At 64.1% G+C, this 57,671-nt stretch carries 46 protein-coding genes and 2 pseudogenes (1 of these 48 running past the window's edge); 29 read left to right on the top strand and 19 right to left on the bottom strand.

All coding sequences use genetic code 11. The features are described 5' to 3' along the window. Positions 1-199 carry the 5' portion of an MFS transporter gene (locus C2U70_RS22695; RefSeq protein ID WP_140980642.1) on the bottom strand. The gene continues 1,103 nt to the left of window position 1, outside the view, so the window shows 199 of its 1,302 coding nt (coding positions 1-199); its start codon is at positions 197-199; its stop codon lies off the left edge, out of view. Positions 200-437: 238 nt separating this feature from the next. On the opposite strand from C2U70_RS22695, the gene C2U70_RS22690 reads away from it, so the two are divergent. Then, positions 438-902, top strand: a complete 465-nt coding sequence (locus C2U70_RS22690) for a hypothetical protein (protein ID WP_140980641.1) — start codon at positions 438-440, stop codon at positions 900-902. Positions 903-905: 3 nt separating this feature from the next. Further along, positions 906-1,589 carry a class I SAM-dependent methyltransferase gene (locus C2U70_RS22685; RefSeq protein ID WP_140980640.1) on the top strand — a complete coding sequence of 228 codons (684 nt, stop codon included), beginning with the start codon at positions 906-908 and terminating at the stop codon, positions 1,587-1,589. On the opposite strand, the gene C2U70_RS22680 is transcribed toward C2U70_RS22685, so the two are convergent. Both C2U70_RS22680 and C2U70_RS22675 read right to left on the bottom strand, forming a co-directional pair. Next, on the bottom strand, positions 1,507-4,635 hold the full coding sequence (locus tag C2U70_RS22680) for an adenylate/guanylate cyclase domain-containing protein (RefSeq protein ID WP_283810400.1): 3,129 nt from the start codon (positions 4,633-4,635) through the stop codon (positions 1,507-1,509). The two genes, C2U70_RS22685 and C2U70_RS22680, sit on opposite strands and share 83 nt — an antisense overlap. Before the next feature lie 112 nt (positions 4,636-4,747). Further along, a complete protein-coding gene (locus C2U70_RS22675) occupies positions 4,748-7,141 on the bottom strand; it encodes a bifunctional diguanylate cyclase/phosphodiesterase (protein ID WP_246666828.1) in 2,394 nt (797 codons plus the stop codon). 323 nt (positions 7,142-7,464) lie between these two features. On the opposite strand from C2U70_RS22675, the gene C2U70_RS22670 reads away from it, so the two are divergent. Then, positions 7,465-8,643, top strand: coding sequence for an ABC transporter substrate-binding protein (locus tag C2U70_RS22670; RefSeq protein WP_140980637.1), 1,179 nt, complete (start codon positions 7,465-7,467; stop codon positions 8,641-8,643). On the opposite strand, the gene C2U70_RS22665 is transcribed toward C2U70_RS22670, so the two are convergent. The 4 genes from C2U70_RS22665 to C2U70_RS22650 all read right to left on the bottom strand — a co-directional run bounded on the left by C2U70_RS22665 (position 8,640) and on the right by C2U70_RS22650 (position 13,303). Continuing rightward, positions 8,640-9,617 carry a hydroxyacid dehydrogenase gene (locus C2U70_RS22665; protein WP_140980636.1) on the bottom strand — a complete coding sequence of 326 codons (978 nt, stop codon included), beginning with the start codon at positions 9,615-9,617 and terminating at the stop codon, positions 8,640-8,642. The two genes, C2U70_RS22670 and C2U70_RS22665, sit on opposite strands and share 4 nt — an antisense overlap. 10 nt (positions 9,618-9,627) lie before the next feature. Then, positions 9,628-11,481, bottom strand: coding sequence for a TRAP transporter large permease (locus tag C2U70_RS22660; protein WP_140980635.1), 1,854 nt, complete (start codon positions 11,479-11,481; stop codon positions 9,628-9,630). 8 nt (positions 11,482-11,489) lie between these two features. After that, on the bottom strand, positions 11,490-12,521 hold the full coding sequence (locus C2U70_RS22655; RefSeq protein ID WP_140980634.1) for a TRAP transporter substrate-binding protein: 1,032 nt from the start codon (positions 12,519-12,521) through the stop codon (positions 11,490-11,492). Positions 12,522-12,859: 338 nt separating this feature from the next. Further along, complete coding sequence (locus C2U70_RS22650) at positions 12,860-13,303, bottom strand: DoxX family protein (protein ID WP_140980633.1); 444 nt, start codon at positions 13,301-13,303, stop codon at positions 12,860-12,862. Positions 13,304-13,402: 99 nt separating this feature from the next. Between C2U70_RS22650 and C2U70_RS22645 the strand changes: the two genes are divergently transcribed. The 3 genes from C2U70_RS22645 (at position 13,403) to C2U70_RS22635 (ending at position 17,701) form a co-directional block, all read left to right on the top strand. Then, positions 13,403-14,323 carry a LysR family transcriptional regulator gene (locus tag C2U70_RS22645; RefSeq protein ID WP_140980632.1) on the top strand — a complete coding sequence of 307 codons (921 nt, stop codon included), beginning with the start codon at positions 13,403-13,405 and terminating at the stop codon, positions 14,321-14,323. A gap of 112 nt (positions 14,324-14,435) precedes the next feature. Beyond that, a complete protein-coding gene (locus C2U70_RS22640; RefSeq protein ID WP_140980631.1) occupies positions 14,436-15,908 on the top strand; it encodes a caspase family protein in 1,473 nt (490 codons plus the stop codon). A 116-nt stretch (positions 15,909-16,024) separates the two neighbouring features. Next, positions 16,025-17,701 carry a SulP family inorganic anion transporter gene (locus C2U70_RS22635; protein ID WP_140980630.1) on the top strand — a complete coding sequence of 559 codons (1,677 nt, stop codon included), beginning with the start codon at positions 16,025-16,027 and terminating at the stop codon, positions 17,699-17,701. 7 nt (positions 17,702-17,708) lie between these two features. On the opposite strand, the gene C2U70_RS22630 is transcribed toward C2U70_RS22635, so the two are convergent. The 3 genes and pseudogenes from C2U70_RS22630 to C2U70_RS22620 all read right to left on the bottom strand — a co-directional run. After that, positions 17,709-18,200 carry a hypothetical protein gene (locus C2U70_RS22630; RefSeq protein WP_349629578.1) on the bottom strand — a complete coding sequence of 164 codons (492 nt, stop codon included), beginning with the start codon at positions 18,198-18,200 and terminating at the stop codon, positions 17,709-17,711. After that, positions 18,197-19,150 (bottom strand): Spy/CpxP family protein refolding chaperone, encoded by a 954-nt coding sequence (locus C2U70_RS22625; protein ID WP_246666830.1) that lies wholly within the window; start codon positions 19,148-19,150, stop codon positions 18,197-18,199. Before C2U70_RS22625 ends, C2U70_RS22630 begins: the two co-directional genes overlap by 4 nt. Before the next feature lie 494 nt (positions 19,151-19,644). Then, positions 19,645-19,801 (bottom strand): annotated as a pseudogene (locus tag C2U70_RS22620) (FAD-linked oxidase C-terminal domain-containing protein); the annotation flags it as partial. Between the two features lie 169 nt (positions 19,802-19,970). Here C2U70_RS22620 and C2U70_RS22615 point away from each other — a divergent pair. The 3 genes from C2U70_RS22615 to C2U70_RS22605 are packed head-to-tail and all read left to right on the top strand — an operon-like array spanning position 19,971 to position 24,926. After that, entirely contained in the window at positions 19,971-21,365 is a 1,395-nt protein-coding gene (locus C2U70_RS22615) for a metallophosphoesterase (protein WP_186294412.1), read from the top strand. Further along, on the top strand, positions 21,362-22,522 hold the full coding sequence (locus C2U70_RS22610; protein WP_140980627.1) for a hypothetical protein: 1,161 nt from the start codon (positions 21,362-21,364) through the stop codon (positions 22,520-22,522). The genes C2U70_RS22615 and C2U70_RS22610 overlap by 4 nt, the downstream gene beginning before the upstream one ends. Continuing rightward, positions 22,512-24,926 (top strand): patatin-like phospholipase family protein, encoded by a 2,415-nt coding sequence (locus C2U70_RS22605; RefSeq protein WP_140980626.1) that lies wholly within the window; start codon positions 22,512-22,514, stop codon positions 24,924-24,926. The genes C2U70_RS22610 and C2U70_RS22605 overlap by 11 nt, the downstream gene beginning before the upstream one ends. 128 nt (positions 24,927-25,054) lie before the next feature. On the opposite strand, the gene C2U70_RS22600 is transcribed toward C2U70_RS22605, so the two are convergent. Beyond that, the gene (locus tag C2U70_RS22600) at positions 25,055-26,479 is read right to left on the bottom strand and encodes an FAD-binding oxidoreductase (protein ID WP_140980625.1); all 1,425 of its coding nucleotides are present in this window, start codon (positions 26,477-26,479) and stop codon (positions 25,055-25,057) included. A gap of 84 nt (positions 26,480-26,563) precedes the next feature. Between C2U70_RS22600 and C2U70_RS22595 the strand changes: the two are divergent. After that, positions 26,564-27,070: pseudogene (locus C2U70_RS22595) on the top strand (thioesterase family protein); the annotation flags it as partial. A gap of 9 nt (positions 27,071-27,079) precedes the next feature. On the opposite strand, the gene C2U70_RS22590 reads toward C2U70_RS22595, so the two are convergent. Next, positions 27,080-27,253 carry a DUF1328 domain-containing protein gene (locus tag C2U70_RS22590; protein WP_140980624.1) on the bottom strand — a complete coding sequence of 58 codons (174 nt, stop codon included), beginning with the start codon at positions 27,251-27,253 and terminating at the stop codon, positions 27,080-27,082. Between the two features lie 265 nt (positions 27,254-27,518). Here C2U70_RS22590 and C2U70_RS22585 point away from each other — a divergent pair, with 265 nt between their 5' ends. After that, complete coding sequence (locus C2U70_RS22585; protein ID WP_140980623.1) at positions 27,519-30,128, top strand: ATP-dependent helicase; 2,610 nt, start codon at positions 27,519-27,521, stop codon at positions 30,126-30,128. 42 nt (positions 30,129-30,170) lie between these two features. Here the strand turns inward: C2U70_RS22585 and C2U70_RS22580 are convergent, their stop codons facing one another. Further along, positions 30,171-30,452, bottom strand: a complete 282-nt coding sequence (locus C2U70_RS22580; RefSeq protein ID WP_140980622.1) for a hypothetical protein — start codon at positions 30,450-30,452, stop codon at positions 30,171-30,173. A gap of 684 nt (positions 30,453-31,136) precedes the next feature. Here C2U70_RS22580 and C2U70_RS22575 point away from each other — a divergent pair. From C2U70_RS22575 to C2U70_RS22520, 12 genes are all read left to right on the top strand, one after another. Beyond that, positions 31,137-31,454 carry a hypothetical protein gene (locus C2U70_RS22575; RefSeq protein ID WP_140980621.1) on the top strand — a complete coding sequence of 106 codons (318 nt, stop codon included), beginning with the start codon at positions 31,137-31,139 and terminating at the stop codon, positions 31,452-31,454. Between the two features lie 192 nt (positions 31,455-31,646). After that, on the top strand, positions 31,647-32,063 hold the full coding sequence (locus tag C2U70_RS22570) for a hypothetical protein (RefSeq protein ID WP_140980620.1): 417 nt from the start codon (positions 31,647-31,649) through the stop codon (positions 32,061-32,063). Next, entirely contained in the window at positions 32,063-32,755 is a 693-nt protein-coding gene (locus C2U70_RS22565) for an OmpA family protein (RefSeq protein WP_140980619.1), read from the top strand. Before C2U70_RS22570 ends, C2U70_RS22565 begins: the two co-directional genes overlap by 1 nt. Before the next feature lie 174 nt (positions 32,756-32,929). Further along, positions 32,930-33,448 carry a DUF962 domain-containing protein gene (locus tag C2U70_RS22560; protein WP_186294411.1) on the top strand — a complete coding sequence of 173 codons (519 nt, stop codon included), beginning with the start codon at positions 32,930-32,932 and terminating at the stop codon, positions 33,446-33,448. A 27-nt stretch (positions 33,449-33,475) separates the two neighbouring features. Next, the gene (locus tag C2U70_RS22555) at positions 33,476-34,507 is read left to right on the top strand and encodes an NAD-dependent epimerase/dehydratase family protein (protein ID WP_140980617.1); all 1,032 of its coding nucleotides are present in this window, start codon (positions 33,476-33,478) and stop codon (positions 34,505-34,507) included. 31 nt (positions 34,508-34,538) lie between these two features. Further along, entirely contained in the window at positions 34,539-35,165 is a 627-nt protein-coding gene (locus tag C2U70_RS22550; RefSeq protein ID WP_140980616.1) for a methyltransferase family protein, read from the top strand. Positions 35,166-35,456: 291 nt separating this feature from the next. Beyond that, positions 35,457-35,621: a Flp family type IVb pilin gene (locus tag C2U70_RS22545; protein ID WP_140980615.1), complete on the top strand. Its 165-nt coding sequence runs from the start codon at positions 35,457-35,459 to the stop codon at positions 35,619-35,621. Positions 35,622-35,887: 266 nt separating this feature from the next. Continuing rightward, on the top strand, positions 35,888-36,169 hold the full coding sequence (locus tag C2U70_RS22540; protein WP_140980614.1) for a PepSY domain-containing protein: 282 nt from the start codon (positions 35,888-35,890) through the stop codon (positions 36,167-36,169). A 23-nt stretch (positions 36,170-36,192) separates the two neighbouring features. Then, positions 36,193-36,768, top strand: coding sequence for a cytochrome b/b6 domain-containing protein (locus tag C2U70_RS22535; protein WP_140980613.1), 576 nt, complete (start codon positions 36,193-36,195; stop codon positions 36,766-36,768). Between the two features lie 200 nt (positions 36,769-36,968). Next, the gene (locus C2U70_RS22530; RefSeq protein ID WP_140980612.1) at positions 36,969-38,267 is read left to right on the top strand and encodes a hypothetical protein; all 1,299 of its coding nucleotides are present in this window, start codon (positions 36,969-36,971) and stop codon (positions 38,265-38,267) included. A 112-nt stretch (positions 38,268-38,379) separates the two neighbouring features. After that, entirely contained in the window at positions 38,380-40,425 is a 2,046-nt protein-coding gene (locus C2U70_RS22525; RefSeq protein WP_140980611.1) for an acetoacetate--CoA ligase, read from the top strand. A 200-nt stretch (positions 40,426-40,625) separates the two neighbouring features. Beyond that, positions 40,626-41,927 (top strand): PQQ-dependent sugar dehydrogenase, encoded by a 1,302-nt coding sequence (locus C2U70_RS22520; protein WP_140980610.1) that lies wholly within the window; start codon positions 40,626-40,628, stop codon positions 41,925-41,927. 241 nt (positions 41,928-42,168) lie between these two features. On the opposite strand, the gene C2U70_RS22510 is transcribed toward C2U70_RS22520, so the two are convergent. Continuing rightward, positions 42,169-42,990 (bottom strand): aspartate dehydrogenase, encoded by an 822-nt coding sequence (locus tag C2U70_RS22510; RefSeq protein WP_140980608.1) that lies wholly within the window; start codon positions 42,988-42,990, stop codon positions 42,169-42,171. A gap of 328 nt (positions 42,991-43,318) precedes the next feature. Between C2U70_RS22510 and C2U70_RS22505 the strand changes: the two genes are divergently transcribed. From C2U70_RS22505 to C2U70_RS22490, 4 genes are all read left to right on the top strand, one after another. Continuing rightward, positions 43,319-46,165 (top strand): beta strand repeat-containing protein, encoded by a 2,847-nt coding sequence (locus C2U70_RS22505; protein WP_140980607.1) that lies wholly within the window; start codon positions 43,319-43,321, stop codon positions 46,163-46,165. A gap of 30 nt (positions 46,166-46,195) precedes the next feature. After that, positions 46,196-48,346, top strand: a complete 2,151-nt coding sequence (locus C2U70_RS22500) for a type I secretion system permease/ATPase (RefSeq protein ID WP_140980606.1) — start codon at positions 46,196-46,198, stop codon at positions 48,344-48,346. Beyond that, complete coding sequence (locus C2U70_RS22495; RefSeq protein WP_140980605.1) at positions 48,333-49,787, top strand: HlyD family type I secretion periplasmic adaptor subunit; 1,455 nt, start codon at positions 48,333-48,335, stop codon at positions 49,785-49,787. The genes C2U70_RS22500 and C2U70_RS22495 overlap by 14 nt, the downstream gene beginning before the upstream one ends. 80 nt (positions 49,788-49,867) lie before the next feature. Beyond that, positions 49,868-50,473 (top strand): pyridoxamine 5'-phosphate oxidase family protein, encoded by a 606-nt coding sequence (locus tag C2U70_RS22490; RefSeq protein WP_210243915.1) that lies wholly within the window; start codon positions 49,868-49,870, stop codon positions 50,471-50,473. Here the strand turns inward: C2U70_RS22490 and C2U70_RS22485 are convergent. Genes C2U70_RS22485 through C2U70_RS22465 form a run of 5 tightly spaced genes read right to left on the bottom strand, consistent with a single transcriptional unit; the run spans position 50,463 to position 55,200 of the window. Beyond that, positions 50,463-51,551: a branched-chain amino acid ABC transporter permease gene (locus C2U70_RS22485; RefSeq protein ID WP_140980604.1), complete on the bottom strand. Its 1,089-nt coding sequence runs from the start codon at positions 51,549-51,551 to the stop codon at positions 50,463-50,465. The two genes, C2U70_RS22490 and C2U70_RS22485, sit on opposite strands and share 11 nt — an antisense overlap. Positions 51,552-51,556: 5 nt before the next feature. Next, on the bottom strand, positions 51,557-52,426 hold the full coding sequence (locus C2U70_RS22480) for a branched-chain amino acid ABC transporter permease (protein ID WP_140980603.1): 870 nt from the start codon (positions 52,424-52,426) through the stop codon (positions 51,557-51,559). 1 nt (position 52,427) lies between these two features. After that, positions 52,428-53,129 carry an ABC transporter ATP-binding protein gene (locus tag C2U70_RS22475; protein WP_140980602.1) on the bottom strand — a complete coding sequence of 234 codons (702 nt, stop codon included), beginning with the start codon at positions 53,127-53,129 and terminating at the stop codon, positions 52,428-52,430. Between the two features lie 3 nt (positions 53,130-53,132). Continuing rightward, on the bottom strand, positions 53,133-53,849 hold the full coding sequence (locus tag C2U70_RS22470; RefSeq protein WP_140980601.1) for an ABC transporter ATP-binding protein: 717 nt from the start codon (positions 53,847-53,849) through the stop codon (positions 53,133-53,135). Positions 53,850-53,871: 22 nt separating this feature from the next. Beyond that, complete coding sequence (locus C2U70_RS22465) at positions 53,872-55,200, bottom strand: ABC transporter substrate-binding protein (RefSeq protein WP_140980600.1); 1,329 nt, start codon at positions 55,198-55,200, stop codon at positions 53,872-53,874. A 210-nt stretch (positions 55,201-55,410) separates the two neighbouring features. On the opposite strand from C2U70_RS22465, the gene C2U70_RS22460 reads away from it, so the two are divergent. Together C2U70_RS22460 and C2U70_RS22455 are read left to right on the top strand one after the other, a co-directional pair. Next, entirely contained in the window at positions 55,411-56,148 is a 738-nt protein-coding gene (locus C2U70_RS22460) for an IclR family transcriptional regulator domain-containing protein (protein WP_246666827.1), read from the top strand. Between the two features lie 104 nt (positions 56,149-56,252). Continuing rightward, positions 56,253-57,671: 4-hydroxyphenylacetate 3-hydroxylase family protein (locus C2U70_RS22455; protein ID WP_140980598.1), on the top strand; the 1,419-nt coding region annotated here is incomplete at its 3' end.

Genomic DNA, 57,671 nt, shown 5'->3' with positions numbered 1-57,671 from the left:
GGCCGATCAGCGGGCTGACGATGCCCGAGACCACGAAGCCGAACGAGAATGCGCCGGCGGTCAAGCCACGCTCCCAGCCGAACTCGGAGATGATGGGCGGAAAGAACAGCGAGAACGCGGTGCGCGCGTTGACCCCGATGGCCATGGTGACAAAGATCACCGCGACCACGACCCAGCCGTAGAAAAAGGGAAGCCGCATCTTGTGAGTGATTATGTTCGTTTCATCCCTGGACGATCCTTCGGACCATCCTGACATCACCGGGTCAAGCGCTTTTCATGCATGCCAGTGTCTCAAGCGCGAAAGCGGCACGGCCGGCGCGTCGGCATGCCGCACAACCCCAATGATAAAACCCCAGCCCTCGCCACTTGCATCTGGCCGAACCCGGACAAGCAGGCTAACATCCAACTTTCAGTACCGGATTATCGGGAGGTGAGTGATGGGTGCGTTCGTTCCTGATGGGTATGTTCCGCATGTTCAGGATCAGATCAATTCCAGATTTGCGGTGGGCGATGCCCTGAAGGAGATGATTGGGTTTCAGAAGGAATTCAAACTGTTCTCGCTGGCGCATTCGCTGTGCAGCTCGTTCACGCTGCTCAACATCGCGCCCGTGGGTGAGAAGGACCGCGATGGCTTCCTTAGATATCTCGAAATGCTCAGGAAGACCGGCGCCCAGGTGAACGGCAAGCCGACGAAATACAACGGCCACGACCAGATCATCGTGACGCTGAAGGACAATCTCGAGAGCAAGTCCCCGCTGCCGGTGTTCTTCGACTATCATCCGGGCGAGAAGCCGACGGGACAGGTTCTGGTCACGATCCGCGAAGCCTTCGTCTTTTCCAGCACGAACTATTTGACCATCAGCGTTCCGACCGTGAAGCCCGGACGCAAAAAGAAGAAGTAGGCCATGCGCGCACTCCGCGCGCAGGTTCGATCCTATTACTCGGGAAAGATCGCGCGTCACGGACCGACGCCGCTCGGCGTCGACTGGCCGAATACGGTGTCGCAACATCTGCGCTTCGTGCAGCTCCTCAAGCTGTGCGACTTCACGAAGCCGTTCAGCTTGACCGATTTCGGCTGCGGTTATGGCGCGCTGCTCGAATTCCTGGCGATGCGGCACGCGGATTGCCCCATCCGCTATTGCGGCATCGACATCTCGCCGGCCATGGTCGCGGCCGCCCGGCGGCGCTGGAGCGACCGCCCGGACGACGCGACATTCGCGGTCGGCTCGCGATGCCCCGATGTTACCGACTATGTTCTGACCAGCGGCACCCTCAACGTCAGGCTTGGCCGGCCAGTGCGCGAGTGGAAGGACTATGTCGAAACGATTTTGGCCGACCTGCAGCGCAGCAGCCGGATCGGCTTCGCCGCCAACTTCATGCTGCCCCACGACAAGGGGCGGACGGAAAATGTGCTCTATCGCACCAGGCCGCAGCCATGGATCGACTTTTGCCAAAAACGGCTCGGCGGCGAGGTCGAATTGCTGGCCGATTACGGCCTGCGCGAATTCACGCTTCTGGTTCGGAGCCCACGCACGCCTCCCGCGCCGAAAGCAGCGGTTCGTAGGCCTTCGCGCCCGTCTCGTCGATGAGGCGCCGCGCGCGGGCAAACAGCGCCGCCGCGTCGTGCTGCGGATGCCGGAGCTTACCGGCTTCGAGCGCCTGCCCCAGAAAGATGAGGGAGCGGCACTCCGCGAGGCGCGCGCCGCGCTCCACTGCGACGCTCAGGCTTCGTTCGGCCGCGCTCACGGCGGCCGCCGGGCTGTTGCTCCTGAGATAGAGCTCGGCAAGGAAAGCCAGCATCTCGCTCTCGTATTCGAGGCCGGCATAGGCCTCGCGCGCGAGGCGAACCGTGGCCTCGAGCTTCTGGATGGCGCCGACATGATCGCCGGCCAGCGAGAGCGCCAGTGCCGCGCAGGCCGCACTGTAGACCGCGAGATAAGGCAGCCCGCTCGCCGCGCCGACCTTCTCGATGCAGCGGCTGTGGAATTCGGCACGCTCAACGTCACCCAAGAGCCAGGCGAGCTCGACACCCGCGAGGTGCGGAATGAACTGAACCGCGGGGTCCGGAAATTCGCTCTCAGTCGCGATCAGGTCCGCGATACTCTGTCGCGCCACGGCGAAGTCGCCCATGCGCACCAGCACCCTGGCGCGCAGGCTCTCGACCCAGCGCTTGACGTTGAACCCGATCAGCGCTTCGTGCGCGGGCAGGATGTTGGTGATGTCAGCGAGCGCGGTATCGCTCGCCTGCAACGCTTCGCGCAGCTTTCCCGCGTAGCCATAGGCTTGGCAGAGGAAGATCTGCAGCATGGTGTTGAGGCTCGGATCGCGGGCGTTGGTCAGGTCGATTGCCTGCAAAACCTGCTTCACGTAGTCATCCGCCGATCCCGTGCACGCCAGCACCCGGCCATAGACGGCGAGGATCAGCACCTCGGAGACCGCGTCCTTTGCTTCGCGTGCGAGCTCCAGCGCCTCCTTGGCAAAGGGCGAGACCTCCTCGGCGCTGGTCCCTTCGCGCCAGCCCATGCCGACGATCTGGCCAGATGCCCGTACGCGCAGCCGGTCGGTTTCGGCGGAGCGTGGCACCGCCTGCAGCAGCAGCCGGACCCTCTTCCAGGACTTCAGCGCGACCATCGAATGCAGCGTGCCGATCCACGCCGCAGCGCGCGCCGCATAAGTTGCCGCCGGGAGAAAATCGCGCGCCGCCTCGAAATGATAGGAGATCAGATCGGCATATTCGCCGAGCTGCTTGTGATGGAAGGCTTCGAGCGCCTTGGCCACGGCGGCATGAAGTTCGACGCGGCGTGAGCGCAGTTGCGTGGCGTAGGCCACCTCCTGGATCAGCGGATGCCGGAAGGCGAACCTGTCAGGCGCGCCTTGATCACCCGGCTGCACGAGCTCGAGCTGCGACAGCCGGTCAAGGATGGGCGCGAGATCGGCCGCCGGTGCGGCCGTCACCTCAGCCAGCACAGCGAGGGGAAATTCGCGCCCGATCGTTGCGCCGACCTGCAGCACTTCCTTGTCGCGTGGCAGGAGGCGGTCGATGCGCGCCGCGATAACCGACTGGACCGTCGCCGGCAGCACCTCCATCGCCGGCTCCTGCGCCGCCTCGTAGTGACCGGCGTGGCCGCCAAGCTCACCGCTGTCGACCAGGGAGCGGATCAGCTCCTCGGCAAAGAAAGGATTGCCGCCGCTTCGCTCGATGATCCTCTGGCGAACCGCACGGGTCGACGGGTGATCGCCCATCAGATCGACCGCGAGCGAGGCCACGTCACCGTCGCTGAGCTCGTCGAGGCGGATTTCGTGGAAGTTCGGTCCTTCTTGCCACGGCGCCTGATAGGTCGGGCGGTACGTCAGGATCAGCAGGACGCGGCTCTGGGCGACGACGTCGACGAGGGCCGAGACGAATTCGATGCTGGCTTCATCCAGCCAGTGAATGTCCTCGATGACGATGATCGACGGCGTGCGGGTACCGTCCCTGACGAGGCTGCAGACCAGATTGACGAGACGGCCGCGTCGCGCCTTGGGGTCGACCGGCGATTTGTCGGCGCTGATGCCGAGGAAATCGCACAACAGCGGCACGTCATCCTTCAAATGCGGGACCGCGGCCTCGATCCGGGACGCGATCTTTTCGCGTGCCGTCCCGGCATCGTCGGCCGGGACGATCCTGAAGAAGGTGCGGAAGAACTCCACGAGCGGTTGCAGAGGCCCGGAATGATCGTATGGCGATGCTCTCGCGTCCAGCACGGGAACCAACCGGTCCCTGACCGCCCTGGAGAATTCGAAGCACAACCGGCTTTTCCCCAATCCCGGCGCAGCGGAGATTCCGATCGCCCTGCCCACGCCGCGCTCGGCCCCGGCAAACGCCTCGTGCAGGATAGCAAGCTCCTTTTCCCTGCCGCGATATACGCCGGCAAGCGCTTCCGGGAAGGCCGCGCCGGCCTGCTTCAAACCAAGCAAGCGATAGACGACGATCGGACGCGGAAAGCCCTTGACGTCCTGATGCCCCATCGACCGCGCCTCACAGGCTGCGTGCACCAGCCGGAAGGTCGATTCCGTGATGCAGATCTCACCGGGCTGCGCCATGTGCTCCAGACGGCTCGCCAGATGGACGGCGGGCCCGTAGACGCTCTGCTCCTTGGTGAACTTGTCCGGAAGGCCTGCGACGATCTCGCCGGCATGGATGCCGACGCGCAGCGTGATGCCGTTCGCATGCGACGACTGAATCATGGCGAGCGCGGCCTGGCAGGCACGCAAGGCGTGATCCTCCTGCGCCTGCGGCATGCCGAAAATCGCCAGCAGCGCATCGCCCATGCTGCGCGTAATCGTGCCCTGAAATTGCTGGATGGCCTCGCCCATGCGCGCCAGCGCGGGCGGCAAACGATCGAGCGCCAGCTCGGGATCGCCGGCACCGATCATTTCGGTCGAGCCGACGATGTCGGCGAACAGGACGGTGACGACCTTGCGCTCACCGACCGGCGCCTGCTGATGCAGGCGCTCGCCGCACGCGCCACAAAAGCGCGCCGCATCGAGATTTGGTTGCTGGCAATTCGGGCAGACCAGGGCGAAGCTGACGCCGCAAGATCTGCAAACCCTGTCGTCTGGCAAGGTCTCAGTCTGACAGGCCGGGCAAAGCATCAGCACACCTTCTCCGGGCACAGCCGGTTTCCGACCCGGAAGGTAACCTCAGTGCGATGAAAACGAAAGACGGCGCGCGCCGGCCATGCAGGGCCGAAATGCGGCGATTTGCTCAGGCTGCGTCGAGATGCGAGGCAGACGCCGCGGTCTCCGGCCCGATCTGTGCGATCGGCTGCGGGCGCCCGAGCAGATAGCCTTGCGCGAAATTAACGCCGAGCGCCTTGAGGCGGTCGAACTGCTCCTGGGTCTCGATACCCTCGGCGGTGACCGACATGTCGAGGCCCCGCGCCAGCGTGACGATCGAGGAGATGATGGCCGAGGAGCGCGGACGCAGCGTCATGCTGCGGATGAAGGATTTGTCGATCTTGATCTTGTCGAACGGAAACGCGGTGAGATAGCTCAGCGAGGAATAGCCGGTGCCGAAATCGTCGAGCGCGAGCTCGACGCCGATGCCCTTCAGCCGCTCCATGAAGGCGAGGTTCTCGACGCCGCGCTCCAGGAGGACAGATTCGGTGATCTCGATCTCCAGACGTTCCGGCGGCAGGCCGGAATCCCTGAGCGCCGCGCAGATCACCTCGAACAGCTCGGCCTCCTTGAACTGCACCGGCGACAGATTGACGGCGACGCGCTCTCCGGACGGCCAGGCCGCGGCGTCCGTGCAGGCACGGCGCAGCACCCATTCGCCGAGCGACACGATCAGCCCGGTCTCTTCCGCGAGCGGAATGAACTGATCGGGCGGGATCAGGCCGCGCGCCGGATGCCGCCAGCGCACCAGCGCCTCGAAACCGCGCCGCCCTCCGCTGGTGACGTCGAAGAACGGCTGGTAGTGCACCTCGAGCTGGCAGCGCGCGATGGCATCGCGCAGATCGCCTTCGAGCGTGTTGCGCGCCTCGAGCTCGACCGACATCGCTTCGTCGTAAACCGTGAAGCAGTTGCGCCCCGCCGATTTCGAGCGGTACAGCGCGAGGTCGGCCTTCTTCAGCAGCGCTTCCTGGTCACTGCCGTGCTCCGGCGCGATCGCAATGCCGATGCTGGTGCCGATCTCCAGGCGGTGGCCGGGCAGGAAGAACGGCTCGGCGACGAGCTTTGCGATGCGGCTCGCGAGCTCGACCGAGCCGACGCGTTGATCGTCGCAACCCTCCTGGATGATCGCGAATTCGTCGCCACCGAGCCGCGCCAGCACGTCGTGCTCGCGCAAGGCGGCCTTGAGGCGCTGCGCCACCTGGCGCAGCAGCAGATCGCCCGCGCCGTGGCCGAGCGAGTCATTGACGTTCTTGAAGCGGTCGAGATCGAGCATCAGGATTGCAAACGACATTCCGCCTTCGCGCATCTCACGATTGATCTCGTCCAGGCGGGCGAGGAAGAAGGCACGGTTCGGCAAGCCGGTCAGGATGTCGGTCTGCGCGAGCTCCAGCACGCGCCGGTTGGCCAGCGACAGGCGCCGCGAGTTGCGGCTTGCCACGACCAGATAGGTCGCGAGCAAGCCGGTCAGGAGCAGGCCGACGGCCAGCACCGTGTACGCGCGGTCGTAGGCGGTGACCAACGGGCCGCCGGTGGCCGGTACGGCACGGACCTGCCAGTCATTGTCGCCGATCTTCAGGACGCCCGACCAGTGCCGCTCGCGCGCGACGTCGCGCAAGGATTGCGGCGCGCTTTCCGACGACGCGAAATCGGGAAGCGTCTGCTCGAGGCTGACGACCCTGCCGGTGAAGGGCGAATAGACGTTGACGCTGATTGCGGGGCTCGCCGCCGTGGTGGCCCGGATCGCCTGCAGCAGCAGCGGCAGATCGAAGATGCCGACGATGACGCCGGAGAGATTGCGCCGGCGGTCGGCGATGGTCTCGCGCGACGTTCCCTTGGCGTAGACGGGCACGACGACCATCGCATTCGCCGGCCGGCGGCCCTCCCTCGGCTCGAAGAGCCTTGACGGCAAAGCCGCGATCCGGTCGTTGTCGCGTGCACGCCCCACCGCCGCCCAGCGCTCCGGCACGCTCGCATAATCCATACCGTAGACCGGCGAGGTCTTCGGCTGCGTGGAGTAGAAGATCGGAAAATATTCTTCGCGCTCGGGCGAGGTCGCGAAGCTGCCGTCATCGCGCAGCGACTTGATCCGATAGCCCGAGATGCCGTCGGCGGCGGCCGCGGCCTCGTATTCGGCGCGCTCCTTCCGGTTCACCCTCGGCAGCCACGCGATGCGCAGCATGCCCGGATGATGATCGAACAAGCGGCCGGAGAACGTCTCGAATTCGCTGCGGGTGATTTCCTCGTTGACGGACTCGAACAGCGTGCGCAGCGCCATCAGCCGCGAAATATATTCGTTCATGCCATTCTGCATGACGATGGCTTCGGTTTCCGCGGCGCTCTCGAACTCGACCTTGTTGACGCGGTCTTCCCATCTGGCGACCGCAAGCGCGGCAGCGAGCGACAGCAACAGGCCGATGCCGGCAGCGACGAGCGCAGGACGGTACAGCCCGGACAAGGGCGCTGCGCGCCACCGTCCGATCATACGCTTCCGATCCTGATCATTCTGATCGCGATCGCCCATCGTGCTCGTCGTCCCCTCAAGCCGCGGTGCAAAACCTCCGGTCGCACCCTGGCGTCGGCGATCGGACAAGCGTTGCAGTTAAAAACTAGCCAATTCGGGAACCGACTCCTGGTGCATTGGCGGGCTTAGTTAACGATTAGGCTGCATCGCGCGATATCATCTGCACAATCTGCTGCTTTTCCCCGCAGTATTACGGGCCTCGGTTACAGAAGTGATTAGCGACATTTTCAGGCCGTCGAACTATTGTTCACGTCGCATTCCGCTCATTCCGCATCAGCGCGGTCATGGCACGCTACAGACTCGCGACACGCATCGTCCTGATCGTTGTGTTGGCCGTCGTGCTGACGGCAGCGAGTGCGTTCGCTGCAAGGAGCGACGAGGTCGGCGTCAGCGCGGACACGATCCTGTTCGGGCAGGCCGCCGCTCTCGAAGGCCCCTCCTCCGCGCTCGGGCAGCGCATGCGGCAGGGCATCATTTCGGCCTTCACCGAGATCAACGCCAAAGGCGGCGTCCACGGCCGCAAATTGCAATTGATCAGCCGCGACGACGGCTATGATCCCGACCGCTCGGTGGCGCAGACCATGCGGCTGATCGAGCACGACAAGGTGTTCGCGCTGATCGGGGCGGTGGGAACGCCGACCGCGATGGCGACGATCCCGATCACCAGCGCGCACAACATTCCCTTCATCGGCCCGTTCACCGGCGCCGAATTCTTGCGCGATCCCAAGCTCTCCAATGTCGTGAACATCCGCGCGAGCTACAGCGCGGAAGCCGAGTCCTGGATCAGGCACCTCACCGAAGACCGCCGTTTCACCCGCATCGGCATCTTCTACCAGGATGACTCGTTCGGTCGCGATGGCCTCGCCGGCGTCAAGCGCGCGCTCGCCAAGCGCGGCCTCGAGCTTGCCGCGGAAGGCACTTTCGAGCGCAATACGCGCGCTGTCGCATCTGCCTGGCGGATGCTGAAGCGCGCCGAGCCCGAAGCCATCGTCATGGTCGGGACCTATGGCCCCTGCGCCGAGTTCATCAAGCTCGCGCATCGCAGCAGCTTCCATCCGACCTTCGTCAACATCTCCTTCGTCGGCGCCAACGCGCTCGCCAAGGAGCTTGGCCCCGACGGCGAAGGCGTCGTGGTTTCGCAGGTCGTGCCATTTCCATGGGATGCATCGATCAAGCTCGTTGCGGACTACCAGGCGGCACAAAAGGCGTTCGACCCGACACTGACGCCGGACTTCGTGTCACTGGAGGGCTACGTCGCCGCCAGGCTCGCCGCCGCCGCGCTGGAGAAGACGGGGCCAAACCCAACCCGCGCCGGCCTGCTGCGCGTCATCAACGAGATCGGCCGCTTCGACATCAGCGGGAGCCTCGTCACCACGGGCACGCGGATGCTCGACACGCCGCCAAAGGTGTTTTTGACGGTCATCCAGAAGGACGGGACGTTTAGAGCGGTCGATCGGCTTTAAGGCCGCCGCGTCCAGCGATCGGCATTGACCGCACCAACCGGCGCCTCGCCCCGGATGATCGCCTCGACCTGCCGCACCGTTTCCAGCGACTGGTACTCGATCGCCTGCGGTGTCAGCCCGCCCACATGGGGCGTGGCGATGACGTTAGGAAGCTTTGCCAGCTCCGGCGACGGCATCTGGTCGAGCGCGCGGCCGACATCCATAGCGGCGCCGGCGATGCGGTTCTCGCGGAGCGCCGCAGCGAGTGCGGCCTCGTCGACGAGATTGCCGCGCGAGAGATTGATGAAGACAGCGTGTGGCTGCATCCGGGCCAGCGCCGCCTGCCCGATCAAATTCTCCGTCTCAGCGTTGGCGATCGCGAGGCAGACGACGTAGTCGGACGCGGCGAGCAATTCGTCGAGCGCGACCTGCCGGATCGCGGGATCGTCAATGGTCACGAAGGGATCGGAGGCCAGAATCTCCATGCCCAGGACCTTGGCGATCTCGGCGAGACGGCGGGCGATGCTGCCGAAGCCGATGATGCCGATACGGCTGCCGGCGAGCTGTCGGCCCATCCGCGCCTCCGGCTTGCGGCCGGCGTGATAATCCGCGGTGGCGCGCGACACGCCACGCGACAGATCGACCATGAAGCCGAGCGCGAGCTCGGCCACGGCCTGAACGAAGCCGGGACCGGCGCGCGTCACCAGCACGCCGGCTTGCGAAGCGGCTTCGACATCGACATTGCGGATATCGACAGCGCAGCGGACGAAGGCGCGCAGCTTTGGCAGTTGCGCAAAAATCTCGCCGCGCCCTTCCGTCATGCGATCGGCAACGATGATGTCGGCATCGCGCGCGGCCGCAACCAAGCCGGCAGCATCGAGCGCGGCATCGCCTTGGTGCAGAATGACCTCGGCGGCGGCCTGCAAGCCCTTCAGGCTGCGTTCGCCATAATAGTTGCGCCGCATCTCCGGCGTATGGGCCAGCAGCACTTTCACCGAAGACTCCTCAGTAGCCAAATGCCCGCGGCAGTGCGGTCGATATCCCCGGCACGAAGGCGATCACGAGCAGGCAGAGCATCAGCAGGCCAAGATAGCCCATGATCGGCTTCACCGTCTGCTCGATCGGCACGTTGCCGATCAGGCAGGCGCCGTAGAGGCCCAACCCGAGCGGTGGCGCGAAGAGCCCCACGCCCATCGCGATGACCAGCACCACGCCGAAATGCAGGGGATCGATGCCGAGCTGCACCGCAACCGGCATCAGGAGCGGCCCGAAGATGATGAGCGCAGCCGCACCCTCGAGCACTGAGCCCATCACGATCAGCACAAGGATCGCGAGCAGCATGAACAGCCAGACGCCAGAGGTCTTCGACAGCGCCAGCATGAAGTCGCCGACCGCATGCGGCACCTGCTGCAGCGTCAGCGTGAAGGCGAGCGACTGCGCGGCGGCAACGATGAACAGCACGAGCCCGGCTCGGGTCGCGGCCTGCACGAAGCTATGCGTGGCCGATTTCAGGCTCAGCTCCCGGAACACGAGACTGCCGACGCAGATCGCATAGGCGGCCGCGAAGGCCGAGATTTCCGTCGCGGTGGCAAAGCCGGACTTGAAGCCGACGAAGATCATCGCGATAAGGCCGAACGCGGCGATCGCCCCACTCCATAGCCCCGAGACCGGAACCTGCGGCTCGGTTTCCTCCATGTCCGCCGGCTTGCGGCCAAAAATGATCGACACAGCGATCAGCACCGCCGCCATCAGCGCCGAGGGCAACAGGCCCGCGACGAACAGGCCGCCGATCGACAGGTTTGCGACGAAGCCGAGGATGATGAGGTTGATGCAGGGCGGAATGGTTTCCGCCATCACGGCGGACGCCGCGAGCAGGGCCACCGCACCACCGGGGTTCTGCTTCGAGCGGCGCGCCGCCGGGATCAGCACCGAACCCACGGCGGCGACATCAGCCATCTTGGAGCCGGATATCCCTGAGAACAGCACCATGGAGGTGACCATCACCACGTTGAGGCCGCCGCGCATGCGACCGACCGCGCGCTGCAACAGCTCGATGAGGCGCACCGACATGCCGTTGGCTTCCATGAGATAGCCGACGAGGATGAAGAAGGGGATCGCGAGCAGCACGAAATTGTCGATACCGCGCGCCATCTGCTGGGCGAAGATCACGCCGGGAAACGCGCCCTCGACCCAGATGAAGATCAATGCGGCGAGCGCGAGCGCAAAACCGATCGGCAAGCCGCCGAACAGCGTGACGAAGAAGCCGATGAACATCAGCGTGCCCGACGAGGGCAGCGTTGACGGCAGCAGATAGTCCCAGGCGAGATAGACCGCCGTCACCGCGGCAATCGCAACAACGCCGTTGATCATGTTCGCGAGCGGCCTGTTGCGGAAATGATCGAGCGCGAACACCGTCATGAACAGCGCGCCGATACCCATGGGGTAGAAAGTCAGCTCCAGCGGCAGCCCCGATCCGGTGGTCTGGCCCGTCGTCAGCGCGCCCAGCTTGAGCGCGTTGAAGGCGACGTAGAACGAGATCAGCACCACGAGCAGCGCGCTCGCCGCGTCGATCACCGCCTGCAATCGCTTCGACAACATGTCGCGGAAGAAGGACACGCCGACATTCTCGCCGCGCGCAAGCGCACTTGCGGCGCCGAAGAAGGCCGATCCGACCATCAGCCCGCGCGCGACGTCATCCGACCATTCGACCGGCGCATTGAAGAGAAAACGCAGCAGCACGGAGACGCAAACCACGACGAGGTCGGCGACCAGCAGAATGGCCGCAACCGCGTCGCTCAAGCGAAGCAGAAGGTTGATGCTCCCGTGCCGGCTGCCCGGAAGGGACGCCGCGCCTGTCATTTCGAACCTCAGGCCTGGGTCGCGCGGATCATGTCGATGACCGGCTTGGCTTCAGGCCGCGCCTTCATGAAATTCTCGGCCTGCGGCGCCACGCGCTTGATGAAGGCCTCGCGGTCGCATGCAGCTACCGTCACGCCCTTCTCGGCCAGGGCCGCCAGCGCCTCCTTCTCGACGGCAAGCCCGTGGGCGCGTGTGTCGGCGGCAGCTTTCTTCGCCGCGTCGAGAAAACCTTCCCGCAGCTTCGGATCCATGCGGTTGAAGGTCATGTCGCTGAAATAGATCGCGAGCGGCGAGAAATTGTGTTGCGTCAGCGCGTAGAATTTCGACGTTTCGAAGAACTTGCTGGCGAGGATCGTCGGTGGATCGTGCTCCAGGCCATCCAACACACCGGCCTGCAGCGCGGTGTAGATTTCGCCGAACGCGAGCGGCGTCGCGGCAGCGCCCATCAGGCGCAGACATTCCGTGATGACGGGATTGGGCAGCGTCCGGATCTTGAGGCCTGCGAGATCTTCCGGCGTCTTCACCGGCTTCTTCGCCAGCACGCTGCGCGAGCCGAAATTGTAGGCCCAGGCGATGATGCGGATGTTGCTGCCCTTGAGGAGCGCCTCCTCGATCGGCTTGGCGGCGCCGGCGTCGAACGCCTTGGTCTGCTGCGGGAAGCTCGAGAACAGGAAGCCGAGGTCGAAGGTGCCGACCAGCGGCACCAGGTTGGCCGAGATCGAGGATCCCGACACCATGAGATCGATGACGCCGAGCTTCACCGAGTTGATGACGTCGATTTCCTGGCCCAGCTGGTTGTCCGGGAAGAAGGCCACCTCGACCTGCTCACCGAGGCCGTTGGCTTTGATCTGCTTGACGAGATTGTCGTAGTAGACGCGGCCGTTGGCGAATTTGGGATCGTTCGGCAGCGACGAGGAGCATTTCAGCTTCATGATCGCGGCTTCGGCGCGGCCGATGATGGCGGGAGAAGCGATGAGCCCGGCGGCGATGGCCGTCGACGATCGGATGAATGCACGACGGCTTACAGGCACGATTTTCATGTGCTTCTCTCCCCAAGTGCTTTTGTTTGCAGCCGCGATCGTTGTCGCGACGTTGTTGTGCAAACTCTAGGGTGAAAGCAAAGAAGCAGGCAAGGGTCGCGGCCGCACCGCATGGCTGCCGTCTCGGTAACGCAGGCGGCCGCGAGGGCTGCGAGAAATGCCTATGTTTTCCGATGTTTTTCGCGCGCCTTGATCGTAACCATCACAGCGCGTGCGGACCGTGAGCAGATTGATCCTATTCAGGTATGGATCAATGCAGAAGCGATATCGATCGCTCTAAAAGTATGACCAGCTGCGAAGTTCCGCAGCTGGCCGATGTTGGTTCCTTTCCGCCTGGATCAGCGCAACGCCGCGCCGCTCAACTGTCCGCCGAGCGCGTCCGCGCTGCGCGAGGGACGCAGCGCATAGGCGCCGTCGCCGAGGAGCGCCTGCGTCAACAGCGCCAGCGCCCAGAAGGCGGGAAATTCCCAGCCGCCCTTCGGGTTCGTGAAGAAGAAGCCGGCGGCACCGTGCACGGTGAAGATGGCGCCGAGCAGGATCGGGATGCCGGCCAGCGCCGCATAACGGGTCCAGACGCCGAGGATCAGCGCGATGCCGCTGAGTACCTCAACCGCGATGATGAGATAGGCGAGCTCGCCGGGCAGGCCGAGGCTGCCGAAGAACTTTGCGGTGCCGGCCGGGGTGAACACGAACAGTTTCAGGCTGGAATGGGCGAGGAAGAACACGCCCAGGGCCACGCGCAGCACCAGCGCGGCGTACGGGGCGGTACGGGAATCAATCATGGCTGTCTCCAATGGGGTTGGACGCCATATGATCTATTCTCAAATCAATGATAATCCGGTATTTTGGAAAAACACTTCACACCTACGGAGTGAAACCAGATGCTCGACCGGCTCACCAGCCTGGAAGTCTTTGCCAAGGTCGCCGCCATCGGCAGCCTGTCCGGCGCCGCGCGGTCGATGGGCCTGTCGCAGACCATGGTGACCAAGCACGTCGCCGCGCTGGAGGGACGGCTCGGCATCAAGCTGTTCCACCGGACCACGCGGCGGCTGTCGATCACCGAGGCCGGCCGCAGCTATCTGGAGTCCTCCGAGCGCATCCTCGCCGACATGGAGGCGGCCGACGCAGCGGTTGCCGCCGAACGCGTCGAGCCGCGCGGGCTGTTGCGCGTCAACGTGCCGGTCGTGTTCGGCACCAAGCAGATCGCACCGCTGCTCGCGGACTTTGCCGCGCGCTATCCGAAGGTCATCACCGAGCTCGGCCTCAACGATCGCCTCGTCGATCTCGCCGACGAGGGCTGGGACCTCGCGATCCGCATCGGCAAGCTGCGCGACTCCAGCATGGTGGCGCGACGGCTGGCGCCGAACCGGCTGGTGGTCTGCGCCGCGCCGTCCTACCTCGCAGCGCATGGGACGCCGCGCACCGTCGCCGACCTCGCCGCGCATAATTGCCTCGGCTACACGCTTTCGCAGCAGGCGAGCGCGGAAGAGTGGCTGTTCGGCGAGAACGGCGAAATCTGCGTCCAGGTGAAAGGGAATTTGCGTGCCAATAATGGCGACGTGTTGCGCGCAGCAACGCTGGCCGGACAGGGTCTCTCTCGGCAACCGACCTTCATCATCGCCGATGAACTGCGCACGGGAACGCTGGTGGCGCTGCCGCTCGACCAGCCGGAGATCCGGTCCTCCGCAGTACATGCGGTGTACTTGCCCGACCGCCGGCCTCCCGCGAAGGTCCGCGCCTTCATCGACTTTCTCGCGATGCGCTTTGCGCCGGAGCCGCCCTGGGAGCGCGGGCTAATCTAATCCTCTGGCAGTCGTACTGCCCAATCAGAACGTGAGCCAGCGCACAGACGGGACCATGGTGCGCGCCTAGAAAGCTGTCATCCTCACGCGCATTGCTGATGGAGGTGACATCATGCGCCGTCCAGTCCTTTGCAATTTGGTCCTTGCGTCCAGCCTGTTCGCACTCACGCAATTCTTCACGCCCACAGATGCCCATGCCGAAGCGCGCCTCGCGCTCGTGATCGGCCAGTCCGCCTATCGCGCGGTGCCCGAACTGCCCAACGCCGCCAACGACGCCAAAGGCATGACGGAGCTGCTCGGCAGCGCCGGCTTCAACGTCACCACGGCCCCCAATCTGGCGCAGGGCGAGATGCGTCAGGCGATCTCTGATTTTGCCGGCAAGGTCAGCGCCGCCGGCGCCGATACGGTCGCGCTGGTGTTTTACGCCGGCCACGGCCTGCAGATCGACGGCGAGAACTATCTCGTGCCTGTCGATCTCGATCCGAAACGCGAGACCGACATTCCCGTGCAGGGCGTGCGGCTGAACGATCTGCTCAACACGCTCGGCGCGCTGCCGATGAAGTCGCGCATCTTCATGCTCGATGCCTGCCGCAACAATCCGTTCCCGGCACTCAGCGGAGCCGGCCACGGGCTTGCGATCGTCGACACCAAGGCCGGCGCGCCCGGCACCTTCATCTCCTACTCGACCTCGCCCGGCGCGGAAGCCGAAGACGGCTCCGGTATCGACAGCCCCTACACCGCGGCGGTGCTCTCGGTCGCCAAGCAGCCGAACCTGCCGATCGAGGAGGTGTTCAAGCGCATCCGCGTCTCGGTCGCACAATCGACCGACGGGCGGCAGATTCCCTGGGAGAGCTCGTCGCTGACGGCGGACTTCCGGTTCTTCGGCGACAGCAGCGGCCAGCCACCGGCCCCAGGCGCGTCGTCATTCGCGCTCGCCGGCGGCACGCGCAGTGTCGACGACTGGCGTAAGGATCTGCGCGGCCGCGAGCCCAAGGCCGCCTATGATCTCGTGATCGCGAGCGACACGGTCCCGGCCTATCAGGCCTATGTCGAACTGTTCGCGCAGTCCGCCACCGCCCCGCGCGTGCGTTCGATGCTGGAGCGCCGGCGCATGATGGAAGCCTGGAGCGAAGCCAACGCGGTCAACACCCGCGCCTCGTTCGAGGCGTTCCTGGCGAGCTATGGCAACAGCGACCTCGCCATCACGGCGCGCCGGATGCTGCTGCGCGTGCAGAACCGCAGCATCGCGGCCGCGGTCCCCGCTCCGATCAATGTGGCGATGGGAGCGACCTGCCCGTGCTCGAGCCCGTCGACGCCGGCGAGCCCGATCAAGCCGATCATCCAGCCGATCAACAAGCGCGTCGACGACACCCCGACGAAAAAGAAGGTGGTCGACACGCCCAAGCGCAAACCGACCGAGCAGGTCGTGGTCGAGCGCCGCCCGCCACCGCCGCAGGACAGCGGCCCGCCGCCCGGCGCCATCATGCAGGGCATCGGCATCGGCGTCGGCATTGGCCTCGGCATGGGAATGGGCGGCGGTGGCCGCGGCGGAGATATGGGACAGCACGGCGATTACCGCAGGTAAGTCCCAATAAAGAAGCCCGCAGGTGCACAATGCGCCTGCGGGCATTTTCATGCGCGATGGCGCGACATAATGTGGGACCGACACAAGCGCTTCACTTCAAAGGGGGACTCGAACGGATGGCGCATGACGTTGACGCCACGACATCCTGGCCAGTGTTCCGGTCGCTGGCATCCTATCGGATGAACCTGTTGCCCGGCGATCTCATCGCCGGCCTGACGCTCGCCGCGATCGCGATCCCCGAGCAGATGGCGACCGCGCGGCTCGGCGGCTTCGCGCCGCAGATCGGCTTCTTCGCTTTCCTGGCGGGCTCGCTCGGCTTTGCCATGCTCGGCAGCAACCGCTTCCTGTCCTGCGGCGCCGACTCCACGATCACGCCGATCTTTGCCGGCGGACTTGCGGCGGCAGCGGCCGCGGGCTCGCCCGAATATCAATCGCTGGCGATTGCGCTCGCGCTGATGGTCGGCGCGATGTTGCTGTTGAGCGGCGCGTTCCGCCTCGGCGGCATCGCCAATCTCCTGTCGGTGCCCGTGATGGTCGGCTTCCTCGCCGGTATTTCGGTCCACATCATCGTGTCGCAACTGCCCGGCGTGCTCGGCCTGGCATCGCCAAGCGGGCCGATGCTCGACCGCATCGGCGTGCTCGCGACCGAGCTCGGCCGCACCAATCCCTACACGCTCTGCATCGGTTTTGGCGTGCTGGCCGTGGTCATCGTCTCCGAGACGATCAGCGCAAAAATACCGGGCGCGCTGATCGGCCTGGTCGCCGCGACGCTCGCGGTCATCGCCGCAGGCCTCGAGGCCAAGGGCGTCAAAGTCGTCGGCGCCGTGCCTGGCACGCTGCCGCGGCTCACCGTGCCGGATCTCGCGCCGGAGCAATGGGTGCGCCTGGTGCCGCTCGCCTTCGTGATCACCGTCGTGATCATGGTACAGACGGCCGCGACGACGCGGTCCTTCCCCTCCGATCCCGACAAGCCCGCCGATGTCGACCGCGACTTCCTCGGCGCCGGCGCCGGCAGCGTGCTCGCAGGCCTGATCGGCGCATTCCCGGTCAATGCCAGTCCGCCGCGCACCGGCATCGTCGCCGAGACCGGTGGGCAATCGCAATTGTCGGGGCTCGCCGCCGCCGTGATCGTGCTGGCGCTGCTCGCCTTCGGCACCGGATTGTTGCAGCATGTCCCCGACGCCGCGCTCGGCGGCATTTTGCTGTTCGTCGCGCTCAGGATCGTTCGCGTGAAGCAGATCGCCACGATCTATCGCCAATCCCCGAGCGAATTTCTGCTGATCCTGGCAACGGCCGCGCTCATCATCGTGCTGCCGATCCAGCAGGGCGCGTTCCTCGGCATCGTGTTGTCGCTCTTGCACGGCATCTGGAGCACGACGCGCGCAAAGCTCATCGAATTCGACCGCGTGCCGGGCACCACGATCTGGTGGCCGGCGCACCCGCATCTCACCGGCGAACGCATCGCCGGTGTCGCCGTGGTCGGCCTGCAGGCGCCGCTGTCGTTCCTCAACGCACCCGGCTTCCGCAACGACGTCGCGCGCGTGCTGAGCGAAGCGTCGCCAAAGCTCCTGGTGCTGGAAGCGAGCGGCATGGTCGAGATCGATTTCACGGCCGCGCAGGTGCTGCTCGACGTCTTCAAGGAATGTACCGAACAAGGCGTGGTCGTCGCGGTCGCACGGCTGGAATCGGTGCGCGCGCAAAATGCCTTCGACCGTTTTGGACTGCACGACGTGCTGCCAAAGGACCGCGTCTTTCACAGCGTGGACGAGGCCGTGCGCGCGCTGGCGACATAGGCCCGAACTAGCCGAGCCCCGGATAATCGCGCCCGACGCTCTCCCGGATCCATTGTGTCTGGATCGCGCGATAGAGGATCTGCGCGGTCTCGATGTCCTTCGCTTTCATGCAGAGCTCGACGATCCGGCGAACGGCGTCGTCGCGCATCAGATCGTCTGAAATCTTCATCGCGATCTCCATCGCAACGCGCGCCGCGCTCCGGAAGCGCTCGCCTTCGCGCTTGTATCTCCGTTCGTCCGCGGTCTTGCCGCGCGCCCCGGGATGTCCGACGAGTTCGGCACTTGGCGTGGCCGCATCGCAGATGCCGCGAATGCGATCGGCCGCCTCGATGTCGCCGAGCGGCGCTGGGATGGCCTCATCCCAGATATCGCCGGGCTTCTCGCGCGCGAACCACTTCATCGCCCCAGGACCCATCTGCTCGTTCGTCGAACGTGCGCCCAGCATAGAGGAGAGCCCCGAGATCGGCGAGCCCCACACTTTGTGGGGCGCCGCATTCACGACGTCCGCCGAGGCCCGATCGCCTCGAACTGCGCCTTCTGTTCGTCGTTGAGGGTGGCATAAAAATCCTCGAGCGCAGCGCGTACGGACTTGACGCCGTCCAGCATCACGCCAAGTCGCGTGCGGACAGCGGCCATCCGCGCCGGCGGCGTCATTACGTCATTGGGCTGGCACGCCGCCTTGAGGGCATCGTTGACCTTGGCGCTGGTATCCTGGAGCACGGCGAGCGCGGCACGCTGCGTGTCGTTGGGACGGACGCGCGCCTCGATCTCGCTGCCGGGCCAGGCCAGGCTTGCGGATTGCGCGCCGCAGCTCTGGGCCAGCGAGGCGTTGGGATTGTTCGCGGATGTCCTGCGCTGATCCTCGGCGAGCGCGTTGAAGCGCAGCTTCTGCTCGTCGCTGAGCGAACCGTAGAATTTCTCCAGCGCCGGCTGGACGAGGTTCACGGCATTGATCATCGCCTCGACGCGCTGCTGCATGGCGGCGAGCCGGCCCGGCGCTGTTGCAGCAACCTGCGTCGGACAGGAGGCGCGAATGAGTTCGGCCGCCTGCATCGATGCGTTGCCGAGTTCGTCGAGGCCGGCGCCTTGCGCATCCGTCGGCTGCACCGCGGATGCGATCTGGTCGATCGGCAGGCCTGCGATCTCGCGGCGATCGCTGCCGCAAAGCTGATCGAGCGGAACGCTCCGCGCCTGCCGCCGCCCCTGCGGACGCTGCGGCAAATAGCCGGAGAGCCCGTCATAGCCATAGGGACCGAAAATGCCGGCATAGATGTCCGGATAGCCATAGCCCCAGAAGCCCAGGCCATCGCCCCAGATCGTGTAGTCGTAGAGATCGTTGTAGGCGAACGGCCAGAACAGCGGTCCCACCCAGCCATAGGAGCCGCCGGGATGCTGCCACCATCCGTTGCTCGCGCCATGCCAGCCGACCAGCGCGGCGGCCGCCACCATCTGGGCGCGCGCCGCGGGATTGCTGATCAGGCGACCATTGCGGAAAGCGTGGGCATTGAAGGCGTTGCGGAAACCGGCGGGGCGCACCGCGGCGTTGCGGATCTGTCCGAAGTTCGGGCCGCCGCGCCGCGCGCCGGCGGCAAATCGCGCTCCGCCGTGATGACCGCCGCCGACATGGGCTCGTCCGAAACCGTGACCACCGCCATGATGACCACCTGCGCGATGTCCGCCACCATGATGACCGCCGCCGTGGCCGCCACCGTGACCCCCGCCATGGCCGCCCTTGGCCAGCGCCGCACCTGCGAGCACGCAGGCCAGCGCAATCGCAGCAATTCCAATGACCGGTCGCACCATCTGATCCTCCCGCAATGCGCTGCATTGAGCATCGGAAGTTGTCGGGAATTGGAACCCGCGCGCGGAACGAAAGTTCCGCACGGTGGATCGCATAGCACCGGCCATTTCGCGGCCGGCGAAGCCTCACGCCTCCGGCACGATCTTGCCGGGTTGAGGATGTTCTCCGCATCGAGCGCCTTCTTCAGGGCGCGCATCCTCGGGGCCGAGCTCGGCCTTGAGATATTCTTGGTTGCCCTGGCCAATGCCGTGCTCGCCGGTGCAGGTGCCGTCGATCGCCTGCGCACGCTCGACCAGGCGCGAGCGAGGCCCAAGAGACGGATCAGGTTCGCTCCATATCCTGGCGCCAAACGTGCCGGACCATGGGTGGTATCGCCGCGCGGTATAGACCTCTCCAACAATTTATGATTGTATCTGCATTTTAATGATTGGCCGGCGACCTTACAGCGCCGTGCGGGCAGATATTGAGATGCACCGTTCGCTCGCCATTATCAGCGATCTTCACATCAGTGATGGACTGCTTGATGACTTCGATGATGAGCTCGAGGCACAGCTCGTCGAATTCCTTGATTGGTTCGGAAATCTCCAGGGGCCGGCTGAACTTGTTATCAACGGCGACTTCTTGGATTTCGTGCAGGCATCTCCCTGGGAAGGTTCCGCGCTGGAAGCGGAAACAATTGACGGAATTCCGCTTTGCTTCACTCAAGCTCAATCGCTCGAGAAACTCGCCAGTATCGAACGCGCTCATCCAAGAACGTTCGACGCTCTGAAGCAGTTTCTGGCAAGACAGAGCCGCCACCTGACCATCCTTCCAGGGAATCACGACCCTGATTTCTTCTGGCCAGCCGTCCGATCCCGCATCGTTGAAAGGTTGGGCCTGCGCGCCGATTCCAATCAGATCCGGTTTTGCCTTGATCGTGGATATCGACCAGCGGGGCTGGAATGGCTGCTAATCGAGCATGGTCATCACTACGACAAGGTCAACTCATTCCACGTCAACGGTCACGAGCACTGGAGCGCGGACGAGCCTCCGATCCTGGCTTCCGCGGATGGCGAGCACCGGCTCGTCGAGTGCGTCGGAACGCGCTTTCTCATCCGATTTTTGAACGGCTTGGATGCGCGCTATCCTTACGTCGACAACGTGAAACCATTCTCGCGCTTCCTGCGCATCTTCGGAGCCTCAGCCCTGACGCTCGGCTGGGGACCGCTCGATGCCGCAGTTGCCGTTGCCAAAATGCTGGGCTTCGTCACGAACACTGCCTTCACACGTTCGGACGATCTGCTTGGGATTGATCCTCCAGCAAACATCGACCAATCCAATCCGGTCGTGAGGTGGATCAAGTCCGCGACCGATCCGGAACGCGACGAGCTCGCCAAGGCGCTACAAGCCAGTGGCTTCGCGCTCGATACCTCGCTCGACTTCCTCGCTGACGATCCGGCCGCGGTCGCGCTGCTCTTGGAACACCTCGCCCGCAAGCCGGCTCTCGTTGCGAGCCTGGGCGAACGCGACCCAGCGCTGCTCGGCGCCGAACCCGGCACGTTGAGTCTGAAGGAAGCCTACAGCGTCAACGAGACCGAAGATCTTTACGACGGCGCCACCAATGCCGCGATCGGCGGCATCAACACCGTTGTGATGGGACACACGCATGAATCCTTCCAACGTGTGCAGCATGGCTTGACTTATTTCAACACGGGCTCTTGGACGCGCTACTACCGGTTTGCCGAGGAGGAGCCGTCGCGCCCATGGCGCATCCTGCAACAGAGATCGTACGAGACCTTTCCTTACTCGCTCCGCTATGTGCTGGTGAAGCCGGGAGAGGCGACGGCAACAATGGAGCTGTGGCGCGAGAGGGCAAGAGAGTGAAGACCGTCTACGTCGAGATCAGCGAACACGTCGCCGGTCAGCTCCGCGTCGTTTGGAGCGAATGGACCCCGTACACTATCAGCCGGCAGGCGGTGGACGAATCCGCGGAAGAGATCCGCAGCGCCCTGCTGGAGCTCGTCAATCACTGTCTGAAGTCGGGAATCGATACGGCTGCGCCAATCCTCAAGAAACTCGCTCGAAAGGGACGACAGCTTTACGAGGTTTTGTTCATCCAGATCGGAGGAGAGGAAGACGCGCGTCGCGTCAAGGCTCACTATGCGAACCTGGCCGAACCGTTCCGCCTCGAATTCCGCGTGTCGGAGAATGTTCTGGTTCCCTGGGGCTTGATCTACCCAGCCGATCCCGAGTTGCTTCCGGAAGACTGGCAGGGGGTCGCCGCACCGAAGCGCTGGGAACTCTACGGTGACTTCTGGTGCTTCGCGCATGACGCAACGGTCCGCCACATCGGCATACGACCTGACCAGATCGGAAACGCCTCGTCACTGGCGGTCCTACGCGTGGCTCATCAAACAGTGTTCGACAAGGCAAGAGAACAGGTCACGTCAGAGCACGAACGCGGCTTCTTCGATTGGATAGACCAGCGTTATGGCAGGCCAGTCAACACCGCCGCCTCACTCGAGCAGGCATGGCGCGCGAACGCCTCGACGATCGGCTTGCTCTACTTCTACTGCCACGCGAGCCCCAACAAGCTTGCCATCGGGACCGATGAAACAATCACCGCAACCCGGTTGCTGGTGCTGCTCGCCGGCACGAAACGCGAGGCCGACGCTGGCTGTCTCATCTTCATCAATGGTTGCCGGACAGGGGCCGGAGATGCCCGCGGCACGTTCCTGTTGCCGTCCAGCACAACGGGACTTGTCGGCTTTATCGGGACGGAGACTGACGTCCCCGACGTGTTCGCACTGCGCTTCAGTACATCGCTCCTTCATCTCCTGTTTCGTGATGGCGTGACGCTCGGCGAGGCCATGCACCGTCTTTACCGCGACCATTTTCCGCTCAGCCTGATCTATGCGATCTACGCTCATCCGAGTTTCCGGATGCTGCAAGCCGATGTCCCGGACGTGAGCGACGTCGAAGACAACTATTCAACCGGCATCATCGGCTCCGGCCGCCTGGAGGTCGTCGATGGCGTCTGAGGCACTATCCCCCTACAAAGGCCTGTCATCCTATACGGAAGACGACGCTGTGCGTTTCGCAGGACGCGATCGCGACATACGCCGCTGCGGCGCCAAATTGGCCGACCGCAGCACGCGAATTCTGGTTCTACATGGACTCACGGGTTGCGGAAAATCATCCTTCCTGCGTGCCGGCATCATCCCGTTCCTCGAACAGGAAGACACCCGCATCGCGTTCGCTCGGAGAGGCAAGAGCCGGGATGTCTTTATCAGTTGTACCGCCGATCCCCTCGCCAAGCTTGCAAACGCGATATTCGAATTCACGTCGAACGAAATCACGGTCGAAACGCCGGCTGGTTCGCGGACATTGAACCTGCGCTCGGCCCTGCCCAATCCCGAAGAGAAGGAAGCCGCCGCCTTCGTCCGCGCCGCAAGCCGCCAACCGCGCACGCTCATGGAAGTGCTGGAACGGCTCAGCCTTATCATTCCCGAAACGCTTGTCTTGATCATCGACCAGGGTGAGGAGGTCCTCACGCTGACCAATCCGGCGCTCGACTCACCGCAGAGAGACTTGTTCTTCGATTTTCTATCCGAATTCTCGCTGGCACAATTTGCGATGAAAGTGCTCGTGTCGCTGCGCACCGAATATCTAGGCCGTTTCGTCTCACATCTGCCCCTTGGTCTGACAGGATCGGCTATCGGCGACTACTACCTTAGCGAACTGGACAAGGGGCAGATCAAGGAAGCGCTGCTTCGGCCCTCGGAGCAGCATGGTTTTTCAATCGAGGATGGCGTCGTCGAGGCCGCCATCGGCCAACTGAGCCACGCCCCGCTCGGACGACTCGGCGCGCTTCAGATTGCCTTCAACGAACTCTACGGGCTCATGCGTTCGCGCAACGCCAACGTCATCACTCGGGCCGATCTGGCCGAACTTGGAGACGTCGAAGGGTCGATCGAGCGCTTTGTTCAGAAGGCCCTCTACGACCAGGGAACCGCCTCTGGCCTCGCGCCGGTAACCGCAGAGCAAGAAGCGGGCCGATGGAAGGAGGCGCTTTGTGAGTTAATCCGCCGTCAGCCGGACGGCACCGTGACAACGGACATCAAGGCCGTCTCCGAACTCAAGGATCGGCTTGCAAGCTCGCTACTGGACTTCGACCGCACGACGGCGAGCCTGCTCGCCGCAGGCCTGTTGAAGCCTATCAATGTCGTCGACGGCTTCGGCAATCTCGTGCCCTGCTTTGGAATCGGCCACGACACCGTCGGCCTTGTACTGTGGAACTGGAAGTCTCGGCGCGAGCAGACGAGATCGTCTTCCCCTGTGCTTTCTCAGCACGTAGAGTTCGAGGAAACACCATCACTGCCGGGCAAAGACATAGCGGTGTGCCTCTCGGGAGGAGGCTACCGGGCCATGTTGTTTGATCTCGGCGCCGTCTGGCGGCTCAACGAGCTCGGATATCTCGCGCAGGTCGGACGCATCTCGGGCGTCGCCGGCGGCGCGGTCGTAGCGGGTTTTCTCGGCCTGCACTGGAAGGATCTCAGCTTCGACGGGGGCGTGGCGACCAACTTCGCCGACATAATCGTCCGTCCGCTGCTCCAGTTTGCCGATTCCAACATCGACGTGAGCTCGATCCTGCTCGGTCTCGCAACGCCCTGGTCAAACGCGGCCGATCTCATGGCGGACAAGTTGCAGTTCCTGTTCGGAAATCGGACGCTTCAGGACCTGCCGGACGAACCCGTCGTTGTCTTGAGCGCCACAAATCTGCAACGCGTATCGCTCTTCCGCTTTTCCAAGGCCTATATTGGCGATATCAATACCGGCCTGATCCGTATCCCTACAGTGAAGCTTGCCACTGCGGTGGCGGCATCCAACGCACTGCCACCCGTGCTTTCGCCTCTGATCCTGAAGTTGGAGAATGCGAAATGGGAGCCGCCGGAGACGACGGACGCCCGCTTCCGCGAACGCGTGTACCTCGCGACGGGCAGCATTATCGACAATTTGGGACTCGAGGCAGCCTGGCGGCGCCATCAAACCATCTTCATTTGCGATGGCGCAGTCGAGTCGGCCGACGACCCGGAGCCGGATACAGACTGGGCCAGACAGGCTATCCGCACGGTCGAAGTGATTGATCATCAGTTGCGTATCCTGCGCCGACGCCAGGTCATAGACGCATTCCTGTCGCGAACGCGGAACGGCGCCTATTGGTCCATTCGCAACATCGCCGAGTACGGCAGAGGCTTCGACACCAAGCGCGCCGCCGAACTTGCCGCATTGCCCACGCGCTTTGCGAAGATGGATGAGGTGGACAAGCTTGACCTGATCAATCTCGGCTATTTGATTTGCGATAGCGCGCTTGCCGATCAATTCGAGAGAAAGCCCCGCACCCAGCCATTGCGTCTGCCTTATCCCAGGCCGAAGGCGGCCTGATCGCAAAAGACCTCGCATTCCATGCGGCGGATTTCTCGACACGAAGAGACGGGATCGCGGCGCAGCGCACGCTCCGGGACTCCCCAGTCCCGAAACGTCGGCACCTTGAACGCGGCGATGGGCACCGACTACTCCGCCGGTACGATCTTGCCGGGGTTGAGGATGTTCTGGGGATCGAGCGCTTTCTTCAGCGCGCGCATCGCTTCGAGCGCTTCGGGGCCGAGCTCGGCCTTGAGATATTTCTGCTTGCCCTGGCCGATGCCGTGCTCGCCGGTGCAGGTGCCGTCCATCGCCTGCGCGCGCTCGACCAGGCGATGCATGAACTCTTCGCCGCGCGCCATCTCGTCGGCGTCGTTGGTGTCGCACAGCAGCGAGCAGTGGAAATTGCCGTCGCCGACATGGCCGACGATCGGCGACATCAGATTGAGCCGCTTCAGATCGTCCTCGGTCTCGGTGACGCAATCGGCGAGGCGCGAGATCGGCACACAGACGTCGGTTGCGACCACGCCGATGCTGTCACCGGGCCGCAGCGCCTTCACCGACCAATAGGCGTCGTGCCGCGCCTGCCACAACTTGGTGCGATCTTCCGGCTTGGTGGTCCAGGAGAAGTCGCCGCCACCGCAGTCCTTTGCGATCTCGGCGAACGCCTTGGACTGCTCGGCGACCTCGACCTCGCTGCCGTGGAATTCGAGCAGCAGCAGCGGCGTCTCCGGCAGCGTCAGCTTCGAGTAGGAATTGCAGGCCCGCACCTGCTCCGCATTGAGCAGCTCGATGCGCGCCACGGGAATGCCGGTCTGGATCGCCAGGATGACCGCCTGGCAGGCGCCATGCACGGTCTCAAAGGACACCGCGCCGGCCGCGATCGTCTCAGGGATACCGCGCAGGCGGATCGTCAATTCCGAGATGATGCCGAGCGTGCCCTCGGCGCCGACGAAGAGATGCGTCAGGTCGTAGCCTGCCGATGACTTTTTCGCGCGCGTACCCGTCGTGATGATCTCGCCGTCACCGCGCACGACCTTCAACGCGAGCACGCTCTCGCGGATCGTGCCGTAGCGTACCGCATTGGTGCCGGACGCACGCGTCGAGGCCATGCCGCCGAGGGATGCGTCGGCGCCGGGATCGATCGGGAAGAACAAGCCCTGGTCGCGCAGATGCTCGTTGAGCGCCTTGCGGGTGACGCCGGGCTCGATCACGCAGTCGAGGTCCTCGGCATGCACCGCCAGCACCTTGTTCATGTCGCGCAGGTCGATGCAGATACCGCCGGCGGGTGCGTTGACCTGGCCCTCGAGCGAGGTTCCCGTGCCGAAGGGAATGACCGGCACGCCATTCCTGGCGCAGATCCGGACCACGTCCTGGATGTCCCTGGTCTCCTGCGCCATGACGACCCCGTCCGGCGGCTGGTTGGGCAGCCAGGTCGTGGTGTGGCCGTGCTGTTCGCGCACCGCCTGCGAGGTGATGAGACGGTTGCCGAAGCGTGCGGCGAGCTGCTCGAGCGCGCTTGCGAGGGCTTTCGGCGCCGGCCGCGGCGGATTATTGGTGATTGTCGTAGCCAAGGAAATTCCTCCCGAAAGGAGACCGTGGCAAAGGATATATGGCCGGTCAAGTCAAGGGATCGGACGCATGGCAGGAAGGAAAGAATGACTGATACCGCCGCCGATTCCACCACCAAGCCAGAGCCATTCCGCTCGTCGATCATGCAGATCGAGCCGCAATGGATCGACTACAACGGCCATCTCAACATGGCCTATTACAACGTGATGTTCGACCGGGCGATCGACCAGCTCTGGCTCAAGCTCGGGATCGGGCCGACCTATATGAAGGAGCGCGGCGGCTCGACCTTCACCGCCGAATGCCACGTGCGGTATCTGCGTGAGATCCACCTCGGCGATCCCGTGCAGGTGTCGGTCATTCTGCTGGAGGCCGACGAGAAGCGGCTGCACACGTTCCAGGAGCTGCGGCATGCAACCGAAGGATGGGTCTCCGCCACCTCCGAAAACATGTCGCTTCACATCGACATGAGCTCGCGCAAGGTCGCGCCCTTCCCGCCAGACATTCGCGAGCGCATTGCCGGCGTCATCGCGGCCCACAGCGCCGTAGCTCGGCCCGAGGGCATCGGCCGGAACATCGCGATGCCCTCGAAGCGGCAAGCTGCTCTATATCCTGGTGCGTCCGCGTGCCAGTCCGACCACGGCCGCGACCAGGAACAGCACGATCGCGATGAAGAAGATGATCTTGGCGATTTCGATCGAAGCACCGGCGATACCGCCGAAGCCGAGAAGACCGGCGATCAGCGCGATGACGAGAAACGTCACAACCCAGCCTAGCATGGTGAAAACCTCTGTCTCGATTGGCCTTGCGATCGGCGCGCCCGGAAGGTCACGCCTCGCTTGCACAGACAATCTCGATTGCAGAACGATGGTTCCGGCCCCGACGTGGGGGAAATTGCGGGCGGCCGCAGGAACAAATTTCGCCCTTCATGCGGGAAAGCGCGGCCGGATAAGTCTGTAAAACCCCTCTCCGCCGCCCCATATAGGCGGTAATCCCTGCTAAGAAGGCTCCCTTCCACACCCCCGCGGTGCCATCGTGGGGCCGATGATTCGCATGACCGAGCCGAACAAGATCACCAATCACAGCGTACCCGACCACCATCCCGCGGCCGGCGGCATCGCTGCGCGCGCACGCGCCTCGGTGGGCCCGAAATATCTCACCGGCCTCAATCCCGAGCAGCGCGAGGCGGTCGAGACGCTGGACGGACCGGTGCTGGTGCTGGCGGGCGCAGGCACCGGCAAGACGCGCGTGCTGACGACGCGCATCGCGCACATCCTGAGCCAGGGCCGCGCGCGTCCCGGCGAGATCCTGTCGGTGACCTTCACCAACAAGGCCGCGCGCGAGATGAAGCACCGCCTCGGCCAGATGCTGGGACAGGCGGTCGAGGGCATGCCGTGGCTCGGCACCTTCCACTCCATCGGCGGCCGCATCCTGCGCACCCATGCCGAGCTCGCGCAGCTCAAATCCAATTTCACCGTGCTCGACACCGACGACCAGGTGCGGCTGTTGAAGCAGTTGCTGCAGGCCGAGAACATCGACGACAAGCGCTGGCCCGCGCGCATGCTCGCCGGCCTGATCGACGGCTGGAAGAACCGCGGCCTGGCGCCGTCGCAGGTGCCCTCGGGCGAAGCCGCGATGTTCGCCAACGGCAAGGGCGGCAAGCTCTATGCGAGCTATCAGGAACGGCTGAAGATCCTGAACGCGGCCGATTTCGGCGACCTGCTGCTGGAAGACATCCGCATCTTCCGCGAGCACCCGGATATCCTGCGGCAGTATCAGCAGCGCTTCAAATTCATCCTCGTCGACGAATATCAGGACACCAACGTTGCGCAGTATCTGTGGCTGCGGCTGTTGTCGCAGGCGCCTTCTTCCACCTCTCCCCGCGTGCGGGGAGAGGTCGCATCGCAAAGCGATGCGGGTGAGGGGGACTCTCCAAGCACTGAGTTCGTGGAGAGAGCCCCTCACCCCAACCCTCTCCCCGTGAAGGACGGGGAGAGGGAGAAGATGAAAAACATCTGCTGCGTCGGCGACGACGACCAGTCGATCTATGGCTGGCGCGGTGCGGAGGTCGACAACATCCTGCGCTTCGAACACGACTTCCCCGGCGCAAAGGTCATTCGCCTGGAGCGCAATTATCGCTCGACCGGCCACATCCTCGCCGCCGCCTCGCATCTGATCGCGCATAATGAGGGACGGCTCGGCAAGACGCTGCGCACCGAGGACGAGGACGGCGAGAAGGTCACCGTCACCGGTGCCTGGGATTCGGAAGAAGAGGCCCGCGCGATCGGCGAGGAGATCGAGCAAATCCAGCGCATGGGCGACAAGCTCAACGAGGTCGCGATTCTCGTGCGCGCGTCCTATCAGATGCGCGAGTTCGAAGACCGCTTCGTCACGCTCGGCCTGCCCTATCGCGTGATCGGCGGACCACGCTTCTACGAGCGCGCCGAAATCCGCGATGCGCTGGCGTATTTGCGCGTCATCAACTCGCCGGCCGACGACCTTGCCTTCGAGCGCATCGTCAACGTGCCCAAGCGCGGGCTGGGCGATGCCACCGTGCAGATGCTGCACGACCATGCGCGCAAGCGCCGCATTCCCCTGTTCGAGGCGGCGCGCGCCGTGATCGAGACCGACGAGTTGAAGCCGAAGGCGCGCGGCTCCTTGCGCGAAGTCGTGACGCAATTCGACCGCTGGCGCGCCCAGCGCGAGGTCACCGCCCACACGGATCTCGCCCAGATCGTGCTGGACGAGAGCGGCTATACCGAGATGTGGCAGAAGGACCGTTCGGCGGATGCCGCCGGCCGGCTGGAGAACCTGAAAGAGCTCGTCCGCTCCATGGAGGAGTTCGAGAACCTGCAGGGTTTCCTCGAGCACATCGCGCTGGTGATGGACCGCGACGGCGGCTCCGAGGAGGACGCGGTCTCGCTGATGACCTTGCATTCGGCCAAAGGGCTCGAATTCGACAACGTGTTCCTGCCCGGCTGGGAAGAGGGCCTGTTCCCGAGCCAGCGCACCCTGGACGAACAGGGCCGCGCGGGGCTGGAGGAAGAACGTCGGCTCGCCCATGTCGGCCTGACCCGGGCCCGGCGGCGCGCAAAACTGTATTTCGCGACCAACCGCCGGATCCACGGCACCTGGTCGACCACGATCCCGTCCCGCTTCCTCGACGAACTGCCAACCGCCAATGTCGAGATCACGGAATCCAAGGGCGGCTCAGCCTGGGGCGGCACCGGCGGCTATGGCGCCTCGCGCTTCGACGACATGGAGGCGTTTGGCTCCAGCTACACGACGCCGGGCTGGCAGCGGGCGCAGGCCAATCGCAACCGCGGTGGCGGAAGCGGCGGCCAGGGCGGCAGCAATAGTGGCCGGGGTGGCGGCGGACGCGGCGGCTTTTCGGAAGAGGCCTCGCCGTTTTCATCCTCGCCCGACTTCGGCAGCAGTTTTGGCTCGCGCCGCCGCGGTCCCATGACCATCGAGGGCGAGCTGGTCGCCAAATCGACCGGCACGACCTCGGAATTCGCGCTGGATGACCGCGTCTTCCACCAAAAATTCGGCTACGGCCGCGTGGTCAAGATCGACGGCAACAAGCTCACCATCGCCTTCGACAAGGCCGGAGAGAAGAAGGTCGTGGACAGCTTTGTGCAGAGGATCTCCTAGAACAGGGGTGCGTATTTGCGCTTAGCTCGGCGAGCTAATGTGTCAGTGGGGATATTCCACGCGGTGAAGAATAAAAATCGGGAACGCCGCGTCACGGCGAAAGTGAAGTTTGTAGGGTGGCGCGACCACCACGAGAGTCCCGCTACGTAAGCTCGAGAGCCAACTCAGAAGAATCCGCTCGTTGTCATCGAGTTCGTCGGGCAGATCGAGACAGAGCGTCAGCACGATCTCGAAGAATTGTGCAACGATCTCGTTTACGCGCGGACCGTGTGCGGACTTGCTCAGTTCAAGTTGTAGCCTGGTGTCGTACGTAGGAAGAAACATTGAGAGCCCTCCCTTCTTCCCTAAGGCCGATAAGCACACCCCTCGGAACAAAACGCTACCACACGCACACACCTTATGGCATAAATTTTATGCCTTGATGGCATATATATTACTTTATATCGGTTGACAAGCGGCATATAAATACTATTATCCCGGCAGATGATTTGATCCCCAGATCATCGCAGCGATTTAAAGCCATCTCACACATCGGAGGGCAACATGGCCAAGAAAGCAAAGAAGGCGAAGAGTATCACGGTTTCGCATAACCGGAATTTTATGAGCCATTCCAAAGCAAGGATGCTCGACTCGTAAAACTACTGCTCGAAATTGGACGTTCAGGAGGGCAACTGAGTCCATTTTCCCTTGCTTTTAGGAGGAACTACAGTGGCGACTGTAAAGAACGTTGGACAAAGCGGCGATCCGAACGAAGTAGCTCGCACGCGTCTCACTCTAGACCTGAGTGAAAGGTTGAATGATGTCGTAGAACGGCTCGCTAAGGAACGAGGAATGACAAAGGCAGACGTGCTTCGTACGGCTCTTGAATTTCTTACCATGGCTGATGCTGCGAAGGCGGCAGGGATGCACGTTGGTGCATGGGAGGAAGATAGGGATACAAATATCCGTCGCGAGCGGGAATTTGTAGGCCTCTAGTCGCAATCTACTGCTTCTGAATTAGGAGCGCATATGGACACTCGTGTCGAACAGCAGCCGGATCTGAGAACAACCAGCTCCGATTTGGCAGTTACGCGACAGGAGCGGATCGTAGAGAAGCTGTCTACACCTGCGCTCATCAAGTTTAAGGAAGCGGTTGATCGTAGCAATCGCGAGGCCATGCTCATTGGCGCTGGCCTCGCGATCCTCGGGACTATCGCGTTTGGCTGCCTCGGAATTTTCTTCGCCAGCGAAAACGCGGAGAAGCTGAAGACATCTTCCCAAATTTTGACTATCGTCGTCACTGCGCTCATTGGGTTTCTTTTCACCAGAAATTCTAAATCCAAATAGCGCTATGAGGCGCCGTTCTTTATTGGAATCCAAAATCCTTATCGATCAATGGCAAGTCCATTCCCAGACTACACTTGCTGATCGAGACTAATCGCCCTTGACTAGGACTAGTCGTCGCACTGCGCCGATGGGCGACAAATCTTCCATCCACAGCCCTTGACCACCGCGAACTTCCCCGTATCAGATGCAGCCATGGTCCGGGGCTTCGTTACATCCATCGTGCTTGCATTGGTCATGCCGTCGCTGGCGGTGGCCGAGACGATGAGCTTTGGCGATTCGATCGGGATGCTCGCCAAGAGCTGTGGCGCGGAAATCGTCGCCAATTGCCGCGGCGTGAACCCGGATTCGACCCGGCTGAAGGAATGCCTGTCCCGCAACCGGGATGTGCTTACGCCGCAATGTTCGAACGACTACCTCGCGGCCTTCGACGCGATCCAGAAGCGGGTCGCCGCGCGCGTGACGGTCGCGAACGCCTGCGGCCGCGAGATCGTCAAGGTCTGCGGCGGCTCGACCAAGGAGACCTCCAAGTCGGTCCCCTGCCTGATCTCGACGCCCAAGGGCATCAGCAACAACTGCCTGAAGGCGGTTGACGACGCGGGATATCGCTGATGCGCGCGGCTTGGCTCAGGACTTGGCTCAGGACTTGGCTCAGCTTCCCACGCGTAGCTCTCGCCGTCGCGCTCACGCTCGCCGCGGCGACCGCGCACGCGCAGACGGCGCCGCCGACCCGCGATGACATCGTCGCCAAACTCAATCACTACGAACAGGACGCCGAGTTCGACCAGCCGGCGCTGAAGCAGCAGGTGATGGAGCGGGCGAAGACGCGGATCAAGAACGATCCGGGGCCAGTGAACCGTCCGCTGATCGCGCCCGATCTGGCCAAGCTGCCGGCGTTCAACGCGGCGATCCAGTTCGACGACGACACGCCGATCATCCAGCCGGCGTCATACCAGACCGTCGGCCGACTGGCGGACGCGCTGGTCCACGCCTCGCTGCTGCCCTACACGTTCCTGATCGTGGGCCATGTCGAGTCCAATTCGAAGACGCGCGAGGCCAATGCGATCCTGAGTCAGCGGCGGGCGGACGCGATCCGCGACGTGCTGGTCAACACGTTCAAGATTTCCGCCAAGCGCCTGCAGTCGATCGGGCTCGGCGAGGAGCAGTTCCTGGAGCGGGCAAAGCCCACCTCGCCGGTCAACGGCCAGATGCAGATCATGACGCTGGCGAGGATCCCGGACGAGCAGCCGGCAACGCCCGCCAAGCCGGCCGCGCCGGCGAAAAAGCCCGCCAAAAAGCGATAATCCTCGCATCCTGCGTGCGACGCGGAACCTCTTGAATTATTGTTCCTTTTGTTTGCTATGCACGCCACGCTGCGCTGCGTCGCGCGACAATTGAGCCGGTTTGTGCGGGGGGCCTCCTGATGCTATAGGCTTTCCAATCTTCCCTTCCCAACCTGAGTGCCGCGCGAGACCGAGATGGGTGGCCTTTTTCAACGCCAACTTGCCGTTTACGTCGAATACCATCGCGATCCCCGGAACACGGCGATGCACGTGGTCGGCATCCTCCTGCTGTTCACCGGCGCCGTGATGCCGCTGACGCTGGTGAGCGTCCCCCTGTTCGGCTTCGAGGTCAGCCTCGCCGTGATCCTGGCGCTCCCGGTGCTGATCTATTGGCTGCTGCTCGACGTTACCCTCGGCGTCGGCATCCTCGCGACCTCGGTGGTCCTGTTCTCGATCGCCACCACGATCGCCCACCAGACGAGCCTCCTTGCGATGTGGGCGATCTGCGGCGTGATGATCGCGCTCGGGCTCGCCGCGCAAACCATCGGTCACAAGGTGTTCGAGGGCCGCGAGGCATCGCTGTTCACGTTTCCATCCCATCTTTTTCTCGGACCCATGTTTGTCATGGCAAAATTGTTCATTGCTTTGGGATTTCGTCGCGATCTTGCCGCGATCCTCGCGCCTGTTCCGGCCAATTCGCTTTCAACCCATTAGGCTTCTCTGGGAGCAGCACCTTTATTCATGACGCGTGTACTCGTTACCGGTGGCAGCGGTTTCATCGGGCAGCATCTTGTAGCGGCGCTCCACGACAGGGGGCATGAGGTCCGCATTCTCGATGTCAGGTCCCCAACCGCGCTCAATCCGGACATCAGCTTCGTACAGGGATCGGTGCTGGACCGCGCCGCGGTCGACCGCGCGCTGGTGGATGTCGAGCAGGTCTATCACCTTGCCGGCCTGCCGGGCATGTGGGTCGCCAACAAGCAGGATTTTCACGACGTCAATTGCGGCGGCACCGAGGTCGTGCTCGCGGCGGCGCAGGCGCGCGGCGTGTCGCGCTTCCTGCACTGTTCGACAGAATCGATCCTGTTCCCCTATTGCGACCTCGGCAATGCGCGCGCCGAGGAGGCGCTGCAGCCGGCCGACGTGATGCCGGGCGCCTATACGCGCTCGAAGGCGCTCGCCGAGCATCATGTGGCCCGCGCCGCCGCTGCCGGCTTCCCGATCGTGATCGGCACGCCGACCATGCCGATCGGCCCGACGGACCACAATCTGACGCCGCCGACCGCGATGCTGTGGCGCTTCCTGCAGCAACGCCTGCAACCGCACATCAACTTCCTGGTCAACCTCGTCGACGTCCGCGACGTCGCCACCGGCCTCGTGCTGACGATGGAGCGCGGACGGCTCGGACAGCGCTACATCCTCGGCGGCGAATGCGTGCGCCTGCGCGAGATCCTGCGCATGATGTCAGCCATCTCCGGCCGCCGGCAGCGCCCGATCGAGGTGCCCGGCCGGCTCGCCGAGCTTTCGGCGACCATGCTCGAATATCTAGCCGACCGCATCACCCACCGCGCGCCCGACGGCACCGGCGAAGGCGTGCGCATCGCGCTCCATGCCAGCGACCTCTCGATCGAGAAGGCGCGGTCCGAGCTCGGCTACACCCCGCGCCCGATCGAACCGGTGCTGCGCGACACCATTAACTATCTGCTCGCCCGGGGTGCGCAGCCGGCCTCGGCCGGGCTCGAACGTCCCGCCCTCTCGTCACGCGCCGGCTGACTTGTCGCCGCGATCCGTTTAAGAACATCCCATGTCCTTTGATTTCAGCAAGCTTCTCTCGATCGCCTGGGGCGGTTGGACCACGACCTGGCCGACCAAACTGCTGGCGCTGATCTGGCTCGCCTGGCTCGCAAGCTGGGTCGGGGCCTCGTTCTGGCAGGGCCGCACCCAGAAGCAGGTGATGACGCTGGAATCGCAACGCTATCGCCTGCCGATCCTGATCGGCGGCATCCTGTTCACGCCCTGGACGGCAGAAGTGCTGGGTGAAAAGCCGCTCTGGGTCTTCAGCGAGACCGGCGTCTACGTCGCCGCGCTGATCGTGCTGGCCGGCATCTCCTTCACCTGGTGGGGACGCCTGCATCTCGGAAAGTTCTGGTCCAACACCATCACCCACAAGGAAGACCACCGCGTCATCGACACCGGGCCCTACGGCATCGTCCGTCATCCCATCTACACCGGGCTGATCGCGGGTATGCTCGCGACCGGCATTGCGGTCGGCACCGTGACCGCGATCCTCGGCGCCATCCTGATCTCCTTCGGCATGTGGCAGAAGGGGCGCATGGAGGAGGTCTTCCTGTCGAAGGAGCTCGGCGAGGACGCCTATGGCGCCTATTGCCGCCGCGTGCCGATGATCATCCCCTTTCTGTCGCCGCGCTGACGCGGACTCGTCATTCTCGTCATTGCGAGCGCAGCGAAGCAATCCAGACTGCCCCCGCGACGGGATTCTGGATTGCTTCGGAGAGCCTGTCATCGGGCACGCTTCGCTCGGACCCGTTTGCTCGCACTGACGGAGAAAGGCGCCAACCTCGTTCCCCTTGCCCGTGGGAAACACGCCCCTGCGCCTAGCCTGGACGGAAGACCTCATAGTTTATAAAAGTTGAATCAATCGGCTTTACGTATTCGTAGGCCGGTTCGCGCTACAAGGCAGTGTTTGATAGGGGCACCCCAGATGACTGTATTGAAGCGTTTTCTGATCGATGAGAATGGGACCACCGCGATCGAGTACGGTCTGATTGCAGCCGGCATCGCGCTCGCGATCATCGCGACGGTCAACAATCTCGGCACCGTGCTGCTGAACAACAAGTTCAACTCGGTCAGCGCCAGCCTCAAATAGGCAATCCGGCGGCCTTGCGGAGCTTCTTCGCGGGCATCCGGCAGGCCGCGATGAGACGTAAGGCCGCACAGCGCGGGGAAACGCGCTATGTTCGGCTGCGTCCTGACATTTTCGCCTTGTTAGAAATCCTCTAATTTCTGCGGCGTCGGCTTCTTAGATGTTCTCTAAGAAGCGGTCCCCGCCCGTGCTGTTGACTTTCCCCACCCCGTCGTCTCCTAGCAGACCAGCCGCCGCTGTCGTGCGGCACTGTTCAAAAGGAGAAGTTGATGAAAGGCCTCGTCGGGAAGTCGCTGCTCGTGGTGTCGATGGTGGTGTTAAGCGCAACCGCCGCGTCGGCCGACGGCTTCAAAAATTGCACCAAGCTCGACAAGGCGTCCTGGAAGTCGGTGGACGATGCTGAAGCCAAGGCGAAGGCCGCCGGCTACGAAGTCCGCCGCACCAAGATCGAAGGCTCCTGCTACGAAGTGTACGGCGTCAAGGGCGGCAAGCTGTTCGAGCTGTTCTACAGCCCCGAAGATCTCAGCCTGAAGCACACCATCGCGAAGTAATCGCAGCGGACGTGCCTGACACGATGAAAATCCTCCGCACCGATCTGGTTGAGCCTGATCGTGCGGAGGCACGCAATTCGGTGCCGGTCTGGGACCGGCCGTTGCGCGCCTGGCACTGGGCGCTCGCCTTCTTCGTGCTGCTCGCCTGGTTCACGCCGACCGTCTACGACACCTTGCATCGTATCGCGGGCTACACCGTCATCGCGCTGCTGGTCTTCCGGCTGGCATGGGGCTTCTTCGGTTCGCGCTATTCCCGCTTCAAGCGACTGATGCCGCGGCTGCGCTCCGCGCCGTCCTATCTCTGGGGACTGCGTCACGGCAAGACTGGGCGCTATCTCGGGCTCAACCCCGCGGGCGCCGCGATGCTGGTCGCACTGCTGCTCGCGCTCACCGTCTCCGCCGTCACAGGTGCCATGGCTGTCACGGTCACCTTCTTCGGCGTGTGGTGGGTCGAGGACACCCACACCTACGCGTCCGACGCGGTGATCGTGCTCGTGATCGTGCACGTGCTCGGCACCATCCTGATGAGCATTCTCCAGCGCGAGAATTTGCCGCGCGCGATGATCACCGGACGCAAGCGGCGGCACGTCGGAAAATAATCCGCAGACACATCGAGCACAGCGACCGACACGCGGCGAGTTCCACATCTGTAAAAATGGAACTCAACTCGGAGTGTTCTTTCCTTGTGTTAGCTACCTCACGAACGCGGCGACGTCGTGCGCCTATTCTCCGATGCGTGGACGGATCGGCCGTCCATCCGAGCGCGGATGACGCTCGTGCGATGCTTGGAGAATCCCAGATGTCTCAAGACCTCCTCACGATCAAGCAGGCCGCGACCGTCCGCAGGGATGGCAGCATGGAACTCGTGACCCACAACGCCTCGCTTGCGCCGGGCCGCTTCTCGTTCGCCAACTATGACGAGTTCACGGCCTACCTGAAGGAACTCGGCGGACGTGCCTCGGGCCGCGGCGTGCGCGGAACGATGGCGCGCAAGGGCCAGTACACGCGCAGCGGCGTGACCTTCGGTGATCCCGTGCTCGATGCGATCTCGTCGTCGACCGGCTCGCTCGTGATCGGAGACAAGACATTCGATCTTCGCGACTTCCTCGACAAGGTGATGGACGACACAGCCCCCGGCGGCGTCATTCTCGCCTCGCCCGCGCTGAAGTTCACCGGCATGGTCAACGGTGCGGAACGCTGGGCTTCCGACGACGGCTCGACGGTCGAATATCGCCTCGGCAAGGGACGGCTGACCTTCCACGCCTGGAAGAAGAGCTCCATCACGCAGTATTGGTCGATGGGCGCCGAAATCACCGTCAGCAACACGCCGGCCAATTTCCAGGTCGCCGATATCACGTCGCACTATTACATGTCGGTCGACGCGCCCTGCCAGGTGGTCAAGGTCGATTCCGACTCCGACCGCCACGACAGCTATGTCGACGAATATGAGTGGGGCTGGAATTCGCAACAGCCCGAGCGCGTCGCCTCGCTCTGCCGCGCGGTCTGGCACGGCCAAAAATTCGCCGACCTCGTCACCGCCGGCAGCGGCTGCGAGATCTTCAGAAACGACAACTGGCCGGTCGGCTTCCCCCCGGACTGGAACACGATCAGCACGGTGCCGAATCTCAACGGCAACTGGACAGACGGCTCTTCGCGTAGCGCCGTCATCTCGGTGGACCTGAAGGCCATCACGGTGAACATGTCGGCCTTCGGCCGCCCGACCGCGCACGGCACGGTCCAGGACTCACAGACGATCAGCGTGACGTTCCCCGACGACCGGACCTATACGGGCCAGCTCATCGCGCCGAACCGCATCCGATGGTCGAACGGATCGACCTGGACCAAGATCATCAACACGGTGATGGACCTGAACGGCAACTGGACCGACGGCAGCGCCCGCAGCGCGGCGATCTCTGAAGGCCCCTCGGCGATCAAGGTCGACATGTCCGACTACGATCGGGTGAACGCGCAGGGCTCGATCGTGAACGCCTCGACGATCCAGATCTCCTTCCCTGACGACAAGACTTACACCGCGCAGCTCCAGCCGCCGAACCAGATCCGCTGGTCGAACGGCTCGGTCTGGACGAGGAAGCCGTAAGACCGGCGATGCGTGCATGGGAGGCCGCTGCTCGCGGCCTCCCCACACGACTTCTGCTATGCAGGGGGCTCGGCTAGAGTGCTGAGCCCTTCTGCCATACAAGTCGATGATCATGAGCGCACCTTACGTCCCCCAGATTGCCCGCTACCGAAACTGGCTCAGCGCAGAGCGCGGCCTGAATTTCCGCGACTATGAAGACATGCGGCAATGGTCCGTGCGCGATCTCGATGCGTTCTGGCAGAGCATCTGGGACTATTTTGAGCTGACCTCGCCGACGCCGTATCAAGCCGTGTTGACGATGCGCAAAATGCCCGGCGCGGTCTGGTTTCCCGGTGCGTCCGTAAACTATGCGCACCAGGTGTTCCGGCACGCAGCGAAAGCCGATGCCGCCGGCCTGCCGGCCATCGTGAGCAGCGGCGAGGACGGCGTGCTGACGGAAACGAGCTGGCCGGAGTTGCGGCGCAAGGCGGCTGCGCTCGCGCTGCACCTGAAGGACAAGGGCGTGGGCCCCGGCGACCGGATCGCTGCATACTTACCGAACATCTCCGAGACCATCATCGCCTTCCTCGCGGCCGCGAGCCTCGGCGCTATCTGGAGCGTCTGCGCGCCCGACATGGCCGCACCCGCGGTGATCGATCGTTTCAAGCAGATCGAGCCGAAGGTGCTGATCGCCTGCGATGCCGTCACCTATGCCGGAAGGCGGCATGACCGCCGCAATGTCGTCGACGAGCTCCGCCGCGCGTTGCCGACGGTTGAGCATGTCATTCTGCATGGCGACAAAGACGTCGCAACACCCGATGCGCAGCTCGCAAAAATCCTCGCACACCGCAGCGCCGCGATCGACGCCTTTGAGCCGGCCTGGCTGCCGTTCGATCATCCCCTCTGGATCGTCTATTCAAGCGGCACGACCGGCCTGCCGAAGCCGATCGTGCACGGCCATGGCGGCATCATCATCGTGGTGCTGGCACTGCTGGTGCTGCACAACGACCTCGGCTGCTCGTACCAGCCGAACTCGTTTGGCGAGCGCTATCACTGGTACAGCTCGACCGGCTGGATCATGTGGAATTCGCAAACCGGCGGTCTCCTCAACGGCACCACCTGCTGCATCTTCGACGGCAGTCCCTCCGGCCCGAAGGACAAGACGGACTGGACGACGCTGTGGCGCTTCGTCGCGAAATCGCGCGCGACCTTCTTCGGCGCGGGCGCGGCGTTCTTCGCAAACTGCTCCAAGGCCGAGCTCGACCTGACCTCCGTCGGCGATCTCTCGCGCCTGCGCGCGCTCGGTTCGACCGGTTCGCCGCTCAGCGCCGACACGCAAGGCTGGTTCAACGAGCGCTTTGCCGCACTCTCGAAAATCAACGGCAGCACCGCACAAGCCGACATCTGGTGGGCCAACATCTCCGGCGGCACAGACTTCGCCGGTGCCTTCATCGGCGGCAATCGCGAGCTGCCGCAGACGCCGGGTGCGATGCAATGCCGCGCGCTCGGGGCCGCGGTCGAAGCCTTCGACGAGCAGGGCCGCGCCGTGATCGACGAGGTCGGCGAGCTCGTCTGCACCGAGCCGATGCCGTCGATGCCGCTGCGATTCTGGAACGACCCGGGCGATGCGCGCTATCGCGCCAGCTATTTCGAAACCTATCCGGACAATTTTGACGGCACCGGTCGCGGCCCGGTGTGGCGGCACGGCGACTGGCTCAAGGTCAATCCGGACGGCTCCTGCGTGATCTACGGGCGGAGCGATGCCACCATCAACCGGCACGGCCTGCGCATGGGCACGAGCGAGCTGTACTCGGCGATCGAGGCGCTGCCGGAAGTGCTGGACTCCATGGTGGTCGATCTCGAATATCTCGGCCGCGAAAGCTACATGCCGCTGTTCGTGGTGCTACGCGAGGGCACAGTGCTCGATGCCGCGATGCAGGCAAAGATCAACACCGCGATCGAGGCCGGGCTGTCGCGCCGCTTCCTGCCCAACGAGATGTTTGCGGTCAGCGAGATCCCGCGCACGCTCTCCGGGAAAAAGCAGGAACTGCCGATCAAGAAGCTGCTGCTCGGCCAGCCGCTGGAGAAGGTCATCAACAAGGATGCGATGGCCAATCCAGGCTGCCTGGACTGGTACATGGATTTTGCAAAACGCTATCTGGCGCGGACCGCGGCCTGAGGCGGGGCCGGGCGAAAAAGAAGCCCGCCAACCAGGGCGGGCTCTAAGATTAGTTCAGGGAGGAAACGCTCTGACAAGGGAGCGCCTATGCAATCTCGGTGATTCGGTTGCGCGCGGTAAGATCGTATGATTACGGTCATGCGCGCCGGGCGCCCTGCCCTCTCCAAGATGCCGGAAGGCGCGGTCAACAGGGGAAGTACATGGATTTCTCGAGCTTTTTCGCGCGCGTGGTCGCGCTGATCGGCGCTTGCGCCGTCGTGTGGCGGCGCATGCAGGGAGTTCCCCAAACGGCCGCCTGGGGCCAGGCGCCGGAGATTCCGGCCGCCAGGCCGCAGGGCGCGGTGCCGACGCTGAAGATGCCGACGGCACGCGGCTGGAGCGAGGGACAGAAGCCGACCGTGGCGCCCGGCCTCAAGGTCAACGCCTTCGCGACCGGCCTCGACCATCCGCGCTGGATCAACGTCATGCCCAATGGCGACGTGCTGATCGCGGAGGCAACACAGATTCCCGGGCCGGCCCGCAGCATGTTTCACCTTGCGATGCAGGCAACGATGCGCCGCGCGGCCGCGCTGGGCGTCAGCGCCAACCGCATCACACTGCTGCGCGACAAGGACGGCGACGGCTTTGCCGAGCACCGCGGTACCTTCATGGAAGGGTTGAGCCAGCCGTTCGGCATGGCGCTGGTCGGCGACACCTTCTACGTCGGCAACACCGACGGCGTGGTGGCCTTCCCCTATGCCGCAGGCGCAGACAGCATCACCGCGCAGGGCAAGAAGCTCGTCACGTTCAAGCCCTCCGGGCACTGGACGCGAAGCCTGCTACCGAGCGCGGACGGAAAGAAGCTCTATGCCGGCGTCGGCTCGCTCAGCAACATCGCGGAGATGGGCATGGAGGTCGAGCAAGGCCGCGCGGCGGTCTACGAGCTCGATCTCGCGACCGGCCAGAGCCGCATTTTTGCCGGCGGCCTGCGCAACCCGGTGGGTCTTGCCTGGGAGCCGAATACCGGCACGCTCTGGACCGTGGTCAACGAACGCGACGGCCTCGGCGACGAGACGCCGCCCGACTATCTGACCTCGGTGCGCGACGGTGGCTTCTACGGATGGCCGTATTGTTACTGGGGTCAGACCGTGGACGACCGCGTGCCGCAGGATGCCGCAATGGTCGCGAAGGCGATCACGCCGGACTATGCGCTCGGCGGCCATACCGCCTCGCTCGGCCTGTGCTGGATGCCGGCCGGCACGCTGCCGGGCTTCCCGGACGGCATGGCGATCGGCCAGCACGGCTCGTGGAACCGGAGCACGCTGAGCGGCTACAAGGTGGTGTTCGTGCCGTTCGAGAATGGAAAGCCGTCTGGCCCGGCCCGCGACATCCTGTGGGGCTGTCTCTCCCCGGACGAGGAAGAGTCCTACGGACGGCCCGTCGGCGTGACGCTCGGGCCCGACGGCTCGCTCTTGGTGGCCGACGACGTCGGTAACGTGATCTGGCGCGTCACCGGCGCCTGACCGCGGCCGTGGCGATCACGCGCGATCTCGTGCCAGGCCTGCGCGAAACGGATCAGCCGATGTCGTTCGAGGCCTTCGGACGCCACGGCCAACTTCATCGCGGCCACGGCTAACGCTTGAGGATCGTACTCGCTACTCATGAACCGGATTGTAGTCGGCGAACTAAGACGACGGCATGGCAAATTGCCCCGTATGAATGCGGGGTATGCTGTCTAATTCGCGGCTCGCCTACGACGTTGGTCTAGGTGCCCACGCTGAGCGTGGCGCGCTGCTTGCGCAGCAGCGCTATGACAGACAATGCCGTGATCAGCCCTGTCTTGGGGTTCTCCGACGGGATGTTCTCGATCGACATCGAGAAGCGCGCGGAATCCGCTTCCACCTCGATGCGGTGCACATTGCGCGTCACGGTTGGGTCGGCCCAGATTTGCACCGACGTCTTGTCCGGTCCTATGCCCGCGAGCGACAGCGCGACCGCGACATTCAGATTGGCGGGAAAGCCCTTCGCGGCCTCGCGCGCCGTGCCTTCGAACAGCTTTAGCGGCTCGCGCAGTCCGTCGATGTCGATGTTGTTCTGGACGATGAAGGGCGCGCCCTTCAGGCCGTCGATCGGCTTGCGCGTGACCATCTTCACCGAATGAATGGTGCCGACGGCAGCCGCCGCGACCGCGTCGAGCCCGATCAGCGCGCCGGTCGGCACAATGATGCGGCCGCCATTGGCGCGCGCGATGTCGATGAGATCACCGTTCTCGAGCAGTGCGCCGACGCTGACGACGACAGCGGTCTTGCCGCGCTTCACCGCCGGCTCGACGATAGCGCGGAGCTGGCTGCTCGGCGCACATTCGACGACGATATCGGCGGTTTCGCCGAGCTGGTCGATGGCAAGAACGGAGGGCTTACGGCCGAGGCCGTTCAGGAACGCTTGATGCTTGGCAGGATCGCGCACCGCGACCGCTGACAGCTCCAAGCCTTCGATGCCGCGATCGAGCTCGCGCGCGATCTTGGTACCGATCGAGCCGAGGCCCGCGATCGCAACGCGCAAATTCTCCTGCCGACCTTCAGCCATGCCGAAACCCCTCTTCGCCCAGGTTATTCCATAGCTCAGCTATCACGGTCGCGCAAAGCATCACGCGGAATCGAACCGGCTCCGAGCGCGGCGCGACTGCAATAGCGGCAGCCAATGCCTGCTCTCGCGACCGCGCGTGAATCACGCCATCGCGAACCGGTCCCGGCAGCGAATGACGCGGCCGTGATGCTGCACGGCATCCCCAGAAATTCTGGACAGCTTCCTTCCGAAAAATCACGCCGCTCTCAAGCTTAGCGTGAGGACACCGCCATTGGCCGCCACCTAGCATCGGTGCACGGGGCTCGATTTGTTTAAAGGATGAAATGCAATGGCGACCACGGCAGTATTTTCCAAAAACACCGGCTTGCTGACGGAGTTCGGCGACGCCCTCGGTAACTCCATCGTGACCAGCCGCGACGCAGCCGGCAATATTCTCGTCAATGGCGGTGCCGGGTCCATTCTCGGCGACAAGCCGACCGTCGCCAACACCGCCGAGATCGACGTGTTCGGTCAGGCCGGCGACGATACGATCTCGCTGAATGAAGCCAATGGCGCGTTGCCATCGGCGCATCTGTTCGGCGGCACAGGCAATGACACGCTGATCGGCGGCTCGAGCGCGGACATGCTGTTCGGCCAGGCCGGCAACGATACGCTCAGGGGCCAGGGCGGCAACGACCTGCTGTTCGGCGGTGCCGGCAACGACACCCTGGACGGCGGCACCGGCGACGACCAGGTCTTTGGCGAGGCCGGCAATGACCGGATGATCTGGAATCCCGGCGGCGGCACCGACCTGTTCGAAGGCGGCGACGGAACCGACACGGCCGAGGTCAATGGCGGCAACGGCGCCGAGACTTTTACGATCACCCCCAACGGCACGCGCGTGCGCTTCGACCGCGTCACCCCGGCGCCGTTCTCCCTCGATATCGGCACCACCGAGAATCTCGTGGTCCACGCCAATGGCGGCGACGACGTCATCACGGCAAGCAACGGCCTTGCCAGCCTGATCCAGCTCACGCTCGATGGCGGTGACGGCAACGACAGGATCACCGGCGGCGACGGCAACGACCTGCTGATCGGCGGCAACGGCAACGACATCGTCGCCGGCGGGCGCGGCAACGACACCGCGCAGCTCGGCAGCGGCGACGACACCTTCATCTGGAATCCCGGTGACGGCAGCGATATCGTCGACGGTGGCGACGGCATCGACAAGCTCGTGTTCAACGGCGCGAACATCAGCGAGAAGATCGCGATCACGGCGAACGGAAGTCACGCCAGATTCACGCGCGACGTTGCCAATATCACGATGGACCTGACGAAGGTCGAGCAGATCCAGTTCAACGCGCTCGGCGGTGCCGACAATATCCTCGTCGACAACCTCACCGGTACCGGCGTGACTGATGTCGGGATCGATCTCGGCGCGAGCGGCGGCACGCAGGGCGACGGCGCGAGCGACACCGTGACCGTCAACGGCACCGGCGGTGCCAACCACATCCAGGTGACCGCCACCGGCACCACGGTGACCGTCAGCGGCCTGCAGGAAGTCGTCACGCTGAGCAACGTCGAGTCCGGCGATCGCCTGGTGATCCAGGGTCTCGGCGGCAACGACATGATCGATGCTTCGACGGTGTCGGCCGGCGTGATCGGCCTGACCATCGACGGCGGCACCGGCAACGACACCATCACCGGCAGCCGAGGCGACGATCTCCTGATCGGCGGTGACGGCAACGACGTCGTGAACGGCGGGATGGGCAACGACATTGCCCTCCTCGGCGCCGGCAACGATACCTTCACCTGGAATCCCGGTGACGGCAGCGACGTCGTGGAAGGTGGCGACGGCACCGACACACTCGTCTTCAACGGCTCCAATGCCGCCGAACACATGGACATCTCGGCCAATGGCAGCCGGGTGCGCCTGTTCCGCGACGTCGGTAATATCACGATGGACCTCAACGCCGTCGAGCGTCTTCAGCTCAACGCGACCGGCGGGGCGGACCAGATCACGCTCAACGACCTCACCGGCACCGGCGTCCAGCGCGTGACCATCGATCTCGGCGGCAACCCCGGCGGCGCCGGGACCGACGGGGCGGCCGACTCCGTCACGGTCAACGGCACGGCTGGTGACGATCACATCAACCTCGTCAGCAGCGGCAGCTCGGTCCTGGTCAAAGGCCTGACCGAACAGGTCACTGTCACCAATGTCGGCGCCGAGGACTCCATGACCGTCAACGGTCTCGGCGGCAATGACGTGATCGATGCGTCGATGATCAAGGCGGGGCAACTCGCCAACCTCACGATCAATGGCGGCGACGGCGACGACAGCATCACCGGCAGCGCCGGCAACGATACCGTGTTCGGCGGGCGCGGCAACGACGTGGCCCGTCTCGGTGCAGGTGACGACACCTTCGTCTGGAATCCCGGCGACGGCAGCGACATCGTCGAAGGCCAGGGCGGCACCGATACGCTCAGGTTCAACGGCGCAAACATCGCGGAGAATATCAATATCTCCGCCAATGGCAGCCGGGCTCTCTTCACCCGGGACGTCGCCAACATCGCCATGGACCTGAACGGCGTCGAGCGCATCCAGTTCAATGCGCTCGGCGGCGCCGACACCATCAACGTCAACGACCTCACCGGCACCAATGTGAACGAGGTCGATCTCGACCTCGGCGCCGGCGATGGCGCGGCGGATACGGTCGTCCTCAACGCGACCGCGGGCGACGACGTCATCACCGTGACCAACAACAACGGCGTCGTCACCGTGACCGGCCTGAAGGAAGAGGTGAAAATCTCCAACTTCGGCGTGGGTGATCGTCTCGTCATCAACGGACTCGGCGGCGACGACGTCATCACGGCGTCCGGTCTCGGCAACAGCGGTCTCCAGCTCGTCGCAAACGGCGGCGACGGCGACGACGTCCTGATCGGCAGCGCCGGCAATGACGTGCTGAGCGGCGGCAATGGTGACGACGTGCTGCTCGGCGGCGGCGGGGTCGACGTCCTTGACGGCGGACCGGGCGACAACGTCGTGATCAATGGATTCGCTCCAGTCGCAAGCGCGACGCTGCTCAGCCAGGCAATGGCCGGCAGCTTTGTCGCAAGCGGCGGCCCTGGCGGAATGCCGATGGTCGAGCCGCATCAGACGGAAGCGCCGGTGCTGGCACCGCCGCAGCACGCCTGATCACGTCCGCCAGCGTTCCGGAGAAACCAGATGACGACCGATCGTGAGACAGGAAGCGACGAGTCCGGGCTCAACGCGCTCCTGACGTTACTCCACCTCCAGAACGTCCCGGCCGATCGCGAGCAGATCAGGCATCGGCTGGGAACGACCTCCCTCGGCGCACCGGAGATCCTCCGGTGCGCCAGGGATCTTGGACTGAAGGCGCGCACCGCCCGCAGTGACTGGCCACGCCTGATGAAGACGCCCCTACCCGCCATCGCCATGCTGCGCGATGGCAGCTTCATGGTGGTCGCCAAGGCTGGCGACGAGGCGGGCATCGAGAAGGTGCTGGTTCAGCCGCCGCAGGAGCCGCGTCCCCGGCTGATGACGCGCGCCGAGCTCGACGCGATCTGGGATGGCGGCCTCATCCTGATGACGCGCCGGGTCGGCCTTTCCGACCTCTCCAGACGTTTCGACATCACCTGGTTCCTGAGCGCGATGGGCAAATACCGACGCCTGCTCGGCGAGGTCCTGGTCGCCTCGTTCTTTCTCCAGCTCTTCTCCCTGGTCTCGCCGCTGTTCTTCCAGGTCGTGATCGACAAGGTGCTGGTGCATCGTTCGGTGACGACCCTCGACGTGCTGGTGATCGGCCTCGTGACCATCTCAGTGTTCGAGACGGTACTCGGCATCATGCGGACCTATCTGTTCGCGCACACGACCAACCGGATCGACGTCGAGCTCGGCGCGCGGCTGTTCCGGCATTTGCTGGCGCTGCCGATGTCCTACTTCCAGGCACGGCGGGTCGGCGATTCCGTCGCGCGGGTGCGCGAGCTCGAGAACATCCGCAACTTCCTGACCAGCTCGGCGCTGACGCTCGTCATCGACCTCCTCTTCACCTCGGTCTTCCTCGCGGTCATGTTTGCCTATTCGCCGCTGCTGACCGCGATCGTGCTGGCCTCGTTCCCGTTCTACATCGCGATATCAGCCGTGGCGGCACCGCTGTTCCGCCAGCGGCTCGACGAAAAATTCCGGCGCGGCGCCGAGAACCAGGCGTTCCTGGTCGAAAGCGTCACCGGCATCGAGACGCTGAAGGCGATGGCGGTCGAGCCGCAGATGCAGCGGCGCTGGGAAGAGCAGCTCGCCGGTTACGTCTCGTCGAGCTTCCGCGTCCTGAGCCTCGGCAATACCGCAAGCCAGCTCGTGCAGTTCGTGAGCAAGGTCGTCACTGCGCTGATCCTTTATTTCGGCGCGCGTCTCGTGATCGGCGGCGGCATGTCGGTCGGCGAGCTCGTGGCCTTCAATATCCTGGCAAGCCGGGTGAGCACGCCGGTGTTGCGGCTGGCGCAGCTCTGGCAGGACTTTCACCAGGCGCGGCTATCGATTGCCCGACTCGGCGACATCCTCAACACCACGCCCGAGCCAACCTATGCGGCCGCGCGTGCGGCGCTGCCCGCCATCGAGGGCCGCATCCGCTTCGACCATGTCAGCTTTCGCTACCGCGTCGACGGTCAGGAGGTGCTGAACGACGTGTCGTTCGACGTGCCGGCCGGACAGACTGTCGGCATCGTCGGCCCGTCGGGCTCCGGCAAGAGCACGTTTGCAAAGCTGGTGCAGCGGCTGTACGTGCCGCAGGGCGGCCGCGTCCTGATCGACGGCATGGATGTCGTGATGGCCGACCCCGCATGGCTGCGGCGGCAGATCGGCGTCGTGCTGCAGGAGAACGTGCTGTTCAACGCCACCGTCCGCGACAACATCGCGCTGACCGATCCGGCGATGTCGATGGAACGCGTCATCGCCGCAGCAAAGCTTGCCGGCGCGCACGACTTCATCCTGGAGCTGCCCGAGGGCTACGACACCGCGGTCGGCGAGCGCGGCTCGACGCTGTCAGGCGGCCAGCGGCAGCGCCTTGCGATCGCCCGCGCTCTCGTCACCGATCCAAAAGTCCTGATCTTTGACGAAGCCACCAGCGCCCTCGACTACGAGAGCGAGCGCATCATCCAGCAGAACATGAAGGAGATCGCGCGAGGGCGCACGGTGCTGATCATCGCGCACCGACTCTCCACCGTGCGCGGCGCCGACCGCATCTTCACGCTCGAGCGTGGCCGGCTGGTCGAGGACGGCTCCCACGAGGTGCTGATCAGGAACGGCGGTCCCTATTCCGCGCTCTATCGTCTCCAGGGAGGGCTCCATGAGGTCGGCTAATCCAGCGGCCGCCGCGACGGTCAAACCCAACGTCGTCCCGTTTCGCCAGTCGAGCGGCAGGGCGACGCAAGAGCTGGCCTTCCTGCCTGCAGCCCTCGAGGTGATGGACAGCCCGCCCTCGCCGATCGGCCGCAGCATCGCGGCGACGGTCATCGCACTGTTCTGCGTGGCGCTGGCTTGGGCGGCCTGGGGCACGATCGACATCGTCGCGTCGGCACCGGGCAAGGTCGTATCAAGCGGACGCAGCAAGGTGGTTCAGCCGTTCGAGACCGGCGTGGTCCATGCCATCCGCGTGCTGGATGGCCAGACCGTCAGGGCGGGCGACGTGCTGATCGAGCTCGATCCCACCGTCAATGCCGCCGACCGCGATCACCTCAGCGACGATCTCCGCGCCGAGCAGCTCAATATCGCACGGCTGCGCGCCGCACTCGCAAGCGGAGACCGCGGGACCATCGATCTCGTCGCGCCCACCGATGCCGATCCCGTGCTGGTGGCGACCCAGCGCCAGCTTCTGATCAGCCAAATCAACGAGCATCGCGCCAAGGTCGCAGCGCTGGCGCGGCAACAAGGGCAGAAGGAAGCCGAGCACGAAACCACGCTCGCGGCCATCCACAAGCTCGAACAGCTCATTCCGGTGATCCAGCAGCGCGTCGACATCCGCAAGACGCTGATGGAGAAGGAGATCGGCTCCAAGCTGACCTATTACGAGGTGCTGCAGCTCCTGGTCGACCAGCAGGAAGAGTTGAGCATCCAGAAAAGCCATCTGCGTGAGACGGACGCCGCGGTCGCGGCGATCCAGGAGACACGGGCCCAGGCGAGCGCCGAATTCAGACGCTCGCTCTCGGACGATCTTACCAAGAGCGAGCAGAAGGCCAATGGCCTCGCCATGGACTTGATCAAGGCCACGCAGAGGACCAGCCTGCAGCGGCTCACCGCACCGGTCGATGGCATCGTCCAGCAACTTTCGATCCATACGGTCGGCGGCGTCGTGACCCCGGCGCAGTCGCTGCTCGTGATCGTTCCGAGCGACAGCCAGCTCGAAATCGAAGCCATGATCTCGAACCGCGACATCGGCTTCGTCGAGGCCGGGCAGAGCGCCGAGGTCAAGATCGACACCTTCAACTTCACCCGCTACGGCCTGCTGCACGGCACCGTGCTCGGCGTCTCCCATGACGCGATCATTCGAGAGCGGCCGATGGATCATCCAAGCAACCGTGCGCTGGGCAACGAGCGAGACAGCAGCGAGCCGAACGGCCAAGAGCTGAGCTACAGCGCGCGTATTTCGCTTGATCGTACCCAGATGCAGGTCGACGGTCGCGCGGTCAATCTGTCACCCGGCATGGCCGTGACGGCCGAGATCAGGACCGGGACACGCACGGTCCTGAGCTATCTGCTGTCGCCACTGCGCCGCTACAGCCAGGAGGTCCTGCACGAGCGATGAGTTTGGGACGAGGTGCGGACAACCATATCGGAGCCGACGCTATAGGCGTAGTGTCACAGGCGCGCACTCGGGAGGAAGCCATGCCAGAGACCGTGATGTTTCACGATGGAAATCGGCAATTGCAGGACCGGTTCGACAGCCGCCGGATTTCAGATCGGCTGGAGGAGAAGCTGACGCGCCAGCAGTTCACGGAGGACGACAAATCCTTCATCGAAAACCTGCCCTATTTCTTCCTGGCGACGGCGGATGACGACGGGCGGCCGGACTGCTCGTTCAAGGGCGGTCCACCCGGTTTCGTGCGCGTGACTGGCACGTCCGAGATCGCTTTCCCTGACTATGACGGCAATGGCATGTTCAAGAGCCTCGGCAACGTCACGGTCAATCCGAACATCGGCCTGCTCTTCATCGCCATGCACGGCAAGCCGCGGCGCCTGCGTGTCAACGGCGAGGCGCGCGTCAGCGACAACGATCCGCTGCTGGCCGAGACGGTCGGCGCCCAGCTCATCGTGCGCGTCACCGCGCGCGCGATCTTCCCGAACTGCCCGCGCTACATTCCGGCGATGCAGATGACCGAGCCGTCAACCTATACACCGCAGGCCGGGTGCGATGCGCCGGAGCCGAAGTGGAAAGAGTTCGCGGACTTCAAGGAGTACGTCCACCCGCGCCAGCCGACTTTCAAGGGTTGAGCTGGATCCGCTTGTCGGTCTCCACGACGAGCCGACGCCGTGTCGGAAACAGCGTCAGGCCATAGCGTTCGGCAACGAGCCCCCACAGGCCCTTTGGCGCGAACAGCATCACGATGATGCCGAGCGCTCCAAGCAGGATAAGATAGGACGCGCCGAAGTCAGCCAGGTAGCGCTGCATCAAATAGAAGATGATGGCGCCGATCACAGGCCCTTCCATCGTGCCGATGCCGCCGATCACGACGATGAAGAGGACATAGGCGGTCCAGTCCAGCACCGAGAAGGCGGCGTCCGGCGAGATGCGCGCCTTCTGCAGATAGATCAGCGCGCCGATCATCCCGGTCATGGCGGCGGTCGCGACATAGACGGCAAGCTTGATGCGGTAGATGTCGACGCCGAGGCCCGAGGCCGCAGCCTCCTGGTCGCGGATCGCGCCAAGCGCCAGGCCGCGGCGCGAGCGCAGGATGAAGTAGACGGCGGCGAGCGTGGCGACCACCAGCGCCAGCGCAACCCAGTAGGAGACGATGTCGCGCGCCGCCGGCGTACGCACATCAAGCAACGTCTTCACCCATTCGATACCGGGCACGGACGAGGTGACCGACGGCGTCAGCGACGTCCCTGTGCCGCCGCCGAGCGGCTTAATCTGCGCAAAGACGAGGCGATAGACCTCGGCCACGACCCAGGTGCCGATCGCAAAATAGGCGCCGCGCAGGCGGAAGACGATCAGTGCGGTCGGCAGCGCGAACAGCGCCGAGACTACGCCTGCGAGCGGTATCGCAAGCAGGGGATCGAGGCCGCCGATCAGCGTCAGCGCAAACAGCAGGTAGCCGCCCAGGCCGACAAAGGCCTGCTGGCCCACCGAGATCAGGCCAGCATAGCCCGCGAGTAGGTTCCAGCATTGCGCCAGCGCCAGCATGTAGAACAGGAAGATGAAATCCTGGATCAGCGTGCGGCCGGCGAATATCGGCAGCACCGCCAAGATCAGGACAATGACAATTGCGATGGACGCGGCGATGCGCGAGGCGCCTCCGGCGATCTCGATGCGGAAGGTCTGCGCGGGCTTCGCTTCGGCGTCATCCATCGCAATCAATCCTGCGCACGCGGGAACAGGCCGCGCGGCCGCACCACGAGCACCGCCAGGAAGGCGAGATGGCCAGCCAGAATCTGCCACTCCGGATCGATGCGCGCGCCAATGGTTTGCGCAAGCCCGAGCACGATGCCGCCGGCGAGCGTCCCCCAAAAACTGCCGAGGCCGCCGATGATCACGGCCTCGAAGGCATAGAGCAGTCGCGCCGGGCCGATGGTCGGATCGAAATTTGCCCGCAGGCCGAGATAGAGCGCCGCGATTGCAATCACCGCGAAGGCGAGCCCCATCGCGATGGCGAAGATACGTCTGTGATCGACGCCCATGAGCTGGGCGACTTCGAGATCATCCGACGTCGCGCGGAAGGCGCGGCCAATCGGCGTGCGGTAGAAGATGAAATTGAGCAGCACGATCACCGCAATCGCTGATAGCAGCGTCAACAGCGGCACCACGCCGACAGCGATGCCGCCGCCGAGCGGGATCGATGCGGTCTCGATCGCGCCGGAGCGCAGGCGCTGGCTGTCGGCCGAGAAGGTCTGCAGCAGCCCGTTCTGGATGATGATGGAGAGGCCGAAGGTCACGAGCAGCGGCGGCAGCAGATCGCGCCCGAGCGTGCGGTTGAGCAGCACGTGTTGAAGCGCGAAACCGATCACGAACAGGATCGGGATTGCCAGCAGCACGGCGACGAAGGGATCAAGGCCTAGCTTCGTCGCGACCACCAGGATCGCGAAGGCGGCGAGCACGATGAGATCGCCATGGGCGAGATTGACCAGCCGCATCACGCCGAACATCAGCGACAGCCCCGCCGCGAACAAGGCGTAGAGACCGCCGAGCAGGACACCCTGGATCAATGCATCGAGCCAGCCGGTCATCTCAGGTCCCAAAGTAGGCACGGTGGATCTGATCGCGTGTCAGATCGCGCGGGCGGCCGGTGAGCGACAGCCTCCCCTCCTGGAAGCAATAGACGCGATCGGCGACCTTCATGGCCTGCACGATGTCCTGCTCGACCAGCACGACGCTGGTGCCCTCCGCCTTGATCTGCGGCAGTGCGGCGTAGATGTCGGAGATGATGATCGGCGCCAGCCCCAGGCTGATCTCGTCGCAGAGGAGAACGCGCGGATTGGACATCAGGGCGCGCCCGATCGCGACCATCTGTTGCTGGCCACCCGACAGCGTCGGCGTAGCCGCGGCGCGCCGCTCCCTGAGGATCGGGAACAGGGCCTGGACGCGCGTCAGTGTCCACGGCCCCGGCGCCTTGCGGCCATAACCGCCAATCAGCAGATTCTCTTCCACCGAGAGCGAGGGAAACAGCCGCCTGCCCTCCGGCACGAGCGCGATGCCGAGCTTGACGATCTCGGCCGCCGGCCGCGCGCCGATCGCAATGCCGTCGAGCAGCACGCTGTCGGCCGTGCCGTGGATGAGACCGGCGATGGATTTGAGGAAGGTCGACTTGCCGGCACCGTTGGCGCCGATGATAGCGATGGTCTCGCCCTTCTCCAGCGTCGTGTCGATGCCATAGAGCGCCTGGAAGTCGCCATAGAAGGCGGTGAGCTTGCGGGTTTCCAGCAGCGGCATGGCTCAGGCCTCGATGCCGATATAGATCTGATGCACGTCCGGCCGCTGCATCACCTCTTTCGGAACGCCCTCCGCGATCTTGCGGCCAAAATTGAGAACGACCAGACGATCGATCACTGCGAGCAGGGCGTGCACGACATGCTCGATCCAGAGGATCGCAACCCCGGTCTGCCTGATACCCCTGATCGTGGCGACGAGTTCGAGGCATTCGCCCTCGGTCAAACCTCCGGCGATCTCGTCGAGCAGGAGGAGTCTTGGCGTGGTCGCAAGCGCGCGCGCCATTTCCAACCGCTTGCGCTCCAAAAGCGTTAGCGAGCCCGCGAGCACATTCGCGCGCCTGAGCAAGCCGAGCCGCTCGAGTATCTCGCCGCAGGACTGCGCGACCTCGCGCTCGGATTTCTGGCGGCCATAGACCGCGCCGACCAGCAGATTCTCGAAGACGGTGAGCTTTTCAAAGGGCTGCGGGATCTGATGCGTGCGGCCGATGCCAGCGCGGCAGCGCGCAGGGGGCGCCACGCCCAGGAGGTCGCGGCCGTCGAAGCGAATAGCGCCGGCGGTCGGCATGAGACCGCCGGCGATCAGGTTGAACAACGTGGTCTTGCCGGCACCGTTCGGCCCGATGATGCCGACGGCCTCACCGGGCGCGACCACGAGATCGAGATCGTCGGCGACGACGATCGAGCCAAAGCTTTTTCTTAAGCCGGCGACTTCCAGCAGCATGAGGGATCAACGCGCCGCGCGATCAGGCGATGGCCTCCATCTGACCGCCGACGGGAATCGCCGGCGCCGTCTTGTTGTCGGTGATAACGATATCGTATTTGCCGTCCTTGAACCGCCACTGACCGCCGACCAGCGGCGTCTTGGCGACATTCTTGGCGGCAAAGGGCGGCAGGTTCGCCCCGCCCCACTGCACCTTGCCGACGACGGTGTCGAGATTGGTGGCGGCGATCGTCGCCGCGATCGCCTTGGCGTCGCGATCCGGCGTGCGCTTGAGCACGTCGACGGCGACCTCGAACAGCGCGTGCGCGAAACCGATCGGCTGCGTCCACTGCTTCTTGGTCGCAGCCTCATAGGCGCCGGCGAGATCTTTTGCACTCGCGCCCGTCAGCGACGATTTGAAGGGATGGCTCGGCGACCACCAGACTTCCGATGACAAATTGTGCCCGTCCTTGCCGAGTGCCTCGACCGCAACGGGGAACAGGATCGCCTTGCCGATCGAGGCGACCTTCGGCTTAAAGCCCTGCTGGAGCGACTGCTTCCAGAAGGTGGTGAAGTCAGGGGGCAGCACCACGCCGGTAATAATCTCGCAACTCGCGCCTTTGAACGCGCCGATCTGCGCCGAAAAATTGTCGGTGAGGTTCTGGTAGCGGCCGGGATCGGTGAGCTTGTAGCCGCTCTTGTCGAGCACCGGCGGGAAGCCGACGGCCTTGTCGCCCCAGGCATTGCCGTCACCGTCGTTGGGGAAGAGCCCACCGACCGATTTGTTGGTCGCGACCTGGCTCCACATGTTGGTAAAGACGGCGATGACGTCCTCGAGCCCCCAGAAGAAGTGATAGGTGTAGTTGAAGCCTTTCCATGCCGGCGGGCCGCCGCCGGGATTGGCCTGACGACCGATGAACCAGGGCTGCCACGGCGCGACGGTGGAGATGCACGGCACCTCCTCGATCTCGCACTGGGTCGAGACCGGGTTCGTGGTCTCCGGCGTCGAGGCCACGAGCATCAGGTCGATCTTGTCCTGGACGATGAGATCCTTCGCGACCTCGGCGGCGCGGTTCGGATTGGACTGGCTGTCCTTGACGATGACCTCGACCGGCACGGTGGCGTTGCCGATCTTGATCCCGGCCTTCGCCGCTTCCTTGAACCCGGCGATGATGAAGTTGTCGGCTTCCGCGAACGCCGCAAGCGGGCCGGTCTGCGGCGAGACATAGCCGAGCTTGATCGCGCGCGTCTGCGCGATCGCCGGCGCTGTCATTCCAACAGACAGCACGGCGCCAGTTGCGGCCGAGTATTTCAGGAGTGTGCGGCGGTCGATGGAATGACGATGAGTCGAGCTGATCTTGCGGCAGGTCATCTGCGCGTCCTCCCCTCTGGATGCGCCGGATTCTCATCGTGGATCGATTGACACACGGGCCGGCGTTCGATATTCGAACATGCGTTCGTATGTCGACCAGTGTCGAACAGACCTCAGATGGAGTCAACAGGCCCGCGCATGACGCAAGCTCCACCACCGCAGAAGAGCGAGCCCGGGCATCGCAGAGGCGAGCCCGACGATAAGGAATTCATGACGACGCTCGCTAAGGGCCTCGCCGTGCTGGGCGCGTTCGGAAGGCAGCGGCCGAGCATGACGCTGTCGCAAGCCGCAGAGGTCGCCGACCTCTCGCGCGCCACCGCGCGGCGCGTGCTGCGGACGCTGACTCAGCTTGGCTATGTCGAGCAGGACGGACGGTCGTTTTCGCTGGCGCCGCAGATCCTCGACCTCGGCTTTGCGTATCTGTCGACGCAAAGCTGGATCGACCGCGCAACGCCCTTGATGCGCGAGTTGAGCGAACGGCTCGGCGAATCCTGCTCGGCCGCGATCCTTCAAGGCCACGACATCGTCTATGTCGCGCGCATGCCGGCCCGCAGAATCATGTCCGCGGCGCTCTCGGTCGGCAGCCGCCTGCCGGCGCTGCACACCGCGCTCGGGCGCATCATGTTCGGCTATCTCGACGAGGCCGAGATCTGGCGGCGGCTGAAGTCGCAGCGCATCGAGGCCTACACGCCGCAGACCATCACCGATCTGCAGGCGTTGTTCGATCGCATCCGCGCCGACCGCGCGCAGCGCTTCTCCATTGTCGATGAAGAGCTTGAGCGCGGCCTGCGCGCGCTGGCCGTTCCCGTGCTCGATCGCAGCGGCCAGGCGGTCGGCGCGATCAACCTGTCGACGCATGCGACGCGGACGACGCGCAACGAAATGCGCGAGCACTTTCTCCCCGAGCTCAACCGCATCGCCGAGCAGGTCTCCGCGATGACGGTGTGATCCAGCCCCTCCCCTTGCCAATCGGCGGTGCCAGCCGTATCGTTTTGCCAAGTTCGGAATACGGACACTAGTTCGATAATCGAACAACTAGGGGAGATGATGCGATGGCAGGCAAGGCAGCGGCAATGGCGATCCCGCCGGAGCACACCGGCAACGTCAAAGTGACAAAGCCGCAGACCGGCGCGGAATATCTGGATTCGCTGCGCGACGATCGCGCCGTCTACATCTATGGCGAGCGGGTCAAGGACGTCACCACGCATCCCGCCTTCCGCAACACCGCGCGCATGACCGCCCGCCTCTACGACGCGCTGCACGACGACAAGCACAAGGACAAGCTGTTGCTGCCGACCGACACCGGAAACGGCAGCACGACGCACGCCTTCTTCAAGGCGCCGAAGTCGATGGAGGATCTGATCGCAGGACGCGATGCGATCGCCGAATGGGCCAAGATCACCTATGGCTGGATGGGCCGCGCACCCGACTACAAGGCCGCGTTCCTCGCGACGCTCGGCGCCAACTCCGACTTCTACGATCCGTATCAGGACAACGCAAAACGCTGGTACAAATTCTCCCAGGAGCGCGTGCCCTTCATCAACCACGCGATCATCCATCCGCCCGTCGATCGCGACCGGCCGCCGAACGAGGTCGCCGACGTCTGCTGCCATATCGAGAAGGAAACCGACGCCGGCCTGATCGTATCGGGCGCAAAAGTCGTCGCGACCGGATCGGTGCTGACCAACTACACCTTCGTCGCGCATCACGGCCTCATCCCGCTGCAGGACAAGAAGTTCGCGGTTGTGTTCATGGTGCCGACCAATGCACCCGGCGTAAAGTTCATCTGCCGCACGTCGTATGAGATGAGCGCGAGCGTGATGGGCAGTCCGTTCGACTACCCGATCTCGAGCCGGCTCGACGAGAACGACGCCGTGTTCATTCTCGACAAGGTGCTGGTGCCCTGGGAGAACGTGTTCGTCTATGGCGATATCGAGAAGGCCAACAACTTCTTCCCGCGCACCGGTTTCCTGCCGCGCTTCGTCGTGCATGGCTGCACGCGGCTTGCGGTCAAGCTCGACTTCATCAGCGGGCTATTGTTGAAGGCGACGGAGGCCGCGGGCACCAAGGACTATCGCGGCGTGCAGGCCAATGTCGGAGAGGTCATCGCCTGGCGAAACCTGTTCTGGAGCCTGTCGGATGCGATGGTCAGGGATCCAAAGCCGTGGATCGGCGACTATGTGCTGCCGAACATGGACCCCGGCAACGCCTATCAGATCATCGCCACCATGGCCTACACCAAGGTGAAATACCTGATCGAGCAGACCGTCGCGTCCGGACTGATCTATCTCAACAGCCATTCCAGCGATTTCAAGAACGCCGAGATCCGTCCCTATCTCGATCGCTATTTGCGCGGCTCCAACGGCTACAAGGCCGAGGAGCGCGTCAAACTGCTCAAGCTGCTGTGGGACTGCATCGGCAGCGAGTTCGGCGGACGCCACGAGCTCTACGAGATCAATTATGGCGGCTCG

Origin of the sequence: Bradyrhizobium guangdongense, assembly GCF_006483445.1 — a bacterium.
GTDB classification, from domain to species: Bacteria; Pseudomonadota; Alphaproteobacteria; order Rhizobiales; family Xanthobacteraceae; genus Bradyrhizobium; species Bradyrhizobium guangdongense_A.
The sequence above is the reverse complement of the archived record's forward strand: the minus strand, read 5'-3'. Positions and strand labels throughout refer to the sequence as shown.

Excerpts from the sequence above, each read along its gene's own strand:
- C2U70_RS22535 (WP_140980613.1), top strand. The coding sequence starts at position 36,193 with ATGAAAATCCTCCGCACCGATCTGGTTGAGCCTGATCGTGCGGAGGCA.
- C2U70_RS22635 (WP_140980630.1), top strand. The coding sequence starts at position 16,025 with ATGGCGCATGACGTTGACGCCACGACATCCTGGCCAGTGTTCCGGTCG.
- C2U70_RS22525 (WP_140980611.1), top strand. The coding sequence starts at position 38,380 with ATGAGCGCACCTTACGTCCCCCAGATTGCCCGCTACCGAAACTGGCTC.
- C2U70_RS22470 (WP_140980601.1), bottom strand. The coding sequence starts at position 53,849 with ATGCTGCTGGAAGTCGCCGGCTTAAGAAAAAGCTTTGGCTCGATCGTC.
- C2U70_RS22570 (WP_140980620.1), top strand. The coding sequence starts at position 31,647 with ATGGTCCGGGGCTTCGTTACATCCATCGTGCTTGCATTGGTCATGCCG.
- C2U70_RS22585 (WP_140980623.1), top strand. The coding sequence starts at position 27,519 with ATGATTCGCATGACCGAGCCGAACAAGATCACCAATCACAGCGTACCC.
- C2U70_RS22680 (WP_283810400.1), bottom strand. The coding sequence starts at position 4,635 with ATGCTTTGCCCGGCCTGTCAGACTGAGACCTTGCCAGACGACAGGGTT.
- C2U70_RS22500 (WP_140980606.1), top strand. The coding sequence starts at position 46,196 with ATGACGACCGATCGTGAGACAGGAAGCGACGAGTCCGGGCTCAACGCG.
- C2U70_RS22465 (WP_140980600.1), bottom strand. The coding sequence starts at position 55,200 with ATGACCTGCCGCAAGATCAGCTCGACTCATCGTCATTCCATCGACCGC.
- C2U70_RS22640 (WP_140980631.1), top strand. The coding sequence starts at position 14,436 with ATGCGCCGTCCAGTCCTTTGCAATTTGGTCCTTGCGTCCAGCCTGTTC.
- C2U70_RS22475 (WP_140980602.1), bottom strand. The coding sequence starts at position 53,129 with ATGCCGCTGCTGGAAACCCGCAAGCTCACCGCCTTCTATGGCGACTTC.
- C2U70_RS22690 (WP_140980641.1), top strand. The coding sequence starts at position 438 with ATGGGTGCGTTCGTTCCTGATGGGTATGTTCCGCATGTTCAGGATCAG.
- C2U70_RS22495 (WP_140980605.1), top strand. The coding sequence starts at position 48,333 with ATGAGGTCGGCTAATCCAGCGGCCGCCGCGACGGTCAAACCCAACGTC.
- C2U70_RS22490 (WP_210243915.1), top strand. The coding sequence starts at position 49,868 with ATGCCAGAGACCGTGATGTTTCACGATGGAAATCGGCAATTGCAGGAC.
- C2U70_RS22480 (WP_140980603.1), bottom strand. The coding sequence starts at position 52,426 with ATGACCGGCTGGCTCGATGCATTGATCCAGGGTGTCCTGCTCGGCGGT.
- C2U70_RS22550 (WP_140980616.1), top strand. The coding sequence starts at position 34,539 with ATGTCCTTTGATTTCAGCAAGCTTCTCTCGATCGCCTGGGGCGGTTGG.
- C2U70_RS22660 (WP_140980635.1), bottom strand. The coding sequence starts at position 11,481 with ATGACAGGCGCGGCGTCCCTTCCGGGCAGCCGGCACGGGAGCATCAAC.
- C2U70_RS22485 (WP_140980604.1), bottom strand. The coding sequence starts at position 51,551 with ATGGATGACGCCGAAGCGAAGCCCGCGCAGACCTTCCGCATCGAGATC.
- C2U70_RS22605 (WP_140980626.1), top strand. The coding sequence starts at position 22,512 with ATGGCGTCTGAGGCACTATCCCCCTACAAAGGCCTGTCATCCTATACG.
- C2U70_RS22505 (WP_140980607.1), top strand. The coding sequence starts at position 43,319 with ATGGCGACCACGGCAGTATTTTCCAAAAACACCGGCTTGCTGACGGAG.
- C2U70_RS22615 (WP_186294412.1), top strand. The coding sequence starts at position 19,971 with ATGCACCGTTCGCTCGCCATTATCAGCGATCTTCACATCAGTGATGGA.
- C2U70_RS22460 (WP_246666827.1), top strand. The coding sequence starts at position 55,411 with ATGACGACGCTCGCTAAGGGCCTCGCCGTGCTGGGCGCGTTCGGAAGG.
- C2U70_RS22555 (WP_140980617.1), top strand. The coding sequence starts at position 33,476 with ATGACGCGTGTACTCGTTACCGGTGGCAGCGGTTTCATCGGGCAGCAT.
- C2U70_RS22685 (WP_140980640.1), top strand. The coding sequence starts at position 906 with ATGCGCGCACTCCGCGCGCAGGTTCGATCCTATTACTCGGGAAAGATC.
- C2U70_RS22650 (WP_140980633.1), bottom strand. The coding sequence starts at position 13,303 with ATGATTGATTCCCGTACCGCCCCGTACGCCGCGCTGGTGCTGCGCGTG.
- C2U70_RS22675 (WP_246666828.1), bottom strand. The coding sequence starts at position 7,141 with ATGATCGGACGGTGGCGCGCAGCGCCCTTGTCCGGGCTGTACCGTCCT.
- C2U70_RS22560 (WP_186294411.1), top strand. The coding sequence starts at position 32,930 with ATGGGTGGCCTTTTTCAACGCCAACTTGCCGTTTACGTCGAATACCAT.
- C2U70_RS22530 (WP_140980612.1), top strand. The coding sequence starts at position 36,969 with ATGTCTCAAGACCTCCTCACGATCAAGCAGGCCGCGACCGTCCGCAGG.
- C2U70_RS22540 (WP_140980614.1), top strand. The coding sequence starts at position 35,888 with ATGAAAGGCCTCGTCGGGAAGTCGCTGCTCGTGGTGTCGATGGTGGTG.
- C2U70_RS22580 (WP_140980622.1), bottom strand. The coding sequence starts at position 30,452 with ATGTTTCTTCCTACGTACGACACCAGGCTACAACTTGAACTGAGCAAG.
- C2U70_RS22575 (WP_140980621.1), top strand. The coding sequence starts at position 31,137 with ATGGACACTCGTGTCGAACAGCAGCCGGATCTGAGAACAACCAGCTCC.
- C2U70_RS22590 (WP_140980624.1), bottom strand. The coding sequence starts at position 27,253 with ATGCTAGGCTGGGTTGTGACGTTTCTCGTCATCGCGCTGATCGCCGGT.
- C2U70_RS22510 (WP_140980608.1), bottom strand. The coding sequence starts at position 42,990 with ATGGCTGAAGGTCGGCAGGAGAATTTGCGCGTTGCGATCGCGGGCCTC.
- C2U70_RS22645 (WP_140980632.1), top strand. The coding sequence starts at position 13,403 with ATGCTCGACCGGCTCACCAGCCTGGAAGTCTTTGCCAAGGTCGCCGCC.
- C2U70_RS22565 (WP_140980619.1), top strand. The coding sequence starts at position 32,063 with ATGCGCGCGGCTTGGCTCAGGACTTGGCTCAGGACTTGGCTCAGCTTC.
- C2U70_RS22625 (WP_246666830.1), bottom strand. The coding sequence starts at position 19,150 with ATGGTGGCGGCCGCCGCGCTGGTCGGCTGGCATGGCGCGAGCAACGGA.
- C2U70_RS22520 (WP_140980610.1), top strand. The coding sequence starts at position 40,626 with ATGGATTTCTCGAGCTTTTTCGCGCGCGTGGTCGCGCTGATCGGCGCT.
- C2U70_RS22655 (WP_140980634.1), bottom strand. The coding sequence starts at position 12,521 with ATGAAAATCGTGCCTGTAAGCCGTCGTGCATTCATCCGATCGTCGACG.
- C2U70_RS22670 (WP_140980637.1), top strand. The coding sequence starts at position 7,465 with ATGGCACGCTACAGACTCGCGACACGCATCGTCCTGATCGTTGTGTTG.
- C2U70_RS22545 (WP_140980615.1), top strand. The coding sequence starts at position 35,457 with ATGACTGTATTGAAGCGTTTTCTGATCGATGAGAATGGGACCACCGCG.